Raw genomic sequence first — 55,183 nt, 5'->3', positions numbered from 1 at the left:
CGCGTCTCCGTCCGCTGCGCCGCCGTCTCGCTCCTGGTCCTTCTCTGGGGCACCCGGCTCGCCGAACCGGGCATCGGCCCGCTCAGCGTCGGCTTCGTGACCGTCGCCACCACCGTCTGCTGGGTCGCCGGCGACGGCTCCAGGCGGCTTCGTGACCTGACCCGCCGGCTCCGGCTCGAACAGGAGGAGAAGGCCCGCCGGGCCGTCGTCGCGGAGCGCATCCAGATCGCCCGCGAACTGCACGACGTCATCGCGCACCACGTCTCGGTGATCTCCGTGCAGAGCGGACTCGCCGGGTACGTCTTCTCCTCCGACCCGCCGACCGCCCGCCGGGCCCTGGACACCATCGGCTCCAGCGCCCACGAGGCCCTGGCCGAGATGCGCCGGATGCTCGTCGTGCTCCGCGAGGACTCCTCGGCGCCCGCCGAGGAGGGGGTGGCAGAGGTCTCAGGGCTCGGGCGCCTCGGCGAGCTGGTCCGCCGGGTGGGTGCGGCGGGCGTGCCGGTCGACGTCGCGATCACTGGGACGGCGTACGCCCTGCCGCCCGGGATCGACCTCTGCGCGTACCGCGTCGTCCAGGAGGCCCTGACGAACGTGCTCAAACACGCCCCGGCCGCGCATACGACCGTCCGCGTGCACTACGCCGAGGACGAGGTCCGCGTACGGGTCAAGGACGACGGGAACGGATCCCCGCGCGTCCCCGCTCGTACGGGAGCGCCCGCCGCCGGGGCCCGCGGCCAAGGTCTGACCGGCATGCGCGAGCGGGCGATGATCTACCACGGCACGCTGACCGCCGAGCCGGCCCCCGAGGGCGGCTTCGAGGTCAGCCTGCGCGTACCCGTGCCCCGGGCCGGCCGTGACGCCTGAGGCGCTCCCCGAGAAAGAAGGAGGGACCGTGCTGCGCGTCCTCGTCGTCGACGACCAGTTCCTGATCCGGTCCGGACTGACCGCGCTGCTCACCGCCGCACCCGGTTACGAGGTCGTCGGCGAGGCCGAGGACGGCGAGGCGGCGGTGCGGCTCGCCGCGCAGACCCGCCCCGACGTGGTCCTCATGGACATCCGGATGCCCGGAACCGACGGGCTCACCGCGACCGAGCGGATCCTGGCCGCCGCGGAGCCCGGCGCACGCCCCAAGGTGCTCGTGCTGACCACCTTCGACTCCGACGAGTACGTCTTCCGGGCCCTGCGGGCCGGAGCCGGCGGCTTCCTCTTCAAGGACACCCCGCCGGAGCGGCTGCTGGCCGCCATTGCCACCGTCCACGCCGGCGAGATGCTGTTCAGCCCCGGGGCCCTGCGCGGGATGGTGCAGGCGTACACCGCGCCGGCCGGGGCCCGTTCCCCGCGCCCCGGACTGGACACCCTGACCCCGCGCGAACGCGAGGTCCTCGGCCTGGTCGGCGCGGGCCTGTCCAACGCCGACATCGCCGGACGCCTCGTCCTCAGCGCCGCCACCGTCAAGACCCACGTCCACCGCTGCATGAGCAAGCTGGGGCTGGCGAGCCGCGCACAGGCCGTGGTCGTGGCCCACGAGTCCGGCATCGCCGCCCGGCTCTCCTGAGCGCCCTTCCGGATGCGGGCGGCGACCGGCGCCGCCAGCATGGGAGCCATGGGTATCGAAGATTACGGCGGCGGTCCCGGCGCGCAGCAGACCGGCGTCATGGTCGTGACGACGAACGACGTTCCCGGCTTCCGGGTCGAGCGGGTCATCGGCGAGGTCTTCGGCCTCACGGTGCGCTCCCGCCACCTGGGCAGCCAGATCGGCGCGGGTCTGAAGTCGATGATCGGCGGTGAGCTGAAGGGTCTCACCAAGACCCTGGTGCAGACCCGCAACCAGGCCATGGAGCGGCTCATCGAGCAGGCGAAGGCGCGCGGCGCGAACGCCGTGCTGATGATGCGCTTCGACGTGACCGACGCCGCCGACGTCGGCACCGAGGTGTGCGCGTACGGGACGGCCGTCGTCCTGGTGCCCGCCGGCACGTAGGCCGGTACGCGGACCGGCTCCGCACCAGGCCGTCTCAAGGGGCGGCCGGCTCCTGGGCGTTACGGGGCTCTCGCGAGGCCGGCGCGGGCATGGCCGGCGCCGCCGTCGCCGGTGCGGGCTCCGGCCGCAGCCCGGCCGCGAGCCCGGCGATCACCACGGCCAGGCCCAGCCACACCGCCGGGCCCGGCACCCCGCTGCCGGTCACGGCGCCCGCGCCCGCGGCGGCGAGCGGCGCCACCCCGGTCAGCAGCCCGGCCCGGCCGGAGCCCACCGCGGCCACCGTGCGGTACCAGAGGAGGAAGGCCACGGCCGTCACCATGACGGCGAGGTATCCGGTGGCCGCCCACTGGCGCGGGCTGACCGCCAGGAGCTCCGCGGGCCCCTCGACGCACGCGGTGAGCACCGCCAGCATCACCGCGCCCATCCACACCGCGTGCAACGACACCCCCCACGCGCCGTGGCGGCGCAGCACCGGCACCGCGAGCAGGGTGAATCCCGCCTCGCAGCCCAGCGCGAGCGCGGCCCAGCCCACCCCGGCGGCGTCGGTCCGGCCCGTGCCCTCGACCAGTACCGCCCCCGCGACCACCACCGGCGCGGCGAGCAGTACCCGGCGGCTGGGCCTGCGGCCCTCCAGCAGCGGGCCCATCACCCCGAGCAGGATCGGCACGGAGGCCACCGCGACGGCGATGACGGCGGGCTCGGCGTGCGCGACGCCCCGGACGACGGCCACGTTGAAGAGCACCAGCCCCGTCGCGGCGATGCCCGCCAGCCACAGCCACTCCCGGCCGCGCGGCAGCACGATCCGCACGCGGGCCGCGCGGGCCAGGGCGAGCAGCAGCAGCGCGGCCGCCGCGTAACGGACGGCCTGGACGCCGAACAGCGGGGCGTCGACGAGGGACCGGGAGACGGTGACGCTGCTGCCGACGAGCGCCATGCCGGCGATGCCGGGGGCGAGGTCGCGCAGCGGGGCGGGTGATGTGTTCATACCGTCGAGCGTCCGCCAGTATTGGACTCATGGACAGTGCCGAACGGGGCCGGGTCAAGGGGTCCAAAACCGTAGAGACCGAGACGGCGGCCGCGGCGGCGGCCGACGGCGCCGGTGCGGATGCCGGCGCCGGGACCGGTACGGACAGGGGTGCCGGGGCCGCCGGATCCGATTTCCTGTTGCTCGACGTCGGACAGGCACCACCGGGCGGCCGGACCGACTGGCTCACCGCCCGTATCCGGGCCGCCATCGCCGACGGCACCCTCCCGGTCGGGAGCAGGCTCCCGGCGGGTCGGGTGCTCGCGGCGGAGCTCCGGGTCTCCCGGGGACTGGTCACCGAGGTGTACCAGCGGCTGGCGGACGCCGGTCAGGTGGTGGGCAGGGGCCGCGCCGGGACGATCGTCGTGGCCGCACCGCTGTCCGCCGGACCGCTCACCGGCCGACCGCTCACCGCCGGACCCGTGACCGGCCGCCCCGTGACCGGGGACGCCTCGGCCCCCGCACCGCCGGGACCGGTGGCCGCGCCGCATTCCGCGTCGGTGTCCCGGTCCTCGCCGACGCCGGCCGGGGCCGGGGCGAAGACCGGCCCCGGCACGCCGAGGGGCAGGGGCGGGCTGGTCGACGACCTGCGCGCGACACCGTGCCGCATCGACCTCTCGCCCGGAGTGCCCGACCTCACCGCCTTCCCCCGCACGGCCTGGCTCCAGGCCGAGCGCCGGGTCCTCGCCTCGCTCACTCCCGCCGACTTCGGCTACGGAAACCCGCAGGGCGCGCCCGCGCTGCGCGAGGCGGTCGTGGGCTGGCTCGCCCGGGGCCGGGGGATCCGCGCCGACCCCGGCGAGGTGGTCGTCGTGGCGGGCGTGGCCCAAGCGCTCGGACTGCTGGCCCAGGTGCTCGGCGCGGAGGGCGTACGCCGCGTCGCGGTGGAGGATCCCGGCTCGCTGGGGGCCCGGCAGCAGCTGGAGCACGCCGGTATGGAGATCCTGCCCGTACCGGTGGACGCCGGCGGGATCGACACCGCCGCCCTGGCGGCCGGCCCGGCCCAAGCGGTCCTGCTGACCCCGGCGCACCAGTTCCCGACCGGAGTGGTCCTCGGCGGGGAGCGGCGCCGCGAGCTCCTTGGCTGGGCGGCGGCCGGGGGCATCGTCATCGAGGACGACTACGACGCCGAACACCGCTACGACCGCGCCCCCGTCCCCGCGCTGCGCGCCCTGCTGCCCGAGGACGTCTGCTACGCGGGCAGCGTATCGAAACTCCTCGCCCCCGCCCTGCGGCTGGGCTGGCTGCTGGTCCCGCCGCGCCTGCTGGACGCCGTGGTCGAGGCCAAGCGGTACGCCGACCTCGGCAATCCGGTCCTCGCCCAGCTGGTGCTGGCCCGCCTGATGGAGTCGGGCGAGCTGGATCGCCACCTGCGCCTCGTACGGCGCCGCCACCGGGCCCGCCGGGACGCGATGCTGCGGGCGATCGCGGCCGAACTGCCGGGTGCGCGGGTCCACGGTGCCGCGGCCGGACTGCACCTGATGGTCACCTTCGACGGCGCGGACTTCGACGACACCGCCCTCGCGGCGGCGGCCCTCGCCCTCGGAGTCAAGGCGCAGCCGCTGTCCTGGCACCGTCTGCGCCCGGGGCCGCCGGGCCTGGTCCTCGGCTACGCGGCGGGCCCGCCCGGAGAGTTGGCGCAGGGCGTGGCCGCCTTCGGCACGGCGCTGCGCGGCCTGCGGCGGAGCTGACGCCGACGGGAGGACGGCAGGACGGGAGGACGGGAGGACGGGACGATGCGGCCGCGCGGACCGGGGCGGTCGCGGGCCCGTGAAAAGTTTCTCTGCGATGGCGGCAACCTCCCGGGGACTCGCGCGTCGTGCGGGGGTGAAGGGCGTGAACCCGCGCCCTCCAGCCGACCGTGGAGAACCACCGTGAAGAACCTGAAGCGTGCCCCGCTGTCCCTCCGCAGGGCGGCGGCGCTCGCCGTCGCCGCCGCCGGGGTGGCCGTGGCACTGGCCGGGCCGGCCTCCGCCGCACAGGGCTCGTCCGCCGCGCCGAGTGCCGCTCCGAGCGCCCCTTCGGCGCCCAAGCCGCAGCCGTCGGTGAGCCTGCCTCCGGGCACCAACCCCAGCGCGACGCCGAGCAGCGCGCCGGCCGCCCCGAGCAGCGCACCGAGCGCGGCCCCCAGCAGCGCGCCGAGCGCGGCTCCCAGCGCCGCCCCGGCTTCACCCGGTGAGGCCGAGCTCGCGCATACTGGCTCCTCCGCCACCACCGCCGCACTGGGTGGCGGGGCCGCCGCGCTGATCGCCGCCGGGGCCGCGACCCTGTACGCCGTGCGGCGCCGCGCCAACGGCTGAGGACCCCCGTGCTCCACCTCGTACTGCCCGTGAGCCCCGCCGCGCCCGGTTTCGACCGGACGCGGCGGGGCTTGTGGTCGTTCCTGCTGCGCCGCGAGCGGTCGGCCGCGCCGGCCCCGCCCGCGCCGGCGGAGCCGCACCGGCACGCCTACACGTACGGCCACCGCCGCGAAGGCGACGCCGGGCAGCCCACCGTGACCGAGCTGTACCACGCCCACCGGCTGCGGCTGGTCCGCCTGGCCGTGCTGCTCGTGGACGACCTGGGCACCGCCGAGGACGTGGTGCAGGACGCCTTCACGGCCCTCTACCGGCGCCACGGTGAGCGGATCACGGAGGTGGACAACGCGCTGGGCTACCTGCGCACCGCCGTGGTCAACACCGCGCGCTCCGTGCTGCGCCGCAGGCGGACCGCCCGCGCGTGGACCCCGCCGTCACCGGCCGACGTACCGTCCGCCGAGGCCTCCGTGGTCCTCGACGAGGCACATCGCGAAGTGCTCGCCGCGCTGGGCAGGCTGACGGCGCGGCGGCGGCAGGTACTGGTGCTGCGCTACTGGGCCGATCTGAGCGAGGCGGAGATCGCCGAGACTCTGGGGATCAGCCGGGGCTCGGTCAAATCGAACGCGAGCCGTGGGCTGGACGCGCTGGAACGGATCCTGGAGGGTCGGATATGAGGCGTGGGGAGGGCTCGGCGGAGGTCCCGGCGGAGTTCGCGGCGGAGGGATCGTCCGAACGGCCCGTCGAGCACCGGCTGCGACAGGCACTGGGCGCCCGTGCGGCCGGTATCACCGTGCGCGAGCTGCGCCCGGCGCGGCCGCCGGGACCGGGCGTACGTAGGCTGCCGTGGGCGCGGCTGCGGCAGCGGGGCTTCGTGCTGCCGCTGGCGGGGCTCGCCGTGGCGACGGCCGCCGTGGTGGGGTACGCCGTCCTGGCTCCGGATCGGGGTCTGGTCGGCCCGGGACCCGGCCCGGTGCCGCCGGCCGCGCCGCCGTCGCCCTCGCCCACCGCCGGGGAGCGGTCGCCGGGTCCGGCTTCTCCGACGGGTGCGGCCCCGTCGCCGACCAAGCCCTCGCTCGCGCCTTCGGCCAGTCCGACGCCCGCGCCGAACGGGTCGGCCGGAGGCGTGCCGCAGCCGAGTTCCGTCCCGTCCGCCCCGTCGGCCACGGCGACTCCCTCCGGCCCGGGGGCTCCATCCGTCCCGTCGGCCGTCGTATCCGTACCGCCGCAGAGCCGCTGACGGGTCCGGACGGGGGCGGGACGGCCGGCTATCCGGTGGCCGGCTGCGTGTTCTTCACGGCGCTCACCAGCGGCGCGAGTTCCGGTTTGCGCGCGGCCTCGTCGAGTGCCTCCCGCAGGGCGGTGTCGTTGGTGGGCCGGGCCTCGGCCAGGAGTGCCAGGCCGGCGGGGCTGACGTCGGTGTAGATGCCCCGCCGGTCGGTCGGGCAGAGGTAGCGGTTGAGCAGTCCGCGGTCCTCCAGCCGGCTCACCAGGCGGGTCGTCGCGCTCTGGCTGAGCACGACCGAGTCCGCGACCTGGTGCATGCGCAGGTGACCGCCGACGCCGCTGTGCTGGCGGCTGAGGACGTCGAGCAGCGAGTACTCGCGCACGCTCAGCCCGTGGGCCGCCTGGAGCGCGCGCTCGATGTGCGTCTCGATCCGTCCGTGCAGGAGGGAGAGGGCGCACCAGCCCTGGGAGAGGGCGGTGAGTGCGCTGTCCGTGGCCGTCATGGGCTCCTCCTCTGAAGCGTGAACCTCCAGGATAGGCCACGCGTGCAATAGCCCGCGCTTGCCAATATCCCGCGTCTGCAATTAATGTGGACGCAGGCAAGCCGCTGGAGCAAGCACGCCTTCCCCTCCGTCGCTCCCGTGCTCGGCGCCCGGCATACGCAACCACCCTGAAGGGCACCCCCCTCATGCCTCTCGCACTCCTCGCCCTGGCCATCGGCGCCTTCGGGATCGGCACCACCGAATTCGTGATCATGGGCCTGCTCCCCGAAGTCGCCGCGACATACGGCGTCTCCATCCCCACCGCCGGCTTCCTGGTCACCGGCTACGCCCTCGGCGTGCTCCTCGGTGCGCCGCTGATGACCGTCCTCGGTGCCCGCGTCCCCCGCAAGCGCATGCTGATGCTGCTCATGGGCCTGTTCACCGTGGGCAACGTCCTCTCCGCGCTCGCTCCCGCCTTCGGCGTCATGCTCGCCGGACGCGTCGTCGCCTCCCTCGCCCACGGAGCCTTCTTCGGCATCGGCGCGGTCGTCGCCGCCGAGCTCGTCGCCCCCGAGAAGAAGGCCGGAGCCATCGCGATGATGTTCACCGGCCTCACCGTGGCCAACGTCGTCGGCGTCCCCCTCGGCACCCTGGTCGGCCAGCACCTCGGCTGGCGCGTCACCTTCCTGATCGTCGCCTCGCTCGGCCTCCTCGGACTGATCGGCATCGCCCGGCTCGTCCCCGACCTGCCGCGCCCCGAGGGCGTACGGATCCGCCACGAGCTGGCAGCCTTCCGCAACGCCCAGGTGCTCCTGGCCATGGGGATGACCGTCCTCGGCTTCGGCGGAGTCTTCGCGGCCATCACCTACATCACCCCGATGATGACCAACGTCGCGGGCTTCGCCGACACCTCCGTCTCCTGGCTGCTGGTCCTCCTCGGCCTCGGCATGGTCGTGGGCAACCTCGTCGGCGGCCGGTTCGCGGACCGCGCGCTGATGCCGATGCTGTACGTGTCCCTCGGCGCGCTGGCGCTGGTGCTGGCGGCCTTCACCGTCACCGCCCACACCAAGGCCGGAGCCGCCGTCACCGTGGTCCTCATCGGAGCCCTCGGCTTCGCCACGGTGCCGCCGCTGCAGAAGCGGGTCCTCGACCAGGCCGCCGGAGCGCCCACCCTGGCCTCGGCCGTCAACATCGGCGCCTTCAACCTCGGCAACGCCCTCGCCGCCTGGCTCGGCGGGCTCGTCATCGCCGCCGGGCTCGGCTGGACGGCCCCGAACTGGGTCGGCGCGGTGCTCGCCGCCTCCGCCCTGGTCCTCGCCCTCGTATCCGGCGCGCTGGAGCGGCGTACCGCGGGGCGCCCCGGCGCCGGACGTGTCGTCGCGGCCGGAGCCCCCGCGGCCGAGACCGTACCCGCCCACCACTGATCCGCCCTGCCCACCGCCGTCGACCGCCCGCTGCCGTTCATCGCCGGCGGCCTGCCCGTCCACCGCGACGGCCGGCTCGTCGGAGCGATCGGCGTCGTCGGCGGCGCACCCTCACAGGCCCACGGATTCGCCGGGGCGGCGCCGGCCGTACCGGCCTGACCTCCTCGGGTCGCGCGCCCCGGTTCCCCGTGCCACGTTGGTACGGGGAACAGGGGTACATGATGCGGCAGACGAAGAGGCACAAGCGCAGCCACGTCATCGCGACGGCCACGGTCGCCGCGCTGGTGGCCCTTGCCGTTCCAGGCTGCGCGGACGGCGCGGCCCCCCCGCCCGGCGTCCGGGCGCCGACCAGCCCGGCGCCGCCGTCCCCCTCACCGGCCGGCCCGACGAGCCCGGCGTTGGCCCCCGCGCCCTCGCCGACGCCCTCCTACGCGCTTTCCACCGCCCCGCGCACCATCCCGGCCGTACGGGAACACGTGCCGGCCCGCGGCCCCGGCTGGCGGCCCGCTCCCGGGGCGCGCGTCGTCGTACCGCCGGCCGACCGGGCGGCCCTGTCCGACGAGGGCAGACTGCTCGCCGGAGAACTGCGCATGGGATTCGCCGAGTCGGCGAACCCGGGCCCCGGAGACGTACAACTCGCCCTCGGCGCGGCCAAATCCGGAGCTCCGGAGTCCTACACCCTCACCGTGCAGAACGGACAGGTCCGCATCACCGGCCCCGACCAGGCAGGCGTGTTCTACGGCACCCGCACCCTCAAGCAGGAGGTCGCCGACGGCGCTTCGGCTCCCGAGGGCACCGTGCGCGACGCCCCGGCCAAACCGCAGCGCGGTCTGAACCTCGACATCGCCCGCAAGCACTTCACGCCCGACTGGATCGAGGACCGGCTGCGCGAGATGGCCGACCTGAAGCTGAACCAGCTGGGCCTGCACTTCTCCGACGACCAGGCCTTCCGGATCCAGTCCGACACCCATCCCGAGATCGTCTCCACACCGCACCTCACCAAGGCGCAGGTACGGTCGATCATCGCGCTCGCCACGAGCCTGCACATAGCGATCGTCCCCGAGATCGACTCGCCCGGACACCTCGGCGCGGTCCTGCGTGCACACCCGGGCCTGCAACTGGTCGACGTGCAGGGCCGGGCGGTCAAGGGAGCGGTCGACATAGTGGATCCTGCGGCGGCGAAACTCGTGGACGAACTCCTGCGCGAGTACCTGAAGTTGTTCCCCGGCGCGATATGGAACCTGGGCTCCGACGAGTACCAGGCGCTGGTCTACCGCGACCCGCAGGCCTCCTTCCCGCAGCTCGCGGCCGCCGCCCGGCAGCGCTACGGGCCCGCCGGCCGAGTCCGGGACCTGGCGACGGAATGGCTCAACGCCCGTGCGGCCGTGGTGCGTTCGGCGGGTTGGACACCGGCGGCCTGGAACGACGGCTTCTTCACCGGCGGGGTGGTCCAGCCCGCGATGGACATCCAGGTGGAGTACTGGACGGGCAAGGAGGGCGGCGCCCGGCCGCCGCTGGAGTACCTGCGCGAGGGCCGCAAGGTGGTCAACCTCAACGACGAGTTCCTCTACTACGTGCTGGGGGAGCCGAACCAGTTCACCTACCCCACCGGCCGGCGGATCTACGAGCAGTGGACCCCGCTGGTGCTGCGGGGCACGGCGCCCGTCCCCGCGCAGTACAACGGCCAGATCCTGGGCGCACGCCTCGCGGTCTGGTGCGACCTGGCCGGGGCCCAGACCCAGGCCCAGGTGGCGGCCGGCATCCGCCTCCCGCTGGCGGCCCTGTCCCAGAAGGTCTGGGACTCCCGCACTCCGGCCCTCGACTGGCCGGCCTTCAAGGCCCTGGCCGACCGGCTGTAGGCGGCCCGGCAGGATCCGGAGAGACGGCCCGGGTGCGTCCGCCGAAATGCACTGGCAGGGTCCGGCGCCGCCTTGCTTGGATACCGGGATGAAACCCGTGCTGAAACCCGAGCTGACCTCCCCCGAAGGCTATGAGATCTCCACCGATGCCGACCGGCTCGACCGGGCGCTGATCCACCGCTGGCTGTCCGAGGACGCCTACTGGGCTCTCGGGCGGAGCCGGGAGAAACAGGAGGCCGCCGTCGACGGATCCCTCAACTACGGCATCTACGAGGATGGTTCCGGCGCCCAGGTCGCCTACGCCCGTATCGTCACCGACCGGACCACCTTCGCCTGGCTCTGCGACGTGTATGTGGAACCGGGCTCCCGGGGCAAGGGGCTCGGCACGGCCCTGGCGGGGGCAGTGCGGGAACACCTCGCCCCGTACGGGCTGCGGCGGATCCTGCTGGCGACCTGGGACGCCCACGGCGTCTACGCGAAGGCCGGCTTCGAGCCGCTCGCGACCCCGGGCAACTGGATGGCCTTCGGCGAGCAGTAGGCCGGCGCGCCGGAACGTGTTGCCCGCCTCGGGCCACGAGACGAGAACAGGGCCTACCAGATCGAGTTGACCCACTCCGGGTGGTCGATGAACGGGTTGCGGTTGTGCTGGTAGGTGTCGAATATGACCTGGTTGCGGCGCTGCTCGAAGGCGTCCGGCGGGTCCATCTGGTTCCACTGCTTCAGCAGGCTGATCCGGCCGAAGAGGGGGGCGCTGCCGTTGTTGACCTTGTCGTTCATCTCCAGGTCCGCGAAGCCGTCGCCGCCGTCGTAACGCACGGCCATGTACAGCAGCATCCGCGCCACATCGCCCTTGACCGCGTTGCGGGGTTCGAAGGAGTCGGCGTCGGTGTAGCTGCCCTGGGCTTCCGAGACGGGGCTGCCGCCCAGGTCGAAGTCCTTGTTGCCGCGGGTGCTGTTGACCGTGACGTCCTCGGGGCGCAGGTGGTGCAGGTCGGTGCCCGGGCCGGTCGCGGTGCCGAAGTCTCCGTGGCTCTTGGCCCAGACGTGCTCGCGGTTCCAGTCGTTGACCCCGCCGCCGTTGGTGGCCTTGGACTGGGAGCGGCCCGAGTAGACCAGGATGACGTTGTTGGGGTTCGCCGGGTCTTGGTCCGTGACCTTCAGCGCGTTCCACACGCCGTCGTACGTCACCTTGGACTGGGTCTTGATGATGCCGTGCAGCGCGGTCTTGAGCGCGGCGCCGGTCTTGCCCTCGGCGGCGGCGTAATAGGTGTCCACCGCTGAGGCCGGGGACGCGGCCGGGGCCGAAGGAGCGGCGGGGGCGTCCGCCGTCCGCTGTCCGGCGGTGGCGGAGGCCGGAAGCAGCAGCAAGGACGCCGCGGCGAGGCCGGCCGCCCAGGGGGTCAGGCGCGAGATTCTCATCATGTGGGGGTAAACCTCCGTACGCACCGTCCCCGCCCGGGGAATTGGCGGGGTGTCAGTGGCAGAGCGAGGTTCACATTGTCATGTGCCTTACAGGTAAAAACCACGTGTCGGGAGCCCGCACTTTCGACGCGTGCGGCGATGGTGAGGAGCGGAGGGGGAGGTCGGCGCCGAGGCGCGGCGAAGAGGGGTCCGGACGGGTGAGCTGGGCGCGAGGCCCTCTTGGCAGAACCCGCCGATGCGTGCACGGTTGCGGGGGCCACACCGTGAACAGCCCTACCAGGAGCAGCCCATGGCAGTGAAGATCCTCATCGTGACCGGCGACGCGGCGGAGTCGCTGGAGGTCCTCTACCCCTACCAGCGCCTCCGCGAGGAGGGGTACGAGGTCCACATCGCGGCCCCGGCGGTGAAGAAGCTGCGGTTCGTCGTACACGACTTCGAGGACGGCTTCGACACCTACACCGAGAAGCCCGGCTACACGTGGCCCGCCGACATCGCCTTCGCCGACGTCGACCCGGGGGAGTACGCCGCCCTCGTCGTACCCGGCGGCCGCGCTCCCGAGTACCTGCGCAACGACCCCGAGGTGCGGCGGATCCTGGCCGCCTTCGCCGGTTCCGACAAGCCGATCGCCCAGATCTGCCACGGCCCGCTCATCACCGCAGCGGCCGGCGCGCTGGACGGCCGCCGGGTCACGGCCTATCCGGCCCTGGAGCTGGACATGAAGGCGGCCGGCGCCGACTTCGAGGACGCGGAGGCCGTCGTCGACGGCACGCTGGTGTCGGCCCGCGCGTGGCCCGACCACTCGGCCTGGATGCGGGAGTTCCTGACGGTACTGCGGGGGAAGGCGCCGCTGGCGTAGCCCCCGGCCGAGCCTGCGCGCGGGGCGCGGGGCTAGGCCGTCTCTTTCGGATCTTGTCGGCCCGGCAAGATCCGGAAGAGACGGCCCCGGCCTCCGCGCGCGGTACGGCGTACAGGGGCGGCCCTCTGGGTGGAGGGTCGGCTGCTCTACGCGGTCGATGCGGCCTTCGACGCGGACCGGCCGGACCCGGCCGCGGCCCTGGCGGTCGTCAGCTGCCCGTCGTGATGCCGGGGGCCGGCTCGTACTTGTAGTCCTCGCCGAAGTTCTTCTTCACGGCCGCCTCCCAGGCGCCGTCCGCGACCATCTTGCGGAGCGCTTCGTTGACCTTGCGCTGGAGGTCGGTGTTGCCCTTCTTCATGCCGATCCCGTAGTTCTCGCTGCTCAGGTTGAGCCCGACCAGCCTGAACTTGCCCTCGTTGCCCTTGCGCGCCGTGTACCCGGCCAGGATGGAGTTGTCCGTGGTCATCGCGTCGACGAGGTTGTCCTTGAGGGCGACGAGGCACTCGGAGTAGCCGCCGAGCTCCAGGAGGCTCGCCTTGGGGGCCAGGTTCTTCTTGATGTTCTCCGCCGAGGTGGAGCCCGTCACCGAGCACAGCCGCTTGCTGTTGAGGTCCTCGGCCCTGTTGATGGTGAGGTCGTCGGCGCGGACCATCAGGTCCTGGTGCGCGAGGAAGTACGGGCCGGCGAAGTCGACCTTCTCCTTGCGCTTGTCGTTGATCGAATAGCTGGCCGCGACGAACTGGACCTCGTTGTACTGGATCAGCAGTTCGCGGTCGTTGCTGTAGACCTGCTTGAAGGTGATGCGGTTCGGCTTGTAACCCAGCTCCTTCGCCACGTACGTCGCCACGTCCACGTCGAAACCGGTGAAAGTGCCGTCGGGCTCCCGCATGCCGACGCCCGGCTGGTCGAACTTGATGCCGACGGCCAGGTTCCCCTCGGGCCCGTCGTCACCGCCGCACCCGGATGCGGTCAGGGCGAGACCGATCACTGCGGCGACCGCAGCGGTCTTGGGAACCTTCATGGAGCACTCTTTCCTCGGGTACGCGGGCACCGCGGGGGCGGGTGGACGCGCATAGGAGGAAGCTAGGAAACCGCCGGGTGCGGTGTCACGGGATCTGAGCAAATCTTGAGGGTCACGATCCGGACCGGCCGCAGATCCTGCGGCGGACCCGGGCCCGTACGGGAGAGGAGGCGGCCGCCGGGCTCCGTCCCGTACGGGCTTGCGGCCGCTGGCCGGGAACGTGCGGTCGTCCGGACCGGGCGGGCGGACGCGTGACAGCATGGGGGCAACGCAAGCAGGCGGAGGGGGAGTTCGGTGAGCGGAGTACGCAAGGGGCTGGCCAAGGTGGAGATCGCGCTGCGGTGGGATCCCAGCCCGGCCGGTGCGCCGGTCCACGACCTCGACATACTGGCCGCGGTCTACGCGGCCGCCGACCCGTACGGGGAGCCCGTCCACCTCGTGCACTTCGGCAGTCGTTCCCCCGACGGCACGATCACGCTGGACCGGGACAGCCGCACCGGGCAGGGGCTCGGCTTCGACGAGGTGATGACGCTCGAACTCGACCGGATGTCCGCGGAGCTGACCCGCGTCGTGATCGGGATCGTGATCCAGCGGGCGGGCGGCGGCGAGGTGCTGACCTTCGCCGACGTCGCGGGAACCGGCCTGCGGATCCGCGAGGGGTACACCGATCTCGCCGTGGAGGACTTCGCGGCCCTGGGGGGAGCCGCCGCGGCCACGGTCGCGGAGTTCTCCCGCGATACCTCGGGGGCCTGGTCGCTGGACCCGGCGGTACGGGGCTTCGACGCGGACCCGGAGGAGTTCGCCGGGGTCATGGGCGCCGCACGGCCCTGACCGCCGTACGGGGCGGCCGGGCGGTTCACCGCGCGGACCGGGCGGCGGGCACTCCGCGAGGGAGTGCCCGCCGGCCGGTCCGGGTGGTGTGCGCTGCCACCGTCCCCACGAGGCAGCGCGGGCAGGCAGCCGTCCGGTCATCGTGGACGGCGGCCCGCCGGTTCAGGGAGCCCGGACCGTTCGCGGTTCGGGCTGCGCGGACTCCGGAGCGGGGCCGGGCAGCGGAGCCGCCGCCGGGGAGGACCGCCCGGCCATGCCCAGCGCGGGCAGCAGGCACGCGTCGACGAACCGTACGAGGTACTCGGCGTCGGCGTCGCGCCCTTCGAGGACCGGCCGGATGCGCAGTACGCCCATCAGCTGCGCCGGCAGGAACTCCACGGCCGGATGCCCGGCGGCGAGCTCGCCCCGTGCCACGGCCCGCTCCACGATCGCGTCGAACGCCGTGAGCTCCGGCTCCACCAGCGCCTCGCGCAGCGCCGCCTTCAGCTCCTCGTCGCTCAGCACCGCGATCCCGAGCGCCTGCATGAGCCGGGTGTCGCGCCCCGAGGTGCAAGCCGCGATGCGGGCCGCCTCGCGCAGGTCGCCCACGAGGGTCCCGGTGTCCACCGCCGCGAGCGTTCCGCGCCGGTCCGCGCGCAGGGCGGCGGCGACGAGCTGCGGTTTGGTCTTCCACTGCCGGTAGAGCGTGGACTTGCCGCAGCTGGCCCGTGCGGCGATGGCTTCCATGGTCAGCGCCTCGTAACCGTCCGCGCGCAGCTGCTCCAGCACGGCGTCGTAGAGCTGCCGCTCCCGCTCCGGTGTGATCTTGGAGCGGCGCGCGGGGGCCGGTGCGACCGGCGTCGGCGACGTCATGGGGCGGCTCTCCTCGGTGGCGCTTCGGGGTCTCTGGGCCTCGGTGCCGGATCCGACGGTATCTGGCCGGGTCCCGTCGTGTCTGGCCGGATCCCGTTCCAGTGAAAGTCTACGGGAACGCGAGCGTATCGGTACACGCTCGTATCGGTACACAGTCGTATCGATACGCCAATGTATCGATACACTGGCGTGTCGATGTGTGCCCGTGTACAGGAAGCGAGACCGGGGGATGACCTCCCACACCACACCTGCCGAGGCCGGCGCGGGGCCGCTCACTCCGGGACCGCCGAGCGAGCAGCGCAAGCGGAGCGCACCGGGTGCGCGGGACGGGTCGCGCGCGCAGGGCGAGTCGAACGCGCAGGGCGAGCCGGGTGCGTCCGTGGAGCCGTCCGTGGAGCCGGCCGTGGATTCCGCTTCGGTCACGGCCGGGCCGCGCCGCCGCCTCCTGCGCGAACTGCTGCTCGTCGCCGGTCTCTTCGCCGTGTACAAGGCCGGCCGGCTGCTCTCCACCGGCCGTACCGACGAGGCCTTCCGCAACGCCGGCCGCGTCTGGGACGTCGAACGCGCCCTGCGCCTGCCCGGCGAAGGCATGGTCCAGCGCCTGCTGCTGGACGGCCCCGGGGACACGCTCGTACACGCCGCGAACACCTACTACGCGGCCGTGCACTTCCCCGCCACGGTGCTCTTCCTCGGCTGGCTCTACGTACGCCGTCCCGCGCACTACCTCTGGACCCGCCGCGTCCTCGCCGTCCTGACCGGAGCCGCCCTCGTCCTGCACCTGAGCCTTCCCCTGGCGCCCCCGCGGATGCTGGCCGCCACCCACCTGATCGACACCGGCCAGGTCTACGGCCCCAGCGTCTACGGGGCCGCGCCCGCCGCCGACACCATGGCCAACCAGTTCGCCGCGATGCCCTCCCTGCACTTCGGCTGGGCGCTGATGCTGGCCCTCGGCATGATCGCCGCCACCTCCTCGCGCTGGCGCGCACTGTGGCTGCTGCACCCGCTCCTGACCCTGCTGGTGGTCGTCGGCACCGCCAACCACTACTGGCTCGACGCCATCGTGGCGGCCCTGCTGCTGGGGGCCGCCCTGCTTCTCGTCCCGCGCCCGGCCACCCGTTCGCTCGTCGCCCTGAGGAGCTTGCCGCGTCCGCGCCCGGCCGGGTCCGCCGGACCCGCGCCCGCCGCCGCGGGCCCCGTCGGCTCCGCGCTCGGACCCGCGCTCGGACCCGCGGGCGTCGGACCGGCGGGCGTCGGACCGGCGGCCACCGTCGGAACCTCAGGAGCGGCGCGGTGAACGCCACCCTCGTCGCCGTCCTGCTCTGCCTCGCCTCGGCCGTCACGTACGCGGCCGCCGCAGTCGCCCAAGAACGACTCGCCCGCCGCGCGGTCGCACGCAGCGCCGCGGCGCTGCTCGGCAACGGCGGCTGGTGGTGGTCGGCCGGGCTGAACGCCGCCGCCGCCCTCCTGCACGCCGCCGCCCTGCGGTACGGGCCGCTCACCCTGGTCCAGCCGCTGGGGGCGCTCACCCTCGTCGCCGCCGTCCCGCTGGGCGCGCGCGGCGCCGGGCGCCGGGTCGCGGGCACCGAGTGGCGCGGGACCCTGGCCACCGTCGCCGGGCTCGGGCTGCTCCTGCTGCCCGCCTCCGGCCCGGCCCCCGACGACACCCTCACCCTGGCCGAAGCCCTCGCCGTCTCCGGCGCGACGGCCGCGGTGATCGTGCTGCTGACCGCGCGGAGGGACACGAGCTCGGGGCTGCGCCATGCGACGGCTTCCGGGCTGGCCTCGGCGGCGGCCTCCGCCCTGACCCAGACCGTCGCCGTGGCGGGCGGCCGCGGCGGGGCCCTGCTCAGCTACCGGGTCGTCTCCGTGGGCCTGCTCGTCGTGGTCTTCGCGGTCGGCGGGATGCTCCTGTCCCAGCGGGCCTACCGTGGCGGCCTCGGTGCCCCGCTCGCGGTGGTCAACCTCGCCAACCCGCTGGCCGCGGCCGCGATCGGCATGGTGCTGCTCGGCGAACGCCTCCAAGGCGGGGCGATCGGGATCCTGCTGGCGGCGGCGGGCGCGGTCGCGGCGGCGCGCGGTGTGCTGCTGCTCACGCGAACACCCGCGCAGCCGACGGCCGCCCCGCTGCCGTCGGCGGCCGCGAGCCCGGCCCCGTCCCCGTCGTCGCCTCCACCCGCCTCCCCGCCGTCCTCCCCTTCCCCTTCCCCTTCCGTGTCCCCTCCCCCTTCCGTGTCCCCGCCCACGTCCGCATCCCCGTCCACCTCCGGCTCACCGGCCGAGCCGATGGCCGGAGCGGCGGCATGACCCCTGGATACGGCCTGGTGCTGCCGCCCGCGCGGGCGTAGAGGAGAACCGATTCACCCGGTCGCGCGTCCTCCTCCGTGAGACGGGCGCGGGACGCGCGCACGAGGCGCGCCGAACGCGCCGACAAGAGTGGAGTGAACGGGCATGGGCATCATCAGCTGGATCATCCTCGGACTGCTCGCGGGCGGGATCGCCAAGGTCCTGCTGCCCGGCCGTGACCCCGGCGGACTGATCGGCACCACACTCATCGGCATCGCCGGCGCCTTCATCGGGGGCTGGCTCTCGGCGAAGTTCCTGGACCGCTCGATCCAGAACGACTTCTTCGACATCGCGACCTGGGCCTCGGCCATCACGGGCTCCATGGTCCTGCTCATCGGCTACCGCCTCTTGTTCGGCAATTCCCGCGACTGACCACGCCCACTGACCATCGCGACGCGCGCGACCGCCGATCGGTCGGCCGGGTCAAGCCGGTCGAGCCGCTCCGGACGGGCACCGCCCGCGCCGTGGTCCCGGGCGGCGCCTACGATGACCGGCCATGGACAGCAGTGAGGCCGGCAGACAACTGATCGACGGACGCTTCGAACTGGGGGAGCCCCTGGGCAGCGGCGGGATGGGGACGGTGTGGCGGGCCCGCGACATCGCGCTGCACCGGGACGTCGCCCTCAAAGAGGTGCGTCCGCCGGATCCGGCCACCGCCGCCGCCCAGCCCGGGCTCGCCGTCCAACTGCGGGAACGGGCCGTGCGCGAGGCCCGCGCGCTCGCCCGCCTCGCGCACCCGAACGTGGTCACCATCCATCACATCGTGGAACCCGCGGACGGGGCCGGGGGGCATCCGTGGATCGTGATGGAGCTGGTCAAGGGCGGCTCCCTGCACGACAGGCTGGCCGACGGGCCGATGCCGGTGGCCGACGTGTTGCGGCTCGGTCTCGACGTGCTCTCCGCGCTGCGGGCCGCGCACGCGGAGGGGGTACTGCACCGGGACGTGAAACCGGCCAACGTGCTCCTGCGGCCCGACGGTTCCGCGGTGCTCACGGACTTCGGGATCGCCGCGCTGCACGGGGCGACCGCTCTGACCTCGACCGGGGTACTGATCGGATCGCCGGAGTACATCGCCCCGGAGCGGGCGCGCGGTGAGGAGGGGCTGCCCGCCTCCGACCTCTGGTCGCTCGGCATGCTGCTGTACGTGGCCTCCGAGGGGGTGCACCCCTTGCGCCGGGCCACGAGCCTGGCCACAGTGGTGGCCGTGCTCGACGAGCCGATCCCGGCGCCCGTACGGTCCGGCCCGCTGGGACCCGTACTGGAGCGGCTGCTCGTACGGGACTTGGCGGCGCGGCCCGACGCCGGGCAGCTGGAAGCGCTGCTCCGCAACGCGAGCAGTGCTCTCGGCGGGGCCACCCCGGTTCTGCCTCCCGTCTCCCTCGGGAACTTCGGACCGGTGAGCCCCGGACCCGCCCCGGCCCCGGCTCCGGCCCCCGCGGCGACGCCCACCCCCACGCCGTTCGTTCCGGGCGCGGGCAACCCGTACGCGTCGACGACGCCCCTGTCCGTCCCCGCCCCGGCCGGCCCGCGCCGCCGCCGTCCGGCGATGCTCGCCGGAATCCTCGCGGCCGTCCTCACCGCGGGAGTGGTCGGCCTCGTGAAGTGGATGCCCGACGGTAACGCCGGCGCCGGTGCGGGCAAGAGCGGCGACGCGAAGGCGTCGGTCACCCCGTCCGCGCCGGTCTCCGGCACCCCGGCCACCGCCGTCGCCTCCCCTCCCGGTCCGACGCCCGCCCCGAAGACGAGCACGCCCGGGACGACGACGCCGCCCAAGGGCAGCCTGATGGACCCGGCCAACATCCGTACCGCCGTCGAAGCGCTCAGACAGCAGACGGGCACCACGACCTTCGTCGACATGCGGGTCTACGACGAGTACGTGATCGCTGCCATCCCGACCGCGCCCGGAGCCAAGACGGTCGACTCCTGGCAGTACCGGGGCGGCGTCGCCAAGCGCAGTGGTCCCGCCGGCACCGTGAAGGCGGGCGATCCGCTCATGGACATGGCCGCGCTCGACTGGGACGCCCTCCCCGGCCTGCTGGCCCAGTCGGTCAAGGAGCTGGGCGTCGAGAACCCGAGCTCGCGCTACCTCAACGTCTCCCCCTGGCTCGGCGCCCCCGCCATCCGTCCCTACCTGAGCGACGAGTACGGACAGGGCGGCTACGTCCTCGCCGGCACCGACTTCAAGATCAAGAAGGTGTACGGCAGCTGACCCCTGCCCCGGGTCGGGGACCCGAGCACACCGGAAGAACCGACAGCGCACGAAGCGGAGCACCATCACCATGCCCACCTGGCGCAACACCCTCACCGCGGCCGGAATCGCCGGCCCGCGGCTCCGCGCCGATTACACGTACGCGGCCCGCCGCGTCCTGCGCCGGGAGCCCGCGCCCTACGCGGCCCTGCGCCTGCTGGCCGCACCGCCGCTCGTGCCCTGGCTGGCGGCCGGACTCGCCTTCATGAACCGGGTCGACGACGTCGCCGAGACGGGGACCGTTCGGCAGCGGGCCGCCGGACTGGAGCAGCTGACCGCCGACGTGCGCCTCGCCATGGAAACCGGGGACAGCCCCGATCCGCTGCTGCGCGCCTACGCCCACGCCGTCGACTCCCGCGGCCTGCCCGTCGAATGGGTCCACCGGTTTCTCGAGGGAGCCGCCACTGCGGAGGCGGTCTTCGACGGCTTCGCCGCCGAGGAGGAATTCCAGGCCTACCTCGACGCCTACGCCTGGCCGGGGGTGATGGTCTTCACGGGACTGCAGTACCAGGGCGGACCCGACGCCGAACAGGCCGCCGCTTGGCGGCGGTTCGTGGACGCCGCCCAGCGCGTCGACTTCCTCGCGGACCTCGCCGGGGACCTCGCGGCGGGCCGGCTCTGCATCCCGCGCGCCCGCCTCGACGAGCACTCCGTGACCCGGACCGACCTCGAACAGGCCCGCGACACCCCGGCCGTACGGGAACTGCTGGCCGCCGAATGCGCCCGCGCCCGTACCGCCCTCGCCGCGGCCGACGGCATCCTCGACTTCACCGAACCCGGACTGCGGGCGGTCGCCGTGACGATGACGGAGCTCATGGAACACCAGCTGACGGCAGTCGAGCGGGTCGGAACGGGCGCTCTGCGCAAGGACGTCGGTTACGGATTCGCGGCGCCGCTGCGCACCCTGGCCCGCGCAAGGACCACGGCACGCGCCCCGATCAGTAGGGGCCGTTGACGTTGTCGATCGAGCCGTAGCGCGCTGCGGCGTACTTGCAGGCGGCCGTGATGTTGGCCACCGGGTCGTAGGAGTCCATCGACGTGCCCGGGACGTGATAGGCGCGGAAAGTCGGGTCGATCACCTGGAGCAGGCCCTTGGAGGGGATACCGGCAGCCGCGTTGGAGTCCCAGTTGTTGATGGCCATCGGATTCCCCGAGGATTCCCGCATCACATTGCGGTGAATTCCTTCGTAGCTGCCGGGAATTCCGTGCTGCGCCATGACGGCGAGCGACTCGCGGATCCATCCGTCGAGGTTGTTCGCGTACTCGGTGGTGGCGGCGGGCGCGGCGGCCGGCGCGGCGGCGGGCGCCGCGGTGCCCAGGTTCAGCTTCAGGCCGGGGCGGATGGCCGAGGGGTCGCCGCCGACGGTGGTCTTGTTGGCTTCGTAGAGCTGCTGCCAGCCTCCGCTGAGGGAGTGCTCGGCCGCGATCTTGCTCAGGGTGTCGCCGCTGACCACGGAATAGGTCATCGGCGCGGCGGCTTCGGCGGCCCCGGCCGTGGTCGCGCTGATCAGCGGGAGGGCCAGCGCCGCGCTGCCCGTGCCGGCCAGGGCCAGCTTGCGGGTGAGTGCGTGGTGCTGCTTCGGCCGACGGTGCTTTCCCTTTGCGGACATGGCGGAATTCCTCACGTGGGGGGTACGGGAGAGACCTGGCGGAGGCCGGATTCGGCAGCTGACCACCGGGAACGAGGTGACCGTAAGACAGTTCGCGGGAGGGGAACAAGACACGAATTCGACCCGGAGATCAACTTTTCGCCCCGTGCCCGGTGGATGACCTTGAATGGAGATCCGGGAATTGCTTAAATTCCCGCCGGGAAAAGGGAATCGGCCTTGTCGGGGAAATGATGTTGCCCGGGTGTGCGTGACCCACATCACGGGCGGGCGGGTGATTGCTCAAAACGGGCAAGTCGCCCGTCGTCGGGCCTGATTCGGGCGACCCGCCCGTTGGTGGCGAATCACCCACCAGGGGTCAATCAGGTCTCGTACGTGACCGTGCCGTCCTCGTCCATCGGGGGGTGGATCCGGCCGGGGGCGCAGCCGTCCCCCTGCTCGTCCGAAGGCCGTACCGCCTCCGGCCCGTCAGGCCCGATCCGGACCACCCGGCGCATCCGTGCGACCAGCAGGTGGCGCCCGTCGTCGAGGCGCACCGCGTCGGCGTCGCCCGCGGCCCGGAACTCCGCCGCCACCCGGGCGTAAGCGGCGCGCTGTGCTTCCGACAGGTCGTGGAGGGCGGGCCAGGGCAAGGTCAGCATGTGCACCAGCGCCCGGCGCGCGGCGTGCGGACCGGCCAGCGGCACGGTCACCGGTTCCCAGCCTCCGCTGGTGCGCTCCAGGACCCGGTACGCGGTCGGGAGCAGCACGGTCCCGGCGTGGGTCCGCAGCGCCCGCCGGGAGTCGGCCCGTACGTCGGCCGGGTAGCGGGGGCTGCGGTAGTGCAGGCCCATCAGCGCGAGCCGCTCGGTGGCCTCCATGACGCCGGTCGCCGCGAGGTGGTCGATCACGAAGCCCGCGTCGGGCTCGGGATCGCGGGTGGCCGGCTCCCAGTCGTGCCCGGCCGGTTCCGGATCGGTGGGCCGGGGCGGCTCGGGGCCCTCGTCGTTGGTGTAGACGATCTCGTCGCACCGCATCACCCGGTAGCGGGTGCCGGCCGCCGTGAGCTCGTCGACCCGCTCCGTCTCCAGCCGCGCCACGGCCGCCAGCAGCTCCCGGCGGACGGCCCGGTCGTCGGTGTCGTCCTTGGCCCGGAACCACAGGACGGAGTTCAGGCTGTCGCGCGCGTCCTGCGGGACCCCGCACGTGACCGGGGTCAGCACCCGCCACCGGTGCCCGCCGCCCACGTCCTGGCAGGCGATCCCGAAGAGCGGACCCCGGATGACGTAGCGCGCGTACCTTCGCGCCGCGTCCCTGGCGTCGGCTTCCTGCGCCGCGGCCACTGGGTGCGCCACGGGCTCGACGTTCAAGTAGAGGTGCTCACGCCCGGGAGGTACCTCACTGGTCATGAGGCATTCTGGGCACATCTCCCGCCGGGCCGCCGATGCCCTCCACAACCGGGCCCCGAATGAGGGAAGTTGTGGTAAACGGTGATGACCCTGCCCGGATTCGACCCCTGTCCGGCCCGGCGAGATCCGATAGGGACAGCCCTTAGAGGCGGGCCAGCTCCCGCCGCGCCGCCGCGACCGCATCCTCGCTCGCCGGCAGCAGGGGGAGGCGTACGTCGGGCGTCGGGATCCGGCCCTGCGCGTACAACACCCCCTTGACGACCGTCGGGTTGGGCTCGGCGAAGACCGCCGCGGCCAGCCGGGCCAGCGCGTGGCCCAGGTCGCGGGCCCGGCCCGCGTCGCCCGACCGCCAGGCCACGTCGAGTTCGGCGAACCGGGCCGTCGCGAGGTGCGCCGAGGCCAGGATCCCGCCCGCCGCGCCGAGCGCGAGCATGGGTGACGCGTACGCGTCGTCACCCGCCAGTACCGCGAAGCCGTCCGGCCGGTCGCCGAGCAGCGACACCGTCTCCTGGTCGACGGAGCCGACCGCGTACTTCACCCCGGCGACCCCGGGCAGCGCCCCGATCGCCCGCAGCGCGGCCGCGTCCAGCGGCTGCCCGGTGCGGTAGGGGATGTGATAGACGATCAGCGGTACGGGGCTCACCTCGGCCAGCCGCGTGAAGTGGGCCAGCACCCCGGCGGCCGAGGGCCGGACGAAGGACGGAACGGTCACCAGCGCCGCCCGCGCCTCGGGCCAGTGCTTCAGCCGGGCGAGGGACTCCTCGGCGGCCCGTGTCCCGCTCGCCCCCGCGCCGACGCTCAGGTACGCCCCCCGTTCGCGGCACACCCGGGCGCAGACGTCGGTGACCAGGTCGCGCTCCGCCTCGTCGAGGGCGGCCGTCTCGCCGGTGGTACCGAGGGCGGTGATCCCGGTGGCGCCCGCGTCGAGCACTTCGTGGGCGAGCGCCTCCAATGCCCCCGCGGCCACGTCCCCGGCCGCGGTGAAGGGGGTGATCAGCGGGACGTGGATCCCGTGCGGGCCGTCCGGGGCGGAGCGGTGTCCGGGGAGCTGCGGTGCCGGGGTGTTCTGTGTCATGCGTCGAGCCTGGCCCGTCCCGAGCGTCGAATCCAGTTCGCGTTCCTTACTCGAACCGTAAGCTGAGCCGATGATCGATGTGCGACGCCTGCGCCTGCTGCGCGAACTCGCCCGCCGGGGGACCATCGCCGCCGTGGCCGAGGCGCTCTCCTTCAGTCCTTCGGCGGTGTCCCAGCAACTCGCCGTCCTCGAACGCGAGGCCGGTCTGCCCCTGCTGGAGCGCACCGGCCGCCGCGTCCGGCTCACCCCCGCCGGGCAGAACCTGGTCCGGTACGCCGAAGCGGTGCTGGAGCTGCTGGAACAGGCCGACGCCGATCTCGCCGAAGCGCGCAGCGGCCTGGCCGGAGCCCTGCGGATCGGTTCCTTCCCCACCGCCACCCGGGCCATCGTCCCGGCGGCCCTGGCCGCCCTGGCCCGACGCCATCCGGGGTTGGAGCCGATGGTGTCGGAGACCGACCCGGCGGCCGTCGCGCACGCGCTGCGGGCCGGGGACCTGGACGTGGCCCTGATCCACGAGTACGACTTCGTCCCCGCGCCGGATGAGCCGGGGCTCGCCTCGGAGCCGCTCTTCCGGGAGTCGATGTACCTCGCGGCACCGGCCCACCCCGAGGCACCGGAGGACCCCGAGGCGCCGGCCCACCCCGCGGCACCGTCCGGCCTCGCGGCACCGTCCGGCCCGGCGGGTCCCGGCCCGACCGCCGGAGCCGATCAGGGCGCGACGCTCCGTACCCACGCCGACGCACCCTGGATCACCGCCACGCCCGGCACGCTCTGCCACACCATGACCGTGCGTGCCTGCCAGGCCGCCGGGTTCACGCCGAGGATCCGCCACCAGGTGGACGAGTTCGCGACCGTCCTCGCACTGGTCGCGGCCGGCCAGGGGGTGGCCGTGGTGCCGCAGCTCGGGATCACCGGCCCCCGTGACCCGGCCGTCGCGCTCACCCCGCTCCTCATGGAGCGCCGCACCAAGGTGGCCTTCCGCAGCGGGGCCGGCGCCCACCCCGCCGTGGCCGCCTTCGCCGCCGCCCTGTGCGCGGCGGTACCACCGGAACTGGCCACCCAGCGCGCCGGGGCGTGAGGCAACTCCCGGACGCGGAAGTGCCCGTGTACGTTGGCCGGACCGGCCGGACCCCTCGCGGGACGTCCGGGGACAGGCCTGGCAGTCGACCAGACCGTGATCGAGATCGGGGTTGCAAGTGACGCATCGCGTACGAGGGGTCATCGCCCGGAGCAAGGGCGCGCCGGTGGAGACCACGACGATCCTCGTGCCCGATCCGGGGCCCGGCGAGGCGCTCGTACGGGTCCAGGCCTGCGGGGTCTGCCACACCGACCTGCACTACCGCGAGGGCGGGATCAACGACGAGTTCCCCTTCCTGCTGGGCCACGAGGCCGCCGGGGTCGTCGAATCGGTCGGGTCCGACGTCACCTCCGTCGCCCCCGGCGACTTCGTCGTCCTCAACTGGCGTGCGGTGTGCGGAAGCTGCCGGGCCTGCAAGCGCGGCCGCCCGTGGTACTGCTTCGCCACGCACAACGCCACCCAGCCCATGACCCTGGAGGACGGCACCCCGCTCTCCCCGGCCCTCGGCATCGGTGCCTTCGCGGAGAAGACCCTGGTCGCCGCCGGCCAGTGCACCAAGGTGGACCCGGCCGCCTCGCCGGCCGCCGCCGGACTGCTCGGCTGCGGGGTGATGGCCGGTCTCGGTGCCGCCCTGAACACCGGCAACGTCGGGCGCGGCGACTCCGTCGCCGTCATCGGCTGCGGGGGAGTGGGCAACGCGGCCGTGGCCGGAGCCCGGCTGGCCGGAGCCTCGCGGATCATCGCCGTGGACCTGGACGACCGGAAGCTGGAGTGGGCGCGCGGGCTCGGCGCCACCGACACCGTCAACGCCACTACGCAGGACGTGGTCAAGGCCATCCAGGAGCTGACCGGGGGCAACGGAGCCGACGTGGTCATCGAGGCGGTCGGCCGCCCCGAGACGTACCGGCAGGCCTTCTACGCGCGCGACCTGGCGGGCACGGTGGTCCTCGTCGGCGTCCCGACACCGGAGATGCGGATCGAACTCCCGCTGCTGGACGTCTTCGGGCGCGGCGGCGCCCTGAAGTCCTCCTGGTACGGCGACTGCCTGCCCGAGCGGGACTTCCCGCTCCTCGTCGACCTCTACTTGCAGGGGCGGCTCGACCTCGACGCGTTCGTCTCCGAGCGGATCGCCCTGGACGGCGTCGAGGCGGCCTTCGAGCGGATGGAGCGCGGGGAGGTGCTCCGCTCGGTGGTCGAGCTCTGATCCGGTTCCCAGTGCCGTGACCAGGAGGGCCCACCTTCCCGGCCACAGCACCAGCGCGCGAGAACGAGCACGACGGTAAGGGTCAGTAGGCTCTGACGGCCCGTACTAGACTCGGTGGCACCGTTCATCCGTACCCCGGCCGCGACCCGGCCGGGGCATAGGTACCCGAGGGGCCGTCCGTGACCGCCAGTGCCAGCTACCGTCAGCCCGGTGTCGTCCTCACCGACCACCACTTCAGCGTCCCGCTCGACCACGCCCGCCCCGACGGCGAGCGGATCGAGCTGTACGCGCGCGAGCTGACGGCCACCGGCAAGGACCCGGAATCCCTGCCGTGGCTGCTCTACCTGGAGGGCGGTCCCGGCTTCGGCGCGCGCCGGTTCACCGGCCGGCAGGCCTGGCTGGAGCGGGCCCTGTCCGAGTTCCGCGTCCTGCTCCTCGACCAGCGCGGAACCGGCCGCTCCACGCCGGTCAACCGGCAGACCCTGCCCCTGCGCGGAACCCCGGAACGGCAGGCCGAGTACCTCGCCCACTTCCGTGCCGACTCCATCGTGCGCGACGCCGAGACCATCCGGCCCCTCCTCACGGGCGGCGCGCCCTGGACGGTCCTCGGCCAGAGCTTCGGCGGCTTCTGCGTCACCCACTACCTGTCCACCGCCCCCGAGGGGCTGACCGCGGCCCTGATCACCGGCGGCCTGCCCTCCCTCGACGCGACGCCGGCAGAGGTCTACGAGGCGGCGTACCCCCGCATGGAGCGCAAGAACCGTGCGCACTACGCCCGTTACCCCATGGACGTCGAGCGCGCCCGCCGGATCGCCGCACACCTCGCCGAGCAGCCGGCCGAACTCCCCGGCGGCTACCGCCTGACGGTCGAGGCCTTCCAGTCCCTCGGCCTCCTCCTCGGCGTCTCGGACGGCAGCCACCAGCTGCACTACCTGTTGGAGGACGCCTTCGTCCCCACGGCGGCCGGACCCGCCCTCTCGGACGCCTTCCTGGAAGCCGTCCACGCCCAACTCTCCTTCGCCGGGCACCCCTTGTACGCGCTGCTCCACGAGGCGATCTACGCCCAGGACCCGGGCGCGCCCATCGGCTGGGCCGCCGAGCTGGTGCGAGCCGGCCACCAGCGCTTCGACGCCGCCAAGGCCCTCGCGGGCGACGACGCCCTGTACTTCACCGGCGAGACCATCCATCCCTGGCACTTCACCTGCGACCCGGCGCTCGCCCCGCTGCGCGAGACCGTGGAACTGCTGGCCGCCCGTACCGGCTGGACGCCGCTGTACGATCCGGCGCGGCTCGCCGTCAACGACGTGCCGGTAGCGGCCGCCGTCTACCACGACGACATGTACGTGGACACCGGGCACTCCTTGGCCACCGCCCGGGCGATCCGGGGCCTGAAGACCTGGGTGACGGACGAGTTCGAGCACGACGGCGTCCGCGCCGGCGGCCCCCGCGTCCTGGACCGGCTGCTGGCCCTGGTACGAGGCGAGCTCTGACCGGTCGCCGCTGCCGGCCCGCGCCCGTCCGTTCGCCTATGGTGCGAGGTATGACTGAACAACTGGACGGGCCCGAGCCCCTGGAGCCCATGCCCACCGACTGGACGCGGGCGCTCGCCGTGGTGGCCCACCCCGACGACCTCGAGTACGGCTGTGCGGCGGCCGTCGCGGACTGGACGGACGGCGGCCGGGAGGTCGTCTACCTGCTCGCCACGCGCGGCGAAGCGGGGATCGACACGATCGCCCCCGCCGAATGCGCCCCGCTGCGCGAGGCCGAGCAGCGCGCGAGCGCGGCCGTCGTCGGGGTGTCCACGGTCGACTTCCTCGACTACCACGACGGGGTGATCGAGTACGGCCTCGCCCTGCGCCGGGACATCGCGGCCGCCATCCGCCGGCACCGCCCCGAGCTCGTCGTCACCATGAACCACCGCGACACGTGGGGCGGGGCCGACGGCGGCGGCTGGTGGAACACCCCCGACCACAAGGCGGTCGGCCGGGCCACGCTCGACGCGGCGGGAGACGCCGGCAACCGCTGGATCTTCCCCGAACTCCTGACCGAGCAGGGCCTGGAGCCGTGGAACGGCGTTCGCTGGGTCGCGGTGGCGGGCACCACGACGCCGACGCACGCGGCGGACGCCGGTCCGGGCATGGAGCGTTCGGTGAAGTCCCTGATGGAGCACAAGGCGTACATCGAGGTGCTGACGGACGAGGACCCCGAGACGTACGTCCGGGCCTTCCTGACGGGCAACGCCCAGCAGGCGGCGGCCCGGTTCGGCGGCCGACCGGCGGTGGCGTTCGAGGTCTTCCCGCGCTGACCGGTGCGTCCTAGGGTGTCCGGGTGATCGACACCATCAGCACGGAGATCGCGGAGGGTGAGGAACGGATCCGTCTCGAAGTCGCGGACGGGATCGCGGAACTCACCCTCTGCCGGCCGGAGAAACTCAACGGCTGGAGCTGGGAGTCCACCCGTCAGCTGGGCCTGCTGGCCGACCGGATCCGCTTCGACCCGGAGGTGCGGGCGGTCCTGCTGAGGGCCGAGGGCCGGGCCTTCTGCGCGGGCATCGACGTGACGGCCCCCGGCGGGGCGATCACGGGGGAGTCGGCGGCCGGACGCAACCGCAACTACTACGAGGGCATCCGCTGGGTCCACGAACGCTTCGCCGTCCTCGCCCGGCTGCCGCAGCCCGTGGTGGCGGCCGTGCAGGGCTACTGCCTGGGCTTCGGCTTCGAGCTGGCGCTGATGGCCGACATCCGCGTGGCGGCGCGGGACGCCGTCTTCGCGCTGCCCGAGGCCCAGCTGGGCGTCGCGGTGGACGCGGGCGGCGATCTGCGCATCGCCCGCGAGGCGGGCGCCGGCTGGGCGAAGTTCCTCGCGCTGACGGGCCGCCGTATCGACGCCGAGACGGCCCACCGCCTCAACCTGGTCCAACAGGTGGTCCCGCTCGCAGAGTTGGAGGACACCGCTCGCGCACTCACGGCGGAGATCGCGGCCAATGCGCCCCTCGCGGTCCAGGGCATCAAGCGCGCGGTCGACTCCTACGCGGACGCCGCGCTCCCGGCGGCGCTCGACCGCGTCGCGATGACGGCGGCCCTCACCCTGACTTCGGAGGACTCCCGCGAGGGCTACACCGCCAAGGCGGCGCGCCGACCCCCGCGCTTCACCGGGGGCTGAACGCCCGCGATGGAGCGGGCAGCTCGGGGTTTCCCCGTCGCTCCCCTCACTCCTCCAGGCGCAGGAGGGCCAGGGCCCGGGCCGAGACCGCGGGGAGGGGCTCCAGGCCGCCCTCCGCGGCCCAGTGTTCGAGGGCGACCGTGACCGCGTCGATGAGGACGGCCGCCAGGACACGCGTCTCCAGGGCGGTTTCGGGCCGGCCCGTACGGGCCGAGAGGACCGGGACCAGCCGGTCCTGCATCGCGCGCGCGGCCGCGAGCCAGCGCAGGCGGATCTCCGGGACGGCGCTCATCACCTGGATGAGGCGGACCGTCTGGCCCGGCTCCTCGTAGCGGGCGCCCGCCGTCGCGGTGGTGAAGGCGGCCTGGACCGCTTCGGCGACCGGTTCCGACGCGGGGCGCAGGGCGAGCTCCTCGACCAGGGTGGCCACCCCGGCGGTCAGCACCGGGGTCAGCGCGTCCTCCTTGGCCGGGCAGTAACGGTAGAAGGTGCGCAGCGAGATGCCGGCCGCCCGGGCGATGTCCTCGACCGTCGTGGCTTCGTAACCCCGTTCGGAGAACAGTGCGGAGGCGGCCTCCGCGATCTCGTAGCGCGTGGTCTCCCTGCGCCGTTCCGTCAGCGACGGGCGTCCCGCACCGAACGTGCTCGCCGTACTCGCCGTGCTCACCGCGGCACCTCCGGGTCGTGGGGATCGATACGGAGCAGGGATCCAATGTGCCACACCGCCGCACCCCGGCACGACGTGCCGTCCCGGCGTGCTCCGACGCGGGCCGGCCTCGTCACCTGAGCCGCCCCGCGGCGCGGCTCAGCGCCCGCGCGCGGCCTACCGCATCCGGCCGCTTCACGGGGCGAAGGGTCCGCGCCCCAACTGCTCCCGCACCGGCACTACTTCTGGGTTGACCAGTGCGCGGCGCTGCCAGTTCGCGCCGTCCACCACCAGGGTGTGGCCGGTGATGAAACGGGCGTAGGGCGAAGCCAGGAAGGTGGCGGCCCAGCCCAGTTCGCGCGGGGCGCCGACCCGCAGGGCGGGCTGTCTGGCGTCCTGGGCGCCGGGGGCTGCCCGCTCCAGGCCTCCCCGGATGTCCGCGGTCATGTCGGCGTGCGGGAAGAGGCCGGGGACCAGCCCGTTGATCTGGATGCCGTACGGGCCCCACTCGACGGCGAGCGTCTCCACGAGGTTCTTCACCCCGGCCTTGGCGGCGGCGCTGTGGGCGAAACCCGGCCCGCCAGTCCAGGCGTAGGAGGCGCCGATGTTCACGATGGACCCGGCGCTGCCCGCGGCGAGGTGGCGGCGGCCGAACTCGCGGGTCACGAACCAGGTACCGGTCAACGTGATGTCGACCACCGCCCGCCAGGCGTTGGGGGACAAGTCCTCGGCCGGGGAAGGGAAGTTGGCGGCCGCGTTGTTGACCAGCACGTCCGGCGGCAGGCCGAACGCGGCCTCGGCCGCGTCGAAGACCTCGGCGACCCGCTCCGCGTCCCGGATGTCGCAGACGGCGGCCGTCACCCGGCCCGCGCCGGGCACGGCCCCCAGCTCCTCCTGAGCCGCCTTCAACTGCTCGATCCGGCGGCCCGCGATCACCAAGTCGGCGCCGAGCCGGGCGAATTCCGTGGCGATGGCCTTGCCCAGCCCGGTCCCGCCGCCCGTCACGAGCACCACCCGGCCCGTGAACGTACCGGGGGGCAGGGCGGCGGTGCCGAGCGGCGGCGGCGCGGGCAGCCCGCGCGAGGGGTTCTCCATGCGGCCCATCGTTAGCGTGCGGGCGCGCAGATCACCATCCCCGTGCCGCGGGAAACCGGCCGGGCGGGGCGGCGGCCGGCCCCGCCCGGGCCGTGTCTGCGCGGACCCGTGGCCGTTACTCCTGCGGCGGGGCGTACGCCTGCTTGCCCGCGCACGTCCAGATCACCGCCGCGTTCGCTCCGGTGGCCAGATCGCGGAAGGCGCCGCCCACCCGGTCGTCGTCCGAGACGGCGAGGGCCTCGGTGGCGACGTCGGTGCTCGCGCCGACGGGGTTCGGGAGGGCCGGCGGAACCCCGGTGCCGGGCCAGTAGGCGGCCCGGACGTAGTGAAGTCACATGCGGCACTGACGTGCTCGTGTCACATGCTGCCCGAAAGCGGGACCGAGGTGGCGCAATTCCCGCACGTGGTTGCGGACGGTTCGGTTCCCGTGACCTCCCCATGGTTCCCAGGCACGCAAGCGACCGCTTAGTATGCCCGCGAGGCGTGGTTCCCCGTCGGCGGCTGGAGGCCCCGGATGCAGGCATGGCGAGTACACACCCCCGGCGAGCCCCGCGAGGCCATGCGCCTCGAAGAGGTTCCCGAACCAGTGCCCGGCGAGGGCGAGGTGAGGCTCAAGGTGCTCGCCGCCAACGTCAACTTCCCCGACGCGCTGCTCGTGCGCGGCCAGTACCAGATCCGCCCCCCGCTGCCCTTCACCCCCGGGGTCGAGATCTGCGGTGAAACCGAGGACGGGCGCCGCGTCATCGCCAACCCGAGCCTGCCCCACGGCGGTTTCGCCGAGTACGTCACCGCCCCCGCGCGGGCCCTGCTCCCCGCTCCGGACACCCTGGACGACGCCGAGGCGGCCGCCCTGCACATCGGCTACCAGACGGGCTGGTTCGGCCTGCACCGCCGGGCCCGCCTCCAGGCCGGCGAGACCCTCCTCGTGCACGCCGCCGCCGGCGGGGTCGGCAGCGCCGCCGTCCAGCTCGGCAAGGCCGCCGGAGCCACCGTCATCGGGGTCGTCGGCGGCAAGGCCAAGGCGCGCACCGCCGAGGAGCTCGGCTGCGACCTGGTCATCGACCGCACGACGCAGGACATCGTCTCCGGCGTCAAGGAGTTCACCGGCGGGCGCGGCGCCGACGTCGTCTACGACCCGGTCGGCGGCGACGCCTACACCGCCTCGGCCAAGTGCGTGGCCTTCGAGGGCCGCATCGTCGTCGTCGGCTTCGCGAGCGGAACCGTCCCCGCGCCGGCGCTGAACCACGCCCTGGTGAAGAACTACGCGATCCTCGGGCTGCATTGGGGCCTCTACGCGGCCAAGGACCCCGCCGCCATCGCCGCCTGCCACGCGGAGCTCACCCGCCTAGCCGCCGAAGGCATCGTAAAACCACTGGTCAGCGAACGCGTACCGCTCGCAGGGGCCGCCGACGCCGTGCAGCGCCTCGCCGACGGGACGACCACCGGCCGACTGGTCGTCGTGCCGGCCGCGAACGGGGGCTCCCGATGACGGCCGCCGCGCTCACCGCCGAACAACTGCTCGTCCGCGTACGGGAGCTGCTCGCAGCGCACCCGCCCGCCACCACCGGCCGCGAGGACTTCCTGCGGGCACGCTTCGACGCCGGACTCGCCTGGGTGCACTACCCCGCGGGCCTCGGCGGGCTCGGCGCTCCCCGCACCCTCCAGGTCGTCGTTGACGCCGAGTTGGAGGCCGCCGCGGCCCCCGACAACGACCCGCGGCGGATCGGCATCGGCCTCGGCATGGCCGCCCCCACGATCCTCGCCTACGGCACCGAGGAGCAGAAGCGGCGTTTCCTGCGCCCCCTGTGGACCGGTGAGGAAGTCTGGTGCCAGCTCTTCAGCGAGCCCGGCGCCGGCTCGGACCTGGCCGCCCTCGGCACCCGCGCGGTGCGCGACGGCGACGACTGGGTGGTCGACGGCCAGAAGGTGTGGACCTCCAGCGCCCACACCGCCCGCTGGGCGATCCTTATCGCCCGCACCGACCCCGCGCTGCCCAAGCATCAGGGCATCACCTACTTCCTCTGCGACATGACCGCACCCGGCGTCGAGGTGCGCCCGCTGCGCCAGATCACCGGAGAGGCCGAGTTCAACGAGGTCTTCCTCACCGGCGTCCGGATCCCCGACGCCCACCGCCTCGGCGAGGTCGGCCAGGGCTGGGCCGTCGCCCGCACCACCCTGATGAACGAGCGCGTATCCATCGGCGGCATGCGCATCCCGCGCGAGGGCGGCATGATCGCCCCGGTCGCCGCTGCCTGGCGCGAGCGCCCCGAGCTGCGGACGCACGCCCTGCACCAGCGGATGCTGGAGCTGTGGGTCGAGGCCGAGGTGGCCCGCCTCACCGGGGAACGGCTGCGCCAGCAGCTCGTCGCCGGACAGCCCGGCCCGGAGGGCTCGGGCATGAAGCTCACCTTCGCCCGCCTCAACCAGGAGATCAGCGGACTGGAGGTGGAACTCCTCGGCGAAGAAGGCCTGTTGTACGAGGACTGGACCCTGCGCCGTCCCGAGATCGTCGACTTCACCGGCCGTGACGCCGGCTACCGCTACCTGCGCGCCAAGGGCAACAGCATCGAGGGCGGCACCAGCGAAATCCTCCTCAACATCGTCGCCGAACGCGTCCTCGGCCTGCCCGCCGAACCGCGCGACGACAAGGACCTCGCGTGGAAGGACCTGGCCCGATGACCGCACAGAACCCCCCGAGCGCCGCCCCCCTGGACCTCCTCTACTCCGAGGCGGAGGAGGAACTGCGCACGGCCGTACGCTCCTTGCTCGCCTCCCGCTGCGACGCCGCGGGCATCCTCGCCCGTATCGAGGGCGGCAGGCCGCACGACCCCGCGCTGTGGCGGGTGCTCGCCGCCGACATCGGCACGGCGGGACTGCTCGTACCGGAGAAGCTCGGCGGCCAGGGCGCGAGCCACCGGGAGGCGGCCGTGGTCCTGGAGGAGCTCGGCCGCGCCGCGGCGCCCGTCCCCTACCTGACCAGCGCGGTCCTGGCGACGGAGATCCTGCTCGGCTGCGACGGGGCCGAATCCGCGGACCTCCTGAGGGAGCTCGCGGCGGGCCGGCAGATCTGCGCGCCCGCACTGCCCCTGACCCTGGCCCCCGGCGCCCCCCTGCCGGCGCCGGTCCGCCACACCGGCACGGGCACGGGGACGGACCCGGGCGCCGCGACGGGCGCCGGGACGCTGAGCGGTACCGTCACCTCCGTCGCGGACGCGGTGTCCGCCGACGTGCTGCTCGTCCTCGCCGACACCGGGCTCTACGCCGTCCCCGCGGGCGCGGCAGGGGTCTCGCTCACTCCGCTCGTGGCCCTGGACCTGACCCGGCCGCTGGCCGCCGTCACCTTCGACGCCGCCCCGGGGACCCGGCTCGCCGACCCGGCGACCGCGCGCGCGGCCATCGCCGGAGCACTGCTCTCCTCGGCCGGACTGCTCGCCTCGGAACAGCTCGGGCTCGCCGAGTGGTGCCTGACGCAGGCGGTGGCGCACCTGCGCACCCGCCACCAGTTCAACCGGCCCCTCGGCTCCTTCCAGGCCCTCAAGCACCGTCTCGCCCGGCTCTGGCTCGACGTCGCCTCCGCCCGGGCGGCCGCCCGGGCCGCCGCGGACGCCCTCGCGACCGGTGCCTCCGACGCGCCGCTCACGGTGGCCGTGGCCCAGGCCTACTGCTCGGGCGTCGCGGTCCGGACGGCCGAGGAGTGCGTCCAACTGCACGGCGGCATCGGCATGACCTGGGAACACCCCGCCCACCTCTACCTCAAGCGGGCCAAGGCCGACTCCCTGGCCCTCGGGACGGTCGGCCACCACCGCGGACTGGTGGCGGACTTCGCGGAACTCCCGGCGCCGGCCCCGTAGGCCTACGGCCGCTGCGGCGGTGCGGGCCGGCGCGGAACCCTCCACGGGTTCCCCCGCCCGCACTTCCCGCACTTCACTTCCCTATCCTCACCCCATGGACGCCTCCCTCACCCGGATCGACGCCGCCGCTCTGACCGCCCACCGCGAGGAACTCGCCGAGCTCCTCCTCGCCGTCGTGCGCGCCGGCGCTTCCCTCGGCTTCCTCGCCGACCTCGACCACGCGGCGGCCGCCGCCTGGTGGGAGTCCCTGCTCCCCGACGTCGAGGACGGCTCCCTCGCCCTGTGGGTGTCCACGGGGCCGGACGGCAGGGTCGACGGCACCATCAGCTGGAGCCGGGAATCCAAGCCCAACGGCCGCCACCGCGCCGAGGTGCGCAAACTCATGGTCCACCCCGCGGCCCGCGGCCGCGGCACCGGCCGCGCCCTCCTCGCCGAAGCGGAGGCGGCCGCCGCCCGCGCCGGGGTGGTGCTCCTGTTCCTGGACACCGAGAGCGGCAGCGCGGCCGAGCGGGTGTACCGGGCCGCGGGCTGGACGGAGGCGGGCTCCATCCCCGACTACGCCGCCGACCCGGCGGGCGGCCTCGTGGCGACCACCCTCTACTACAAGCACACCAGGCACTAGCGACTCCTCGGTGACCTCGCCCGCCGCGCCGCGTTAGACCCGTAGCCACCGGCCACCGAGCGAGGGAGACCGTATGTACGCAGCACCCGCCGCAGCACCACTCAACCGCCGCGCGGTCCTCCGTACGGCCTTCACCGCGGCCGTGTTCGCCGGCACCGCCGCGGCCCTGGCCCCCGTACTGCGCGCCCGCAGGCCCCGGCAGACCCTCACGCCGGCGCCGCTCGCCGAGGAGACGTACCGCGGCCGGCACATCGCGGTGGACCTCGCCGGCGTCCGCATCGACGGACGCCCCCTGCACGTCATGCGCCGCGCCGACGGCAGCTACCTCAGCGGGATCAACCACTTCCAGTCATACGGCACCCCGCTCGAGCTCGCCCGGGCCGCGGTCGACGAACTGGGCACCAACCAGCTGGCCTTCGGGGCGGCCCACCACGGCGGACAGGAGTAGCGGGCCTTGTACACCCGGCAGAACCAGAAGAGCCTGACCAGCGCGCAGAAGAAGCGGTTCACGGCGGCCGTGCTGGAGCTCAAGCGGAACGGCACCTACGACTCCCTGGTGCGCACCCACGACAAGTACTTCGTCCCCGACCGCGACCGCAAACTGCGCGTCGGCCACATGTCGCCGTCCTTCTTCCCCTGGCACCGGCGCTACCTGCTGGAGTTCGAGCGTCAGCTGCGCGGCGTCGACCCCGGCGTCAGCATCCCGTACTGGGACTGGACCACCGACAACAGCCCGGCCTCCTCCCTGTGGGCCGACGACTTCCTCGGGGGGACCGGCCGCGCGAGCGACCGCCAGGTGATGACCGGCCCGTTCGCCTACGGGAAGGGGAACTGGACGGTGACCGTCGGCATCACGGAGGCCCGCTTCCTCACCCGCAACCTGGGCCGGCCGCAGAACCCGATCAGCCTGCCGACCCGGGCCGAGCTCCAATGGGCGATCGACGACCCGGTGTACGACTCCTCGCCCTGGGACTCGACGGCCGCCCGCGGAGGCTTCCGCAACAAGCTGGAGGGCTGGGCCGCGCCGAAGAGCGAGAAGTGGCGCAACCACAACAAGGTCCACCAGTGGATCGGCGGCCACATGACGGGCGGCACCGCGCCCAACGACCCGGCCTTCTGGCTGCACCACGCCTTCGTGGACCTGCTCTGGGACCGCTGGCAGCGCAGGCACCCGAACTCCGGCTACCTGCCCGCCGCCCCGCTCGCGCGCGGCGACCTCCAGCGGGGCCGGGTGATCGCCCTCGACGAGCCGATGCCGCCGTGGGACGTCACCCCGCGCCAGATGCTCGGCCACCAGGACTCCTACCGCTACGAGTGACGGCGGCCCCGGTGGAGGCCGGGGCCGGCCGCGCACCGGTGTTCCGGCGCACCGGGACACGGGGAAGGGCCCCCGCCGGATGGCGGGGGCCCTTCGTGGCACCGGGCGATCAGCCGCCGTAGTTGCCCTCGGTGTGGTGGCCGCCGCCGCCCGACGCGTTGACGCAGGTGTTGCCGAACGCCGGGTTGAGCAGGCCGATCACGTTGACGGTGTTGCCGCAGACGTTGACCGGGACGTGAACCGGAACCTGGAGCAGGTTGCCCGACAGGACGCCGGGGGAGCCGACAGCCGCACCGTGCGCTCCGGCATCGGCAGCCGCAAGGCCCGCACCGGCGGCCAGGGCGCTACCGGCGGCAGCGGTGATGACGAATGCCTTCGCGATACGCGACATCAAGATCTCCTCGTGAGAAATGGGGTTGCCGCAGAAACAGAAGTTGCGGCGTTTGACATGGCATACAACGCGGCGGCCGCCCAAGGGTCACGGCCGCTGCGCCTACCTGGTGATCCCGAACCGGGCGGAGGCGAAGTACGGCCGCACCGGCATGACGGCTCCCGGCGGCAGCACCTCCACCGGGGAGCCCGCGCAGCCCGCCTCCCGGTAGAGCGCGACCGTGCCGCCGGTCCTGTTCGTCACCGCCCGCCCGCCGCCGCCCTTCGCGTCCAGGCAGCCCTTGGGGGCGGTGAAGCCGTGCGGCTGGTCGTCCGTGCCCAGATACTGGAACCCGGGCCCCACGGCCGACGGGCTACCGACGGCGGCGCTCGGGCCGTCGGCGGCGTGCGCGCCGCCGACGGACACCGAGGCGGCCGTGGCCGCCAGCAGCAGGACCGGGACGGATCCGGCCCGCAGGAGGCTCCGGACGGTGTGGGGGAGAGGGAGGGATCGCATGCACGGTCCAACCGGGCCCGCCCCGAACCGGGTCACGCCTTGTCACCCGCCGTGCGCCTGTGCGAGCGTGCGACCGGACGGGGCGCGGAACCCCGGATTCAGCGGCTCCCCCCGAGCGCCGGGATGCCGACCGCCGGCCCGCCCCCCGGACCCCCGGGCCCGCGCAACTCGGAACCGGGACGCCAGAACCCGGGACGCCAGGACCCACGAGGCCGGGACTCACGAGGCCAGGACCCAGGAGGACACGATGGCCGCAGCGGCGAGCCAGGCCCAGGACGGGGTCCGCCCCCGGGCCCGCACGGCGCACGGCGTCGTCGAGGGCCGGACCGGCCCCGGCGGGATCGCCGTCTTCCGCGGCATCCCCTACGCCGCCCCGCCCGTCGGCGCACGCCGTTTCGCCGCGCCCGTACCCCCCGAGCCGTGGGACGGCGTGCGGGACGCGGGTGCCTACGGCCCCACCGCGCCCAAGGTGCCCTACGCCGACCTGTTCGCGGCCCTGCTCTGCGACCCGGAGATCCCCGGGGACGACTGCCTCAACCTCAACGTGTGGACCCCCGACCCCGGGCGCGGGGACGCCTCCGGGACCCGGCTGCCGGTCATGGTCTGGATCCACGGCGGGGCGCTCACCCGCGGCTCCGCCGCCGTCCCCGTCTACGACGGCTCCGCCTTCGCGCGCGACGGCGTGGTGCTCGTCTCCGTCAACTACCGCCTGGGCGTCCTCGGCTACGGGCTCTTCCCCGACGCCCCCGCCAACCGCGGCCTGCTCGACCAGATCGCCGCCCTGACCTGGGTGCGCGAGAACATCGCGGCCTTCGGCGGCGATCCCGGGCGGGTGACCGTCTTCGGCGAGTCCGCCGGGGCCATCAGCGTCGGCGCCCTCCTCGCCGCACCCCCGGCCGCCGGGCTCTTCCAGCAGGCCGTCCTGCAGAGCGGCCCTCCCGAGGTGATGGCGCGCGAGCGCGTCCGCGCCGTGGCCCGGCGGATGGGCTCGCTGCTGAAGGTCCCCGCCACCGCCGAGGCCTTCACCGCCACCGCCCTGCCCGACCTGCTCGCCGCGCAGGCGGCCGTACTGCGCCGGTCCTCGCCGCTGGTCGGAGGCCCGGCCTTCGGCCTGGTCAGCGACCCGGACACGCTGCCGGTGGACCCGCTCGAAGCGGCGGCCGGCACCGCGGTACCGCTGCTGCTGGGATGGACCGCCGAGGAGCACCGGCTCTGGCTGGCCCCGACCGGCGGGATGCGGCTGCTCGACCGGCTGGGCCCGCTCGCCGTGACCCTGGGCCGGATCCGCGGCGGCAAGGACCGCGGGGCCGTACGGACACTGCGCGCCGAGCGGCCCGGTGCGGGCCCGGCCGACCTCGCCGGGCACCTGCTCACCGACCGGCTGCTGCGCGACCCGCTGCGCGCGCTCGCCGGGGCGCCGGGGCGCGGCGCGCCGAGCTTCCTGTACGAGTTCGCGTGGCCGTCCGGGCTCCCGGGCCTCGGGTCCTGCCACGCGTTGGAGCTGGGCTTCGTCTTCGACACCCTGGACGTCCCGGAGGCGTCCTGGCTGGCCGGGCCGGACGCTCCGCAGGCCCTGGCCGATGAGATGCACGGGGCGTGGGTGCGCTTCGCGGTGGACGGCGACCCGGGCTGGGAGCCCTGGAACGGTGAAGGCCCGCCGAAGGTCTTCGGCGGGCCGGAGCCGGTGCGAACGCGGCTGCTTACTCCACGGGTCCTTCCATGACCTTGCTGATGAACTGGATCGGCCCCTCGCCCATGTTGGGCACGTAGGTCTTGGCGTTGTGCTGGCCGCCCTGGATGACCTTCAGCTCCGTGTGGACCGGCCCCTTGCCGTAGGTGGCGATGAACTTCTCCACGTTCGGCAGGGTGTTCTTGTTGGACTCGTTGGTGCCGACCTGGAAGGCCAGGTAGACGTCCGGGCCCTTCTTGTCGATCAGCTGCTTGGCGAGCACCTCGGGGTTGTTCTCCGCCTTCTCCTTGTCGTGGCCCTTCCACAGCGAGGAGTCGGGCACGATGTCGGGGCCGGAGCAGATCGCGGCCTTGAACTTGTCCGGGTGCTTCAGCACGGACTTCAGGCCGGCGAAGCCGCCGGTGGAGGAGCCCATGTAGGCCCAGCCGTCGCGGGACTTGACCGTGCGGAAGTTCGCCCGCATCAGGTCCGGGACGTCGTCGGTCAGCCAGGTGCCCATCTTGGGCTGGTCCGGGATGTCGGAGCCGTCCCAGTAGACGCCCTTGTCGTCCGGACCCGGGTTCAGCACCGGCATGGCCAGGATGAAGGGCTTGCTCTTGCCCTCGCCGTACCACTTGGCGATGCTGGTCTGCAGGCCCAGGTCGGTGCCCATCCAGTAGTTGCTGGGATAACCGGCGCCGCCCGGGAGCGCGATCATGACCGGGAAGCCGCTCTTGGCGAACTTCGGGTCGTTGTACTCCTTGGGAGCCCAGACCCAGACCTTGCCCTTGAAGCCGGACTTCTTGCCGTCCAGCGTGGTGACGGCGACGTGCGTGCCGTCGGGCAGGGTCATCGAGTTCTTGAAGACGGCCGTCGGGTCCGTGGGCATCGACATCTTCGAGTTCGCCGGCGGTTTCGCGGTGCCCCCGCTCCCGCCGCCGGTGGAGCCGGCCGGCGGCTTCCCGAAGGAGACGGCCTGGCCCTTGTCGGTGAAGGGCGGTATCTCGTAGTGGTTCAACACGAGCGCCGCGACACCCGCCAGGGCGAGCACGGAGGCCCCCGCTATCACCCACCGCCGGACCCGCGAGGGACGCCGCCGCTGCTCTTCGGGCCACTCGGGCGCGCCGTAGGACTGCGGCCCGCCGTAGTACTGCGGCGCGCCGTGGGACTGCGCCTCACCGTAGTGGGGCTGCTGCCCCTGCGGCGGGTACGGAGGGTACGGCTGCTGCTGTCCGTCGGGTGAGTGCGACATGTGCGGTTGCTCTCCGGGTGTGGTGCTGACCCCGTTGGGGCGGGGTGGGACTGCGTTCGATCGAAAGAGGAGCCTACGTGCTCGCGGGTTCCGGATTTTTCCGTCTCTTGGGGTTCCGCTGGGAAGGTCATTGCCCGGAGCGGAAACGGTCCCCGGAGTTCCCGTTCTGTTCGCCGAGTACCTCTGGCCTCCGCACATGCCGCTCGGTACGGTACCTCCGCGCCGCCCCCAGACCCCCCACGCCCGGAGGTAACCGCCGTGTTCCGCACGCCAGTTCCACGGTCCCGCCGCACGACCGCCCTCGCCGCCGCCTTCGGTGTCACCGCCGTCGGCGCCGCGCTGTGGGCGGGCATCGGCGCCGCTCAGCCCGCGCACGCGGCCGGCCTGCCCGCACCCGACCACATAGTCGTCGTGGTCTTCGAGAACCACGCCTACAGCCAGGTCATCGGCAGCTCCAGCGCCCCGTACATCAACTCGCTCAAGGCCGGGGGCGCGAGCCTCACCAAGTCCTACGGCATCACGCACCCGAGCCAGCCCAACTACCTGCAGCTCTTCTCGGGCTCCCACCAGGGCGTGACGGGCGACAGCTGCTACACGCCGGGCTTCAGCTCCGCGCCCAACCTGGCCTCCGAGCTGATCGCCGCCGGCGAGACCTGGGCCAGCTACAACGAGACCCTGCCCAGCCAGGGCTCCACCACCTGCTCCAGCGGAAAGTACGCCCGCAAGCACAACCCCTGGTTCGCGTTCTCCAACGTGCCGACCAGCACGGCGAAGACCATGACCCAGTTCCCGGCGGACTTCGCCACCCTGCCCAAAACGTCGTTCGTCGTCCCGAACCTGTGCAACGACATGCACGACTGCTCGGTGGGCACCGGCGACACCTGGCTGAAGAACAACCTCAAGGCCTACGCGGACTGGGCCAAGACCCACAACAGCCTCCTCGTCGTCACCTTCGACGAGGACAACCGGCTCGCCGGCAACAAGATCCCGACCGTGTTCTACGGCCAGCCCGTCACCGCCGGCAGCACGTCGAGCACCACCTACAACCACTACGACGTGCTGCGCACCCTCGAAGGCCTCTCCGGTCTGACCACCCACGCGGGCAACGCGGCCACCGCCAAGGACATCACCGGGATCTGGGCCTCCTGAGCGTTCCCGCCGCCGGCGGGGTGCTCACGGCGACGCCGGCCGGGGCCGCCGTGCTCCGTCCGGTGGCGGCCCGAGGCCCCGCCCGGGACGCCCGCGCCGCCTGAACCCGACCGCAGATCCCGAAAGGCCCCCCATGCCCCTCCAGCGCAGGATCCTGATCCTCGTCTCCGCCGTCGTCCTGCTCGCCGCGATCGGAGCGCTCGCCGTCGTACGGGCCTCCTCCCGCGCCGGGGAGAAGGACGAGGCCCAGCCCGGCGGACCGGAGGTCACCGAGGGCGGGATATCCCTCGCCCCGGGCGACGGAGGCCGCCGGATCGTCTTCCGGAACATGGCCTGGGGGCCGCACCGCGACGAGCTGGCCACCGCGGCGGCCGACGCGCCCGAAGGCCCCCGTACCGCGTCCGGGGTCAGCTGCCTGCGCTTCCACTCCGCCGCCGGCACCGGGATCTGCCTCCAGGCCGACAAGGGCGGGGTACAGGACGGCTACAGGGCCGTCGTCCTCGACGCGGGCCTGAAGGAGGTGGCCGGCCGCCCGCTGGCCGGCATCCCGACCCGGGCCAGGGTCTCGCCCGGCGGGCACCTGGCCGCCTGGACGGTCTTCGTGGGCGGGGACTCCTACGCGGGGACGAACTTCTCGACGCGGACCTCGCTGCTCGACCTGCGCACCGGGACGTACGACGCCTCGCTGGAGGACTTCGCGATCACCAAGGACGGCAAGGCGTACCGCGACGCCGACGTCAATTTCTGGGGGGTCACCTTCACGGCCGACGAGCGGGGCTTCTACGCCACCCTCGCGACCGGGGGCCGGACCTACCTGGTCCGCGGCGACCTCGCGGCACGCACGGTGACCAAGCTGCGCGAGAACCTGGAGTGCCCGTCCCTGTCGCCCGACGGGACCCGGCTGGTGTTCAAGAAGCGGGTGCCCGGCCTGTCGGCGGACGCGCCGTGGCGGCTGTACGTGCTGGACCTCGCCTCGATGGCGGAGGCCCCGCTCGCGGAGGAGCGCAGTGTCGACGACCAGGTGGTGTGGACGGACGACAAGACCGTCGTCTACTCGCTGCCCGGGGACTTCGGCGCCGACCTCTACTCCCTGCCCGCCGACGGCGGCGGCGCCCCGGCCCGGCTGATGACGTCGGCCCTCGCCCCCGCCTTCCTCGGCTGACACCGGGAAGAGGGGGCGGGGACCGCCCGCCGACCGAGCAGAAGGACCGTTACGCCGAGATGAGCGTCTTGCGGCGCCGCTTGCGCTGCGCCGCCGCCGACAGCCTGAGCTCGATGACCGACCGCACGGTCGGCCACTCCTCGTCGAGGACCGAGTAGAAGGCCGTACTGCGGACCGCGCCGTCGAGCCCGCGCGAGTGGGCCCGGCGGACCCCTTCGCTGGTGAACCCGAGCCGCTCCATGGCGGCGCGGGAGCGGCCGTTGCGGGCGTCCGCGCGCAGCGAGATGCGCCGCACGCCCCAGGTCTCGAAGGCATGGCGGAGCATGAGCAGCTTCGCCTCGGTATTGATGCCGGTGCCCTGGGCGGCCGGGGACAGCCAGGTATTGCCGATCTCGGCGGCATCGGGGATCGCCGTCGCCGGATCACCGAACGGGACCCCCGGCACGGCGGGCCACACGAGGGGCCCCTGCCAGTAGTCCAGTTCCAGGAACCGGGTCGAACCGACCACCCGGCCGTCGGTGGCTCTGACCACCGCGAACGGGAGCGATCGACCCGCCGCCTGATCGGCGAGGGCGCGGTCGATGTACTCGTGGGACGCCTGCACGCCGTGGGGTACGGGGGTGAAGGCGTAAGTCGTACGATCCTCGGCCCCGGCCATGGCCAAGGCCTCGGTGTGGTGGGGGGCGAGGGGCTCGAGCCGCACGGAGCGGCCGGCGAGGAGTACGGGTACGGGCACGGAGCCTTCGGTCCTTCTGGGCGGTGGGGTGGTTGCACAGTCTGCGTCCCTGACGTCGCCCCCCGTGCAAAACACGGGTGAAAGGCAACGGGCTGTCAGGTGAACGCGAGTGGCTCAATGTAGCCCCTTAGAGTCCTCTCATGAAGCCCCCAATCGGCAATGGCGTGACACTCTTTTTCGAGGACCTGGGTCCCCACGACGGAGCCCCCGTAATCCTGATCCACGGACATCCGTTCAACCGCACGATGTGGGCCCCCCAGACGGCCGCCCTGACCGCGGCCGGTTACCGTGTGATTACCCCTGACCTGCGCGGATACGGCCAGAGCCCGGTGCTGCCGGGCAAGACCCTGCTCGCCGACTTCGCCGATGACCTGGCCGCTCTGCTCGACCGCCTGGGCATCGAACAGGCGGTCGTCGGCGGTGTGTCCATGGGCGGTCAGATCGCCATGGAGATGCGACTGCGCCACCCGGGTCTGGTACGGGCCCTCGTCCTCTCCGACACCTCCGCGCCGCCGGAGACGCCGGACGGCAAAACCTTCCGCCGAGAGCTCGCCGAGCGGCTCCTGCGCGAGGGCATGAAGCCCTACACCGACGAGGTCATCGACAAGATGCTCGCGCCGTACAACGTGACCGGGATGCCCGAGGCCGCGGCCAAGGTGACCGCGATGATGTACGCGACCGATCCGCGGGGCGCGGCCGCCGCGCTGCGCGGGCGGGCCGAGCGGCCCGACTACGCCCCGGTGCTCGCGGCGCTGCCGGCCGAGGTGCCCTGCCTGATCGTGGTCGGCCGGGACGACGTGTACACGCCGGTCGACGAGGCGCGGTCCCTGCACGCGCTGGCCGCCCACTCGGTGCTCACCGTCGTGGAGCGCGCCGGGCACCTGCCGGGCGTGGAGCAGCCGGAGGCCTTCAACCGGGCCCTGCTGGACTTCCTCGGGACCCTCTGACCGGCGCCGGACGGCCCGCGCCGTGCCCGGCCCGGATTCCCCGAACCGGCGGCGGACCCGCGCGGGCCGCCGTACGGTCGGGGACGTCGGCCAAGGCACCCGCCGCGTCCCTCGGCGCGGCCCGAGGAAGGACTGACGCCGAGCAGGACGGCCTCGACCTGTCCGACGTCGAGGCCGCGGCCTTCACGCAGACGGCCCAGGTCTGGGGTCACTCGCCCGCCTGAGATCATCGGGCGATGGACTGCTTCACGACGGCCCCCGCGGGCGCGCCCGGCGACGGACCCGGAGCCTGAGGTGGACGACGTACTGCGGCGGCTGCGCTCCGTCGGACCGTTCTTCACCGTGGCCTGCGGGAAGGAGCCGCCCGGGCCCGGCTTCCGGCCGCTCGACGAACTGTACGGGGACCGGCTCGGGCCCTACGTGGACGAGGTGGGTCGGCGGATCGGCATCGGGCCGGGGCGGGTGGCCGCTTCGACCGCGCAGTTCGGGATCGTCTCGAGGCTCTGGTCGGTCGCGCTCGGCTGCGCCGTCCTCTCCGGCCGGGTGCCGGACCTCGGGCCCGGCCGCGTGTGGTGGCGGATGCCCGACGGGGGATCGCTGGAGCTGTGGCTGCCCGAGCCCGCCGAGCTGCCGGGGCGGGAGCCGGCGCGCGCCCTGGCCGACAGCGTGCTCGTCAGCACCGCGGTACTGGACGCGGCGCTGCGCGAGCGGTTCGGCGTGTCGCCGCTGGTGCTGAGCGGGAACACCGCCTCCGGGCTCGTCGGCGCCGTCCGGGTGCTCACCGACCGGGTGCCGGGGGAGGAGGCGGCCGCCCTCGCGGCGGTGCTGCTCGCCGACGGCGGGCCGCTCGGCGCGGCCGGCACCTTCCTCCACGAACCCGGCCTCGGGGTGGCCTTCGTACGCCGCAGCTGCTGCCTGTACTACAAGGTGCCGGGCGGCGGCCTCTGCGGGGACTGCGTGCTGCGCACGAGGTAGCCGCGGGGGCACTGCCGAAACGGACCGGGGCCACCGGGGAGCGCTCGCACTGCTCCCCGATGGCCCCGCGGCCGTACCGCGTACCGCACCGCTGGTGGAACGGACCGACTAGAAGGTCAGGTTCCAGGCGTCGATCTTGCCGGTGTCCTGGCTGGCGTTGTCGTTCACGCGGAGCTTCCAGGTGCCGTTCGCGACCTCGGAGGAGGCGTTGACGGTGAAGGTCTGGATGATGTTGTCCGTGCCTCCGCCGGCCCGGTTGCTCAGGGTGTAGACCGTGCCGTCCGGGGCGACGAGGTCGACCTTGATGTCACCGATGTAGGTGTGCTTGATGTCCACGCCGACCTTGAGGGTGGCCGGCGCGTTGCCGGTCACTCCGCTGACGGTGATGGGGCTCTCCACCGTGGCGTTGTCGTTGATCGCGAAGTCGCCGGGGTTCTCGAAGTACTTCCCGGGCGGCGGGGTGGCCCCGACCGCCTTCAGGGCGTCGACCTGGCCCTCGCCGAAGAACCCGTTGTTGGCCGTGGTGCCGGTGCAGCGGCTGTCCGACGGGCAGGCGGTGTCGTTGGCCTGGGTGGCCAGCTTGTCGCGGATCTGCGCCGGGGTGATGCCCGGGTTGGCACTGGCGATGAGCGCCGCGACGCCCGCGACGTGCGGGGCGGCCATCGAGGTGCCGCTCTTGGTGCTGTACCCGCCGCCGGGTGCGGTGGAGTAGACGTTGCTGCCCGGCGCCGCGACGTCGATGACGCCCTGGCCGAAGTTGGAGAACGAGGCCTTGGTGACACCGGTGCCGTTGGCCGCGACCGTGACCACGCCCGGGAGCTCGGTCGGGATGTCGAGGCAGGCGTTGGTGATGGTGCGGGTGGTCGGGGTCGAGTCGTTGGGGCTCGACGAGTCCGTGGTCTTGTGGGCGAGGTCGTAGTTCTCGTTGCCCGCCGCGGCGACCTGGAGCGAGCCCTTGCTCTCCGCGTACGCCTGGGCGCGCAGGACGCCCTCGATGATGGCGGCCTGGTCGATGTTGTCCGGGCAGTTGAACATCCACGGGTCCGTGTAATAGCTGTTGTTGGTGACCTTGAACCCGTGGTCACCGGACCAGACGAAGGCGCAGATGGTGTTCTCGGCGAAGAAGAACGAGTTGCCGGGCTCGGCCACGCGGACCGAGGAGATCTTCACGCCCGGGGCCACGCCCACGACGCCCTTGCCGTTCTTGGCGGCGGCCACGGTGCCCGCCACGTGGGTGCCGTGGGTGTCCACGTCACGCCACGCGCCGGCCCGGGTGTCCGGCTTGCCGTAGGCGCAGGAGGCGGAGTCGGCGGCGTTGAAGTTCGGCGCCAGGTCCTGGTGCTGGTCGTCCACACCGGTGTCCAGGATGCCGACCTTGACGGTGGGCGAGCCGGCGTTCACGGCCCAGGCCTGGTCGGCCTTGATCTGGCTCATGTCGGCGCGTACGGGCTCGCCCGCGGCGGTCGACGACTGTGCCGGGTTGGCGGGCAGCGCCGGGTTGTAGGCGTCGGCCGGAACGTCCGACGTGCGCGTCGCGCCCACCTTCTGGACACCGCTGACCCCGCGCATGGTGGTGGCGAAGGTCGAGGACGTCGAGTGGGCGACGATCACGCCGATGGAGTCGAAGTACGAGAAGACCGTGCCGCCGTTGGCGGCGACGGCGGAGCGGACGGCCGAGCTGTCACCGGCGGCGGTGATGACCAGGTAGGCGCGGGTGCCGGCAGCCCAGGTCGCACTCTGGGAAGTCGGCGCCGCGGCCGGAGCCTTGGCGGGTGCGGCGGAGGCCGGGGTTCCGGCCGGGGAGACGGGCGCGGTGCCGGCGAGCGCTGCCGGGGCACCGAAGGCGAGCGTGGCGCCGAGGGCGGCGGCCAGCACGAGCGTACGTCGAGGTCGGCTGGATATGTGGGGTATCAATGCGTCCTCCGAAGACGGCCCGGCGGTGCGGATGGCACGTACCGGGCCGTACGAAACGAGTGGTGGACGCAAGATGTCAGACGGCTGCCCCGATATGGAAGTACCTTTTACCGCACGACGCTTGATCGTTGCTTGGCTGGAAATCGACGGTGGAACGAGGTGTCGGGACCGGCCGGTCTGGGCACCGTGGGGGCGAGCCCTGTCCGGCCGGTCCCTCCGGCGCACCCGCTAGACGGCCGCGCCGTCCTTGACGCCGACCGGCTGCGGCGGGACCTCGGCGCTCGGCCCGTGGCCGTCGTCGGTGAGCGTGGTCTCGTCGAACGGCAGTCGGCCCGCGAGGACTTCGGTGGCCCGGGCCCGGTCGAACTCCTTCGTCCACGTCCCGATCAGGACGGTCGCGATCGCGTTGCCCGCGAAGTTCGTGAGCGCCCGCGCCTCGCTCATGAACCGGTCGATGCCCACGATCAGGCCGACCCCGTCGACCAGTTCGGGCCGGTGCGACTGGAGCCCGCCCGCGAGGGTGGCCAGGCCCGCGCCCGTCACCCCGGCCGCGCCCTTCGAGGCCACGATCATGAACAGCAGCAGGGAGATCTGCTCGCCCAGTGCGAGGGGTTTGCCCATCGCCTCCGCGACGAAGAGCGAGGACATCGTCAGGTAGATCGCGGTCCCGTCCAGGTTGAAGGAGTAGCCCGTCGGGACGGTGATGCCGACCACCGGCCGCGACACCCCGACGTGCTCCATCTTCGCGATGAGCCGGGGCAGCGCCGACTCGGAGGAGGAGGTGGACAGGATCAGCAGGAACTCGCGGCCCAGGTAGCGCAGCAGCGAGAAGACGCTGATTCCCGTACACACCCTGAGCAGGGTGCCGAGCACCACGAACACGAAGAGCAGGCACGTCGTGTAGAAGCCGATCATGATCACCGCCAGGGATTTCAGCGCGTCCATGCCGGTGGCTCCGACGACGGCCGCGATCGCGCCGAACGCGCCCACCGGCGCCGCCCACATGATCATCGCGAGCACCCGGAACACCAGCTTCTGCACGTGCCCGATCCCGCGCAGTACCGGCTCGCCCGCCGCGCCCATCGCCTGCAGCGCGAACCCGCACAGCAGCGCGACCAGCAGCGTCTGCAGGACCTCGCCGCCGGTGAGGGCCGAGACCAGCGTGGTCGGGATGATCCCCAGCAGGAACTCCGGGGTGCTCTTCGCGCCGCCGGCCTTGGCCTGCGCCTCGCCCGCGTGCCGGGCCGCCTCGGTCAGGTGCAGCCCGCTGCCCGGATCCAGCAGGTTGCCGACCAGCAGTCCGATGGCCAGCGCCACCGTGGACATCACCATGAAGTAGCCGAGCGCCAGCCCGCCCACCGCGCCGACCTTTGCGGCCTTGCGCACCGACCCGATGCCCAGCACGATCGTGCAGAAGATCACCGGCGAGATCATCATCTTGATGAGGCTGACGAAGCCCGTGCCCAGCGGCTTGAGCTCCACGGCCGTGCCGGGGGCGGCGAAGCCGACGGCGATGCCGAGCAGCACCGCGCCGATCACGGCGATGTACAGATAGTGCGTCTTGTCGCGTCTGGCGGACACGCTGCCTCCTGGTGGTGCACGTTGCCTCCAGGTGGTGAAGGCGTCCCGGGAGACCATCGCCCGCCGCTGTGACCCCGGTCACCCTTGCGTTCATTGAGTTCACGCCCGGGTGCACACTGAGCGCCATGTTCCGCTTTCCCCGGCCGCCGCGCAGCCTCGCCGGCCAGCTCTTCGCCATGCAGGTCGTGCTGGTCGCCGTGGTCGTCGCCGGATGCGCCGTCTTCGCGTACGCGACCGCCCGAGGCCAGGCGGAGGAGGCCGCCCGGCGCCAGGCCGGAGCGGTGGCCCGCGCGGTCGCGGACTCGCCCTCCGTGCGCGAGGCGGTACGGGGGGCCGGGCTCGCGGGCCAGGAGCCCGGCGGGCCCTCCGGGGCCCTGCAGCCCTACGCGGAGCGGGTCCGCGTCGACGCGGGCGTGGACTTCGTGACGATCATGGCTCCGGACGGGCGGCGCTGGACCCATCCGGACCCGCAGCGCATCGGTGAGCCCTTCCTCGGCAACACCGCCCCCGCCCTGCGCGGCGAGACCTTCGGCGAGACCTACACCGGCACGCTCGGCCCCTCCATCCGGGTGGTCACCCCGGTCGTGGACGACGGCCGGGTCATCGGCATGGTCGCCGCCGGCATCACGGTCCGCGCGGTCAGCGCCCGCCTCGCCGCGCAGCTCTCCGCCCTCGCCTGGGTGGCCGGCGGGGCGCTGGCCCTCGGCGGCCTGGGCACGTACGTCGTCAACGCCCGGCTGCGCCGCCACACCCACGGTATGAACTCCGACGAGCTGAGCCGGATGTACGACTACCACCAGGCTGCCCTGCACGGGGTCCGCGAAGGGCTCCTGCTGCTCGACGGACAGCGCAGGATCACCCTCGTGAACGACGCGGGCCGCGAACTCCTCGGCCTGCACGGGGAGATCACGGGGACGGGCGTGACCGATCTCGGTCTGCCCGCGCCGCTCACCGGGGCACTGCTCGCCGACCGGCCCGGGGTTGACGAGGTGCACCTGACGGCAGACCGCGTGCTCGTGCTCAACAGCGCACCCGTCGCCGGCGGCGGGCGCCGCGGCACCGTGGTCACCCTGCGCGACCACACCGAACTGCAGGGTCTGGCAGGGGAGCTGGACCACGAACGCGGATTCACCCAGGCGCTTCGCGCACAGGCCCACGAGGCGGCCAACCGGCTGCACACCGTGGTGTCCCTCATCGAACTGGGCCGCACCGATGAGGCGGTGGACTTCGCGACCGCCGAACTGCGCCTCGCGCAGGCCCTCACCGACGAGGTGGTGACCTCGGTCGGGGAGCCGGTGCTCGTGGCCCTGCTGCTGGGGAAGGCCGCCCAGGCCCACGAGCGGGGCGTCGAGCTGGTCGTCACCCCGGACAGCGCCGCCATCTGCGCCGGGCCCGGATCCCCGCCCGCCCGGGACCTCGTCACCGTCCTCGGGAACCTCGTCGACAACGCGGTGGACGCCCTCACCGGCGTCCCCGGCGCCCGCGTCGCCGTCACCGTCCGCCCGGACGGCCCGGACGGGCCCGGCGGGCGGGGCCTGCTGCTCCGGGTCGCCGACAACGGCCCCGGACTCCCCGAGGGGGCGGACGTGTTCCGGCGCGGCTGGTCCGGCAAGGGGGAGGGGCGCGGAATCGGCCTGGCCCTCGTCCGACAGGTGGCGCACCGCCACGGCGGGACCGCGGACGCCGACCGACTGCCGGACGGCGGCGCGCGGTTCACCGTGAGGCTTCCCGCACGGGGACAGGAGCTTCGGTGAGCGCGCCCGAGGTGCGGGTCCTCGTGGTCGAGGACGATCACGTCGCCGCCGACGCGCACGCGCTGTACGTCGGGCGGGTGCCGGGCTTCACCGCCGTCGCGGCCGTCCATTCCCTGGCCGAGGCGACCCGGGTCCTGGAGCGGACCCGGATCGACCTGCTGCTGCTCGACCTCACCCTGCCCGACGGCCACGGGCTGCGCTTCGCGCGCGGCCTGCGGGCCGCCGGCCACCCCGCCGACGTGATCGTGGTGACCTCGGCGAGGGACCTGGGAGTGGTCCGCGAGAGCGTCTCGCTCGGGGTCGTGCAGTACGTACTGAAGCCCTTCGCCTTCCCGACCCTGCGCGAACGGCTCCTGCGCTACGCCGAGTTCCGTGCGACGGCGGCGGGCGAGGCGGCCGGCCAGGACGACGTGGACCGGGCCATGGCCGCCCTGCGCGCGCCCGGCCCGGCCGAACTCCCCAAGGGGATCGGCGCGCCGACCCTGGAGCGGGTCGCCGCGCTGCTGCGGGCGGCCCCCGAGGGGCTGACCGCGGCCGGGGCGGCCGAGGCGGCCGGGATCTCCCGGATCACCGCCCGTCGCTACCTGGAGCACCTGGTGGACACCGGCCGCGCGGCCCGTTCCCCCCGGTACGGCCAGGTCGGCCGCCCCGAACTGCACTACCGCTGGCTGGCGGCGGCCCCGGCCGGCGCCGGGGCCGGCTCGGTGTCGAAGGTGTAGAACGCGCGGTGGTCCAGCATGTCGGCCGGCGTCACGTCGTTCCAGGGCCGCATGGTGTCGTGCAGGTCCACGACGTTCGGGGTGCCGGCGGCGGGCAGGTAGGGGGACTGCGGGTGCAGTGCCTGCCACTCGGCCCACAGCTTGTCGATGAAGGCGTGGTGCATCCAGAACACCGGGTCGTTGGGGGAGACCCCGGTGGCCATCTGGCCGCCCACCCACACGTGCACGCGGTTGTGCAGGTTGGCCCCGCGCCAGCCCTCCAAGTGGTTGCGGAACCCGGCGGAGGAGCTGTTCCAGGGTGCGGCGTCGTACACCGGCATCGCGAGGACGGAGTCCACCTCGGCCCTGGTGGGCAGCTGGGCGACGCCCGTGCCGAGCGCGCGCCGCAGGTAGGAGCGCCCGTCCACGCGGACGGCTATCTCCCACTTGCCCGTCGCGTAGGCGAACGGCCCGTCGAGCACCTGCCCGTCACGGGCCCGGCCGGTGCCGCCGAGGAAGTCGGCGGCCCAGAGCGAGGAGCGGGCGGTCCGGTCCGCCGTCCAGTCCCAGTAGGGCAGGGCCACAGCCGGATCCACCGCTTGCAGAGCAGCCTCGAACTCCAGCAGAAACCGGCGGTGCCAGGGCAGGAAGGAGGGGGAGCGGTGGCCGACCCGGTCGCCCGAATCGGTGTCGCCCATGATGAAGCCGTTGTGGGTGGTGACGAAGCGGTCGTAGCGGCCGGTGCGCTTGAGCTCGAGGAGCGCGTTGGTGAAGGCCCGCTTCTCCTCCGGGGTGAGCGATGCCTGGTTCTTGCGGATCGTCATCACATGCCGCCCATCGGGACGAGGGCGGAGCCCTGGAGTTCGCGCACGGCGGCGCGGGCGAGCGAGAGGGTGTCCGAGTACGTCTCGTAGTGGTTGACCACGCTGATCCAGGTGCCGTCGGCGTTGCGCATCACGTGCAGCTCGCGGCCGTCTATGAGGACGGTCGGCATGCCGGTGGAGTGGTGGCCGCCGTGGTGGCCGCCACCGCCTGAGGCGGGGGTTATGCGGATGCGGCGGCCCTGGTAGACCTCGTCGACCGTTCCCGCGGGGTGGGCGGGTGCGGCGGTGCGGGGGCCGGTGACGGCCGCGTGCGCGGTGGCGCCGGCGAGGCCGAGGGCGGTGAGTGCGCCGGCAGTGGTGCCTAAGGCCTGACGGCGGGTGATCTTGTTCATGGCCCGAGAGGTATCAGGGCGCGGGGAACCGAGGGCCGCTATCCGGACATGCGCGGATAAGTTGCCGATCGAACTAGTTGGATGATCTTCCCGTCCGGACCGGCTTCAGTGGTCCGAACGGGAAGACCTGTATGTAAAACCCTACTGGACGGTAAATTCTTCGGTCGACGCGGGGGGCTATGGGAGGGGTCACATCGCGGAGTCGGCCGGAAGCCGCAGTGTGAACCGGCCTCCGGGCGCGGGCTTGAAGCAACCCCAATGAGCTAATTGTCCATTAGAGTCCCGATATGGCCCTCCATGAGACGAAGGACGCACGCTCCCGCGACGCCGACACCGATGTGTTCGCTTCCGCCCTCAGCGGCGAGATCCTCCCCAAGAACCGGATGCCTGACGACCACTCACCCTCCGAGGTGGTCTACCAGCTCCTCCACAACGAGCTGCTCCTCGACGGCAACGCCGCCCAGAACCTCGCCACGTTCTGCACCACCTGGTCGGACGACGGGGTCCACCGGCTGATGAACGAGTGCCTCGACAAGAACATGATCGACAAGGACGAGTACCCGCAGACCGCCGAGATCGAGTCCCGCTGCGTCAACATCCTGGCCGACCTGTGGAACGCCCCCGCCGGCACCACCGGAACCGGCTGCTCCACCACCGGATCCAGCGAGGCCGCCATGCTCGGCGGCCTCGCCCTGAAGTGGCGCTGGCGCGAACGCCGCCGGGCCGCCGGACTCCCCACCGACCGCCCCAACCTCGTGTGCGGGCCCGTCCAGATCTGCTGGGACAAGTTCGCCCGCTACTTCGACGTCGAACTGCGCCAGGTCCCCCTGGAGCCCGGCGCCACCGGACTGCGCCCCGAACAGCTCGCCGCCTACGTGGACGAGAACACCATCGGCGTCGTCGCCATCCTCGGCGTCACCTACACCTGCGTCTACGAACCCGTCGCCGAGATCGCCGCCGAACTGGACCGGATCCAGGCCGAGCACGGCTGGGACGTGCCGATCCACGTCGACGCCGCCAGCGGCGGCTTCGTCGCACCCTTCCTGCACCCCGACGTCGTCTGGGACTTCCGGCTTCCGCGCGTGGCCTCCGTCAACACCTCCGGGCACAAGTACGGCCTCGCCCCGCTCGGCGTCGGCTGGATCGTCTGGCGCACCGCCGAGCTGCTCCCGGCCGACCTCGTCTTCTCCGTGGACTACCTCGGCGGGGACATGCCCACCTTCGCCCTCAACTTCTCCCGCCCCGGCGGCGAGATCATCGCCCAGTACTACCTCTTCCTGCGCCTGGGCCGCGGCGGTTACCGCCGCGTGCAGCAGGCCTGCGCCGACACCGCCCAGTACCTGGCGCGCGAGATCGAGCAGATGGGCCCCTTCACCCTGCTCTACGACGGCCAGGGCGCGCTGCCGGCCGTCTCCTACCGCCTCACCGACCCGGCGGGCGCCGGCTTCAGCCTGTACGACCTCTCCGACCGGCTCCGGATGCGCGGCTGGCAGGTGCCCTCGTACCCGCTGCCGGCCGACCGCGAGGACACGGTCATCCAGCGGGTCCTGATCCGGCACGGGGTGACGCGGGACCAGATCGCCCTCCTCGCCTCGGACCTGCGCCGGGCCGTGGAGCACCTGACCGCGACGCCGCCGCCCGTGCCGGCCGCCGAACCCCGCTCGGGGTTCCACCACTGACGGCCGGGCTTGCCCTGGGACGCTCCGGCTTCCCTCACGGGCGGGCCGGTTCCCCTTCCCCCCGGGCGGTCCGGCTCCCACCGCGGACGGAGCGACGGCGTCCGGCGGGGACCGGGCCGCACGCCCGTGTCAGCCGGAGGCTGCCCAGCGCATCCCCAGTTCCGTGAGGGCGGCCGTCCGCTCCTCGCCGAGGGACCCGGCACGGGAGCGCTGGTTGGCGATCCAGGAGCCGAGGCCCAGCTCCCGGTCGCCGACCCGCTCCACATGCGTACGGGGAACCCGCAGGTGCCGCTCGCGCGCGTGGAACTGCCGGGCCGCCTCCAGGTGGGCCGCCCACGCGGCGGCGTGTCCGACCCGCTTCCTCGGCCGGTCCGCCCCCTCGGCCGGGGTCACCCCGAGCGCGTGCTCCAGCAGCCAGCGCTGGGCCCACGACAGCCGCTCCCAGGACTGTCGCTGGCCGCGCAGCCACACGCCGAGGTCCTCGCCCTGCACGACGGCCTGCCCGGGCCCCGAGGGGAGCCGGCCGCCCGCGTCCAGGTGGACCCGGGTCAGGTGGAAGGCCCGCTGCCAGGAGATCGGCCAGTCGGGACACCAGGAGGCGTCGATGGCCTCCAAGGCTTCCCGGCGCTCCTCGGGCAAGGCGCCGGGGCCCTCG

The 55,183-nt window shown here is 73.4% G+C and carries 55 protein-coding genes and 1 pseudogene (2 of these 56 cut by a window edge); 37 read left to right on the top strand and 19 right to left on the bottom strand.

The genetic code is table 11. The features are described from left to right. The 3 genes in view from ACFWBY_RS05165 to ACFWBY_RS05155 are tightly spaced (at most 48 nt apart) and all read left to right on the top strand, a layout consistent with a single transcriptional unit that may run on beyond the window. Positions 1-867, top strand: the 3' portion of a protein-coding gene (locus tag ACFWBY_RS05165; protein WP_385330213.1) for a sensor histidine kinase. Its footprint begins 336 nt before the window's first position; only the last 867 of its 1,203 coding nucleotides appear in the window; the start codon falls outside the window, past its left edge; its stop codon occupies positions 865-867. Between the two features lie 28 nt (positions 868-895). Next, positions 896-1,558 carry a response regulator gene (locus ACFWBY_RS05160; protein WP_385330210.1) on the top strand — a complete coding sequence of 221 codons (663 nt, stop codon included), beginning with the start codon at positions 896-898 and terminating at the stop codon, positions 1,556-1,558. Positions 1,559-1,606: 48 nt separating this feature from the next. After that, positions 1,607-1,981: a YbjQ family protein gene (locus tag ACFWBY_RS05155; protein WP_385330207.1), complete on the top strand. Its 375-nt coding sequence runs from the start codon at positions 1,607-1,609 to the stop codon at positions 1,979-1,981. 34 nt (positions 1,982-2,015) lie between these two features. On the opposite strand, the gene ACFWBY_RS05150 is transcribed toward ACFWBY_RS05155, so the two are convergent. Further along, on the bottom strand, positions 2,016-2,966 hold the full coding sequence (locus ACFWBY_RS05150) for an EamA family transporter (protein ID WP_385330204.1): 951 nt from the start codon (positions 2,964-2,966) through the stop codon (positions 2,016-2,018). 29 nt (positions 2,967-2,995) lie between these two features. Here ACFWBY_RS05150 and ACFWBY_RS05145 point away from each other — a divergent pair, with 29 nt between their 5' ends. The 4 genes from ACFWBY_RS05145 to ACFWBY_RS05130 all read left to right on the top strand — a co-directional run bounded on the left by ACFWBY_RS05145 (position 2,996) and on the right by ACFWBY_RS05130 (position 6,539). Then, positions 2,996-4,696, top strand: coding sequence for a PLP-dependent aminotransferase family protein (locus ACFWBY_RS05145; protein ID WP_385330201.1), 1,701 nt, complete (start codon positions 2,996-2,998; stop codon positions 4,694-4,696). Between the two features lie 183 nt (positions 4,697-4,879). Beyond that, positions 4,880-5,305, top strand: coding sequence for an LAETG motif-containing sortase-dependent surface protein (locus tag ACFWBY_RS05140; protein WP_385330199.1), 426 nt, complete (start codon positions 4,880-4,882; stop codon positions 5,303-5,305). An 8-nt stretch (positions 5,306-5,313) separates the two neighbouring features. Further along, the gene (locus tag ACFWBY_RS05135; protein WP_385330196.1) at positions 5,314-5,976 is read left to right on the top strand and encodes a SigE family RNA polymerase sigma factor; all 663 of its coding nucleotides are present in this window, start codon (positions 5,314-5,316) and stop codon (positions 5,974-5,976) included. Next, positions 5,973-6,539, top strand: coding sequence for a hypothetical protein (locus tag ACFWBY_RS05130; protein WP_385330193.1), 567 nt, complete (start codon positions 5,973-5,975; stop codon positions 6,537-6,539). The genes ACFWBY_RS05135 and ACFWBY_RS05130 overlap by 4 nt, the downstream gene beginning before the upstream one ends. Before the next feature lie 28 nt (positions 6,540-6,567). Here the strand turns inward: ACFWBY_RS05130 and ACFWBY_RS05125 are convergent, their stop codons facing one another. After that, positions 6,568-7,029, bottom strand: coding sequence for a MarR family winged helix-turn-helix transcriptional regulator (locus tag ACFWBY_RS05125; RefSeq protein ID WP_385330190.1), 462 nt, complete (start codon positions 7,027-7,029; stop codon positions 6,568-6,570). Positions 7,030-7,214: 185 nt separating this feature from the next. Here ACFWBY_RS05125 and ACFWBY_RS05120 point away from each other — a divergent pair, with 185 nt between their 5' ends. From ACFWBY_RS05120 to ACFWBY_RS05105, 4 genes and pseudogenes are all read left to right on the top strand, one after another. After that, positions 7,215-8,432 (top strand): MFS transporter, encoded by a 1,218-nt coding sequence (locus ACFWBY_RS05120; protein WP_385330187.1) that lies wholly within the window; start codon positions 7,215-7,217, stop codon positions 8,430-8,432. A 6-nt stretch (positions 8,433-8,438) separates the two neighbouring features. Beyond that, positions 8,439-8,591 (top strand): annotated as a pseudogene (locus ACFWBY_RS05115) (heme-binding protein); the annotation flags it as partial. Between the two features lie 59 nt (positions 8,592-8,650). Beyond that, positions 8,651-10,291 carry a glycoside hydrolase family 20 protein gene (locus ACFWBY_RS05110; RefSeq protein ID WP_385330185.1) on the top strand — a complete coding sequence of 547 codons (1,641 nt, stop codon included), beginning with the start codon at positions 8,651-8,653 and terminating at the stop codon, positions 10,289-10,291. A gap of 88 nt (positions 10,292-10,379) precedes the next feature. Continuing rightward, on the top strand, positions 10,380-10,829 hold the full coding sequence (locus tag ACFWBY_RS05105; RefSeq protein WP_385330182.1) for a GNAT family N-acetyltransferase: 450 nt from the start codon (positions 10,380-10,382) through the stop codon (positions 10,827-10,829). Between the two features lie 53 nt (positions 10,830-10,882). On the opposite strand, the gene ACFWBY_RS05100 is transcribed toward ACFWBY_RS05105, so the two are convergent. Next, positions 10,883-11,710, bottom strand: coding sequence for an endonuclease I family protein (locus tag ACFWBY_RS05100; protein WP_385330299.1), 828 nt, complete (start codon positions 11,708-11,710; stop codon positions 10,883-10,885). Positions 11,711-12,002: 292 nt separating this feature from the next. Between ACFWBY_RS05100 and ACFWBY_RS05095 the strand changes: the two genes are divergently transcribed. Continuing rightward, positions 12,003-12,569: a DJ-1/PfpI family protein gene (locus tag ACFWBY_RS05095; protein WP_385330179.1), complete on the top strand. Its 567-nt coding sequence runs from the start codon at positions 12,003-12,005 to the stop codon at positions 12,567-12,569. Positions 12,570-12,777: 208 nt separating this feature from the next. On the opposite strand, the gene ACFWBY_RS05090 is transcribed toward ACFWBY_RS05095, so the two are convergent. Continuing rightward, positions 12,778-13,590, bottom strand: a complete 813-nt coding sequence (locus ACFWBY_RS05090; protein ID WP_385330177.1) for a glutamate ABC transporter substrate-binding protein — start codon at positions 13,588-13,590, stop codon at positions 12,778-12,780. Between the two features lie 294 nt (positions 13,591-13,884). On the opposite strand from ACFWBY_RS05090, the gene ACFWBY_RS05085 reads away from it, so the two are divergent. Beyond that, positions 13,885-14,421 carry a TerD family protein gene (locus ACFWBY_RS05085; protein ID WP_385330174.1) on the top strand — a complete coding sequence of 179 codons (537 nt, stop codon included), beginning with the start codon at positions 13,885-13,887 and terminating at the stop codon, positions 14,419-14,421. Positions 14,422-14,583: 162 nt separating this feature from the next. Here ACFWBY_RS05085 and ACFWBY_RS05080 read toward each other — a convergent pair whose 3' ends face one another. After that, positions 14,584-15,273, bottom strand: coding sequence for a TetR/AcrR family transcriptional regulator (locus ACFWBY_RS05080; protein ID WP_385330172.1), 690 nt, complete (start codon positions 15,271-15,273; stop codon positions 14,584-14,586). A gap of 229 nt (positions 15,274-15,502) precedes the next feature. Here ACFWBY_RS05080 and ACFWBY_RS05075 point away from each other — a divergent pair, with 229 nt between their 5' ends. The 5 genes from ACFWBY_RS05075 (at position 15,503) to ACFWBY_RS05055 (ending at position 20,819) form a co-directional block, all read left to right on the top strand. Beyond that, the gene (locus tag ACFWBY_RS05075) at positions 15,503-16,567 is read left to right on the top strand and encodes a phosphatase PAP2 family protein (RefSeq protein WP_385330169.1); all 1,065 of its coding nucleotides are present in this window, start codon (positions 15,503-15,505) and stop codon (positions 16,565-16,567) included. Beyond that, positions 16,564-17,577 (top strand): hypothetical protein, encoded by a 1,014-nt coding sequence (locus ACFWBY_RS05070; RefSeq protein ID WP_385330166.1) that lies wholly within the window; start codon positions 16,564-16,566, stop codon positions 17,575-17,577. Before ACFWBY_RS05075 ends, ACFWBY_RS05070 begins: the two co-directional genes overlap by 4 nt. 144 nt (positions 17,578-17,721) lie before the next feature. Continuing rightward, the gene (locus ACFWBY_RS05065; RefSeq protein ID WP_385330164.1) at positions 17,722-17,988 is read left to right on the top strand and encodes a GlsB/YeaQ/YmgE family stress response membrane protein; all 267 of its coding nucleotides are present in this window, start codon (positions 17,722-17,724) and stop codon (positions 17,986-17,988) included. Positions 17,989-18,112: 124 nt separating this feature from the next. Continuing rightward, entirely contained in the window at positions 18,113-19,825 is a 1,713-nt protein-coding gene (locus ACFWBY_RS05060) for a serine/threonine-protein kinase (RefSeq protein WP_385330162.1), read from the top strand. A 70-nt stretch (positions 19,826-19,895) separates the two neighbouring features. Continuing rightward, positions 19,896-20,819, top strand: coding sequence for a squalene/phytoene synthase family protein (locus ACFWBY_RS05055; RefSeq protein WP_385330159.1), 924 nt, complete (start codon positions 19,896-19,898; stop codon positions 20,817-20,819). On the opposite strand, the gene ACFWBY_RS05050 is transcribed toward ACFWBY_RS05055, so the two are convergent. From ACFWBY_RS05050 to ACFWBY_RS05040, 3 genes are all read right to left on the bottom strand, one after another. After that, positions 20,803-21,474, bottom strand: coding sequence for a transglycosylase SLT domain-containing protein (locus ACFWBY_RS05050; RefSeq protein ID WP_385330156.1), 672 nt, complete (start codon positions 21,472-21,474; stop codon positions 20,803-20,805). The genes ACFWBY_RS05055 and ACFWBY_RS05050 overlap by 17 nt on opposite strands. A 359-nt stretch (positions 21,475-21,833) precedes the next feature. Then, positions 21,834-22,859: a DUF5954 family protein gene (locus ACFWBY_RS05045; protein WP_385330155.1), complete on the bottom strand. Its 1,026-nt coding sequence runs from the start codon at positions 22,857-22,859 to the stop codon at positions 21,834-21,836. Between the two features lie 142 nt (positions 22,860-23,001). Continuing rightward, entirely contained in the window at positions 23,002-23,934 is a 933-nt protein-coding gene (locus ACFWBY_RS05040; RefSeq protein ID WP_385330153.1) for a dihydrodipicolinate synthase family protein, read from the bottom strand. A 70-nt stretch (positions 23,935-24,004) separates the two neighbouring features. Here ACFWBY_RS05040 and ACFWBY_RS05035 point away from each other — a divergent pair, with 70 nt between their 5' ends. The 5 genes from ACFWBY_RS05035 to ACFWBY_RS05015 all read left to right on the top strand — a co-directional run bounded on the left by ACFWBY_RS05035 (position 24,005) and on the right by ACFWBY_RS05015 (position 29,378). Further along, positions 24,005-25,012: a LysR family transcriptional regulator gene (locus ACFWBY_RS05035; RefSeq protein WP_385330150.1), complete on the top strand. Its 1,008-nt coding sequence runs from the start codon at positions 24,005-24,007 to the stop codon at positions 25,010-25,012. Between the two features lie 118 nt (positions 25,013-25,130). After that, positions 25,131-26,216 carry an S-(hydroxymethyl)mycothiol dehydrogenase gene (locus tag ACFWBY_RS05030; protein ID WP_385330147.1) on the top strand — a complete coding sequence of 362 codons (1,086 nt, stop codon included), beginning with the start codon at positions 25,131-25,133 and terminating at the stop codon, positions 26,214-26,216. A 179-nt stretch (positions 26,217-26,395) separates the two neighbouring features. Next, positions 26,396-27,706 (top strand): alpha/beta fold hydrolase, encoded by a 1,311-nt coding sequence (locus ACFWBY_RS05025; RefSeq protein WP_385330144.1) that lies wholly within the window; start codon positions 26,396-26,398, stop codon positions 27,704-27,706. Between the two features lie 50 nt (positions 27,707-27,756). Next, entirely contained in the window at positions 27,757-28,521 is a 765-nt protein-coding gene (locus ACFWBY_RS05020; protein WP_385330142.1) for a PIG-L deacetylase family protein, read from the top strand. A gap of 23 nt (positions 28,522-28,544) precedes the next feature. After that, positions 28,545-29,378: an enoyl-CoA hydratase/isomerase family protein gene (locus tag ACFWBY_RS05015; RefSeq protein ID WP_385330139.1), complete on the top strand. Its 834-nt coding sequence runs from the start codon at positions 28,545-28,547 to the stop codon at positions 29,376-29,378. Between the two features lie 46 nt (positions 29,379-29,424). On the opposite strand, the gene ACFWBY_RS05010 is transcribed toward ACFWBY_RS05015, so the two are convergent. Continuing rightward, positions 29,425-30,045: a TetR/AcrR family transcriptional regulator gene (locus ACFWBY_RS05010; RefSeq protein ID WP_385330136.1), complete on the bottom strand. Its 621-nt coding sequence runs from the start codon at positions 30,043-30,045 to the stop codon at positions 29,425-29,427. 174 nt (positions 30,046-30,219) lie between these two features. Beyond that, positions 30,220-31,119 (bottom strand): SDR family oxidoreductase, encoded by a 900-nt coding sequence (locus ACFWBY_RS05005; RefSeq protein ID WP_385330133.1) that lies wholly within the window; start codon positions 31,117-31,119, stop codon positions 30,220-30,222. 514 nt (positions 31,120-31,633) lie between these two features. Here ACFWBY_RS05005 and ACFWBY_RS05000 point away from each other — a divergent pair. The 6 genes from ACFWBY_RS05000 (at position 31,634) to ACFWBY_RS04975 (ending at position 36,910) form a co-directional block, all read left to right on the top strand. After that, positions 31,634-32,608, top strand: coding sequence for an NADPH:quinone oxidoreductase family protein (locus tag ACFWBY_RS05000; protein ID WP_385330131.1), 975 nt, complete (start codon positions 31,634-31,636; stop codon positions 32,606-32,608). Beyond that, positions 32,605-33,798, top strand: a complete 1,194-nt coding sequence (locus ACFWBY_RS04995) for an acyl-CoA dehydrogenase family protein (RefSeq protein WP_385330128.1) — start codon at positions 32,605-32,607, stop codon at positions 33,796-33,798. Before ACFWBY_RS05000 ends, ACFWBY_RS04995 begins: the two co-directional genes overlap by 4 nt. Further along, positions 33,795-34,970: an acyl-CoA dehydrogenase family protein gene (locus tag ACFWBY_RS04990; protein WP_385330126.1), complete on the top strand. Its 1,176-nt coding sequence runs from the start codon at positions 33,795-33,797 to the stop codon at positions 34,968-34,970. Before ACFWBY_RS04995 ends, ACFWBY_RS04990 begins: the two co-directional genes overlap by 4 nt. Before the next feature lie 94 nt (positions 34,971-35,064). After that, on the top strand, positions 35,065-35,592 hold the full coding sequence (locus tag ACFWBY_RS04985) for a GNAT family N-acetyltransferase (protein WP_385330124.1): 528 nt from the start codon (positions 35,065-35,067) through the stop codon (positions 35,590-35,592). 73 nt (positions 35,593-35,665) lie between these two features. Beyond that, entirely contained in the window at positions 35,666-36,040 is a 375-nt protein-coding gene (locus tag ACFWBY_RS04980; protein WP_385330121.1) for a tyrosinase family oxidase copper chaperone, read from the top strand. Positions 36,041-36,046: 6 nt separating this feature from the next. Beyond that, positions 36,047-36,910 (top strand): tyrosinase family protein, encoded by an 864-nt coding sequence (locus ACFWBY_RS04975; RefSeq protein ID WP_385330119.1) that lies wholly within the window; start codon positions 36,047-36,049, stop codon positions 36,908-36,910. 109 nt (positions 36,911-37,019) lie between these two features. On the opposite strand, the gene ACFWBY_RS04970 is transcribed toward ACFWBY_RS04975, so the two are convergent. Both ACFWBY_RS04970 and ACFWBY_RS04965 read right to left on the bottom strand, forming a co-directional pair. Continuing rightward, on the bottom strand, positions 37,020-37,301 hold the full coding sequence (locus ACFWBY_RS04970) for a chaplin (RefSeq protein WP_385330116.1): 282 nt from the start codon (positions 37,299-37,301) through the stop codon (positions 37,020-37,022). A 102-nt stretch (positions 37,302-37,403) separates the two neighbouring features. Continuing rightward, positions 37,404-37,796: a hypothetical protein gene (locus ACFWBY_RS04965; RefSeq protein WP_385330114.1), complete on the bottom strand. Its 393-nt coding sequence runs from the start codon at positions 37,794-37,796 to the stop codon at positions 37,404-37,406. Positions 37,797-38,043: 247 nt separating this feature from the next. Here ACFWBY_RS04965 and ACFWBY_RS04960 point away from each other — a divergent pair, with 247 nt between their 5' ends. After that, positions 38,044-39,519 carry a carboxylesterase/lipase family protein gene (locus ACFWBY_RS04960; RefSeq protein WP_385330112.1) on the top strand — a complete coding sequence of 492 codons (1,476 nt, stop codon included), beginning with the start codon at positions 38,044-38,046 and terminating at the stop codon, positions 39,517-39,519. Here the strand turns inward: ACFWBY_RS04960 and ACFWBY_RS04955 are convergent. Beyond that, positions 39,497-40,717, bottom strand: coding sequence for an alpha/beta hydrolase (locus ACFWBY_RS04955; RefSeq protein ID WP_385330110.1), 1,221 nt, complete (start codon positions 40,715-40,717; stop codon positions 39,497-39,499). The genes ACFWBY_RS04960 and ACFWBY_RS04955 overlap by 23 nt on opposite strands. A gap of 258 nt (positions 40,718-40,975) precedes the next feature. Here ACFWBY_RS04955 and ACFWBY_RS04950 point away from each other — a divergent pair, with 258 nt between their 5' ends. Continuing rightward, complete coding sequence (locus tag ACFWBY_RS04950; protein WP_385330108.1) at positions 40,976-41,866, top strand: alkaline phosphatase family protein; 891 nt, start codon at positions 40,976-40,978, stop codon at positions 41,864-41,866. Positions 41,867-41,999: 133 nt separating this feature from the next. Next, entirely contained in the window at positions 42,000-43,028 is a 1,029-nt protein-coding gene (locus tag ACFWBY_RS04945) for a TolB family protein (protein WP_385330105.1), read from the top strand. 49 nt (positions 43,029-43,077) lie between these two features. Here ACFWBY_RS04945 and ACFWBY_RS04940 read toward each other — a convergent pair whose 3' ends face one another. Next, the gene (locus tag ACFWBY_RS04940) at positions 43,078-43,764 is read right to left on the bottom strand and encodes a GNAT family N-acetyltransferase (RefSeq protein ID WP_385330103.1); all 687 of its coding nucleotides are present in this window, start codon (positions 43,762-43,764) and stop codon (positions 43,078-43,080) included. A gap of 140 nt (positions 43,765-43,904) precedes the next feature. Here ACFWBY_RS04940 and ACFWBY_RS04935 point away from each other — a divergent pair, with 140 nt between their 5' ends. Both ACFWBY_RS04935 and ACFWBY_RS04930 read left to right on the top strand, forming a co-directional pair. Then, entirely contained in the window at positions 43,905-44,711 is an 807-nt protein-coding gene (locus tag ACFWBY_RS04935) for an alpha/beta fold hydrolase (RefSeq protein ID WP_385330099.1), read from the top strand. 294 nt (positions 44,712-45,005) lie between these two features. Then, complete coding sequence (locus ACFWBY_RS04930) at positions 45,006-45,686, top strand: (2Fe-2S)-binding protein (RefSeq protein ID WP_385330096.1); 681 nt, start codon at positions 45,006-45,008, stop codon at positions 45,684-45,686. Between the two features lie 108 nt (positions 45,687-45,794). On the opposite strand, the gene ACFWBY_RS04925 is transcribed toward ACFWBY_RS04930, so the two are convergent. Both ACFWBY_RS04925 and ACFWBY_RS04920 read right to left on the bottom strand, forming a co-directional pair. Next, positions 45,795-47,561 (bottom strand): S8 family serine peptidase, encoded by a 1,767-nt coding sequence (locus tag ACFWBY_RS04925; RefSeq protein WP_385330094.1) that lies wholly within the window; start codon positions 47,559-47,561, stop codon positions 45,795-45,797. Between the two features lie 267 nt (positions 47,562-47,828). Continuing rightward, on the bottom strand, positions 47,829-49,238 hold the full coding sequence (locus tag ACFWBY_RS04920; protein WP_385330091.1) for a cation:dicarboxylate symporter family transporter: 1,410 nt from the start codon (positions 49,236-49,238) through the stop codon (positions 47,829-47,831). 68 nt (positions 49,239-49,306) lie between these two features. Between ACFWBY_RS04920 and ACFWBY_RS04915 the strand changes: the two genes are divergently transcribed. Together ACFWBY_RS04915 and ACFWBY_RS04910 are read left to right on the top strand one after the other, a co-directional pair. After that, the gene (locus ACFWBY_RS04915; protein ID WP_385330089.1) at positions 49,307-50,935 is read left to right on the top strand and encodes an ATP-binding protein; all 1,629 of its coding nucleotides are present in this window, start codon (positions 49,307-49,309) and stop codon (positions 50,933-50,935) included. Next, positions 50,932-51,654 carry a response regulator gene (locus tag ACFWBY_RS04910; protein ID WP_385330086.1) on the top strand — a complete coding sequence of 241 codons (723 nt, stop codon included), beginning with the start codon at positions 50,932-50,934 and terminating at the stop codon, positions 51,652-51,654. The genes ACFWBY_RS04915 and ACFWBY_RS04910 overlap by 4 nt, the downstream gene beginning before the upstream one ends. Here ACFWBY_RS04910 and ACFWBY_RS04905 read toward each other — a convergent pair. Next, positions 51,594-52,457, bottom strand: a complete 864-nt coding sequence (locus ACFWBY_RS04905) for a tyrosinase family protein (protein ID WP_385330083.1) — start codon at positions 52,455-52,457, stop codon at positions 51,594-51,596. The genes ACFWBY_RS04910 and ACFWBY_RS04905 overlap by 61 nt on opposite strands. Then, positions 52,457-52,849, bottom strand: a complete 393-nt coding sequence (locus ACFWBY_RS04900; RefSeq protein WP_385330081.1) for a tyrosinase cofactor — start codon at positions 52,847-52,849, stop codon at positions 52,457-52,459. The genes ACFWBY_RS04905 and ACFWBY_RS04900 overlap by 1 nt, the downstream gene beginning before the upstream one ends. 287 nt (positions 52,850-53,136) lie before the next feature. Between ACFWBY_RS04900 and ACFWBY_RS04895 the strand changes: the two genes are divergently transcribed. Continuing rightward, positions 53,137-54,528 (top strand): glutamate decarboxylase, encoded by a 1,392-nt coding sequence (locus ACFWBY_RS04895; protein WP_385330078.1) that lies wholly within the window; start codon positions 53,137-53,139, stop codon positions 54,526-54,528. Between the two features lie 129 nt (positions 54,529-54,657). Here the strand turns inward: ACFWBY_RS04895 and ACFWBY_RS04890 are convergent, their stop codons facing one another. After that, positions 54,658-55,183, bottom strand: the end of a protein-coding gene (locus ACFWBY_RS04890; protein ID WP_385330075.1) for a Helicase associated domain protein. The gene runs 1,967 nt beyond the window's last position; only the last 526 of its 2,493 coding nucleotides appear in the window; its start codon lies off the right edge, out of view; the stop codon is at positions 54,658-54,660.

It is taken from the genome of Streptomyces sp. NPDC060049 (assembly GCF_042736715.1).
Lineage (GTDB): Bacteria > Actinomycetota > Actinomycetes > Streptomycetales > Streptomycetaceae > Streptomyces.
Note: the sequence above shows the minus strand (reverse complement) of the source record. Positions and strands in the feature narration are given on the sequence as shown.

Bases quoted from the DNA above. Each gene is read 5' to 3' on its own strand.
- ACFWBY_RS05005 (WP_385330133.1), bottom strand. From the start codon at position 31,119: ATGGAGAACCCCTCGCGCGGGCTGCCCGCGCCGCCGCCGCTCGGCACC.
- ACFWBY_RS05020 (WP_385330142.1), top strand. From the start codon at position 27,757: ATGACTGAACAACTGGACGGGCCCGAGCCCCTGGAGCCCATGCCCACC.
- ACFWBY_RS05125 (WP_385330190.1), bottom strand. From the start codon at position 7,029: ATGACGGCCACGGACAGCGCACTCACCGCCCTCTCCCAGGGCTGGTGC.
- ACFWBY_RS05145 (WP_385330201.1), top strand. From the start codon at position 2,996: ATGGACAGTGCCGAACGGGGCCGGGTCAAGGGGTCCAAAACCGTAGAG.
- ACFWBY_RS05120 (WP_385330187.1), top strand. From the start codon at position 7,215: ATGCCTCTCGCACTCCTCGCCCTGGCCATCGGCGCCTTCGGGATCGGC.
- ACFWBY_RS05130 (WP_385330193.1), top strand. From the start codon at position 5,973: ATGAGGCGTGGGGAGGGCTCGGCGGAGGTCCCGGCGGAGTTCGCGGCG.
- ACFWBY_RS04980 (WP_385330121.1), top strand. From the start codon at position 35,666: ATGTACGCAGCACCCGCCGCAGCACCACTCAACCGCCGCGCGGTCCTC.
- ACFWBY_RS05095 (WP_385330179.1), top strand. From the start codon at position 12,003: ATGGCAGTGAAGATCCTCATCGTGACCGGCGACGCGGCGGAGTCGCTG.
- ACFWBY_RS05075 (WP_385330169.1), top strand. From the start codon at position 15,503: ATGACCTCCCACACCACACCTGCCGAGGCCGGCGCGGGGCCGCTCACT.
- ACFWBY_RS04905 (WP_385330083.1), bottom strand. From the start codon at position 52,457: ATGACGATCCGCAAGAACCAGGCATCGCTCACCCCGGAGGAGAAGCGG.
- ACFWBY_RS04985 (WP_385330124.1), top strand. From the start codon at position 35,065: ATGGACGCCTCCCTCACCCGGATCGACGCCGCCGCTCTGACCGCCCAC.
- ACFWBY_RS04915 (WP_385330089.1), top strand. From the start codon at position 49,307: ATGTTCCGCTTTCCCCGGCCGCCGCGCAGCCTCGCCGGCCAGCTCTTC.
- ACFWBY_RS05050 (WP_385330156.1), bottom strand. From the start codon at position 21,474: ATGTCCGCAAAGGGAAAGCACCGTCGGCCGAAGCAGCACCACGCACTC.
- ACFWBY_RS05035 (WP_385330150.1), top strand. From the start codon at position 24,005: ATGATCGATGTGCGACGCCTGCGCCTGCTGCGCGAACTCGCCCGCCGG.
- ACFWBY_RS05090 (WP_385330177.1), bottom strand. From the start codon at position 13,590: ATGAAGGTTCCCAAGACCGCTGCGGTCGCCGCAGTGATCGGTCTCGCC.
- ACFWBY_RS04990 (WP_385330126.1), top strand. From the start codon at position 33,795: ATGACCGCACAGAACCCCCCGAGCGCCGCCCCCCTGGACCTCCTCTAC.
- ACFWBY_RS05080 (WP_385330172.1), bottom strand. From the start codon at position 15,273: ATGACGTCGCCGACGCCGGTCGCACCGGCCCCCGCGCGCCGCTCCAAG.
- ACFWBY_RS04945 (WP_385330105.1), top strand. From the start codon at position 42,000: ATGCCCCTCCAGCGCAGGATCCTGATCCTCGTCTCCGCCGTCGTCCTG.
- ACFWBY_RS05060 (WP_385330162.1), top strand. From the start codon at position 18,113: ATGGACAGCAGTGAGGCCGGCAGACAACTGATCGACGGACGCTTCGAA.
- ACFWBY_RS04955 (WP_385330110.1), bottom strand. From the start codon at position 40,717: ATGTCGCACTCACCCGACGGACAGCAGCAGCCGTACCCTCCGTACCCG.
- ACFWBY_RS04970 (WP_385330116.1), bottom strand. From the start codon at position 37,301: ATGTCGCGTATCGCGAAGGCATTCGTCATCACCGCTGCCGCCGGTAGC.
- ACFWBY_RS05040 (WP_385330153.1), bottom strand. From the start codon at position 23,934: ATGACACAGAACACCCCGGCACCGCAGCTCCCCGGACACCGCTCCGCC.
- ACFWBY_RS04920 (WP_385330091.1), bottom strand. From the start codon at position 49,238: ATGGTCTCCCGGGACGCCTTCACCACCTGGAGGCAACGTGCACCACCA.
- ACFWBY_RS04960 (WP_385330112.1), top strand. From the start codon at position 38,044: ATGGCCGCAGCGGCGAGCCAGGCCCAGGACGGGGTCCGCCCCCGGGCC.
- ACFWBY_RS04935 (WP_385330099.1), top strand. From the start codon at position 43,905: ATGAAGCCCCCAATCGGCAATGGCGTGACACTCTTTTTCGAGGACCTG.
- ACFWBY_RS04995 (WP_385330128.1), top strand. From the start codon at position 32,605: ATGACGGCCGCCGCGCTCACCGCCGAACAACTGCTCGTCCGCGTACGG.
- ACFWBY_RS05155 (WP_385330207.1), top strand. From the start codon at position 1,607: ATGGGTATCGAAGATTACGGCGGCGGTCCCGGCGCGCAGCAGACCGGC.
- ACFWBY_RS04895 (WP_385330078.1), top strand. From the start codon at position 53,137: ATGGCCCTCCATGAGACGAAGGACGCACGCTCCCGCGACGCCGACACC.
- ACFWBY_RS04965 (WP_385330114.1), bottom strand. From the start codon at position 37,796: ATGCGATCCCTCCCTCTCCCCCACACCGTCCGGAGCCTCCTGCGGGCC.
- ACFWBY_RS05065 (WP_385330164.1), top strand. From the start codon at position 17,722: ATGGGCATCATCAGCTGGATCATCCTCGGACTGCTCGCGGGCGGGATC.
- ACFWBY_RS05100 (WP_385330299.1), bottom strand. From the start codon at position 11,710: ATGAGAATCTCGCGCCTGACCCCCTGGGCGGCCGGCCTCGCCGCGGCG.
- ACFWBY_RS05045 (WP_385330155.1), bottom strand. From the start codon at position 22,859: ATGACCAGTGAGGTACCTCCCGGGCGTGAGCACCTCTACTTGAACGTC.
- ACFWBY_RS05055 (WP_385330159.1), top strand. From the start codon at position 19,896: ATGCCCACCTGGCGCAACACCCTCACCGCGGCCGGAATCGCCGGCCCG.
- ACFWBY_RS05000 (WP_385330131.1), top strand. From the start codon at position 31,634: ATGCAGGCATGGCGAGTACACACCCCCGGCGAGCCCCGCGAGGCCATG.
- ACFWBY_RS04900 (WP_385330081.1), bottom strand. From the start codon at position 52,849: ATGAACAAGATCACCCGCCGTCAGGCCTTAGGCACCACTGCCGGCGCA.
- ACFWBY_RS05105 (WP_385330182.1), top strand. From the start codon at position 10,380: ATGAAACCCGTGCTGAAACCCGAGCTGACCTCCCCCGAAGGCTATGAG.
- ACFWBY_RS05110 (WP_385330185.1), top strand. From the start codon at position 8,651: ATGATGCGGCAGACGAAGAGGCACAAGCGCAGCCACGTCATCGCGACG.
- ACFWBY_RS05150 (WP_385330204.1), bottom strand. From the start codon at position 2,966: ATGAACACATCACCCGCCCCGCTGCGCGACCTCGCCCCCGGCATCGCC.